General features: G+C 39.1%; 56 protein-coding genes and 2 tRNA genes (1 of these 58 running past the window's edge). 34 read left to right on the forward strand and 24 right to left on the reverse strand.

The annotated features are described in order from the left end of the window. Window positions 1-113: 113 nt before the first annotated feature. From K0A91_RS03120 to K0A91_RS03145, 6 genes are all read left to right on the forward strand, one after another. A complete protein-coding gene (locus K0A91_RS03120; RefSeq protein WP_295008064.1) occupies window positions 114-533 on the forward strand; it encodes a FixH family protein in 420 nt (139 codons plus the stop codon). Window positions 534-542: 9 nt separating this feature from the next. Then, window positions 543-1,718, forward strand: coding sequence for a TolC family protein (locus K0A91_RS03125; protein WP_295008066.1), 1,176 nt, complete (start codon window positions 543-545; stop codon window positions 1,716-1,718). Continuing rightward, window positions 1,718-2,680, forward strand: a complete 963-nt coding sequence (locus K0A91_RS03130; RefSeq protein ID WP_295008068.1) for an efflux RND transporter periplasmic adaptor subunit — start codon at window positions 1,718-1,720, stop codon at window positions 2,678-2,680. Before K0A91_RS03125 ends, K0A91_RS03130 begins: the two co-directional genes overlap by 1 nt. Window positions 2,681-2,684: 4 nt before the next feature. Beyond that, on the forward strand, window positions 2,685-5,735 hold the full coding sequence (locus K0A91_RS03135; RefSeq protein ID WP_295008070.1) for a CusA/CzcA family heavy metal efflux RND transporter: 3,051 nt from the start codon (window positions 2,685-2,687) through the stop codon (window positions 5,733-5,735). 9 nt (window positions 5,736-5,744) lie between these two features. Continuing rightward, window positions 5,745-6,404, forward strand: coding sequence for a response regulator transcription factor (locus tag K0A91_RS03140; protein ID WP_295008072.1), 660 nt, complete (start codon window positions 5,745-5,747; stop codon window positions 6,402-6,404). A 124-nt stretch (window positions 6,405-6,528) separates the two neighbouring features. Beyond that, the gene (locus K0A91_RS03145) at window positions 6,529-7,527 is read left to right on the forward strand and encodes a HAMP domain-containing sensor histidine kinase (protein WP_295008074.1); all 999 of its coding nucleotides are present in this window, start codon (window positions 6,529-6,531) and stop codon (window positions 7,525-7,527) included. 6 nt (window positions 7,528-7,533) lie between these two features. Here the strand turns inward: K0A91_RS03145 and K0A91_RS03150 are convergent. The 5 genes from K0A91_RS03150 to mraY form a co-directional block, all read right to left on the reverse strand. Continuing rightward, window positions 7,534-7,609, reverse strand: a tRNA-Phe gene (locus K0A91_RS03150). Between the two features lie 21 nt (window positions 7,610-7,630). Then, window positions 7,631-7,706 (reverse strand) — tRNA-Phe (locus K0A91_RS03155). A 150-nt stretch (window positions 7,707-7,856) separates the two neighbouring features. Further along, window positions 7,857-8,420 (reverse strand): phosphoribosylglycinamide formyltransferase, encoded by a 564-nt coding sequence (locus K0A91_RS03160; RefSeq protein ID WP_295008076.1) that lies wholly within the window; start codon window positions 8,418-8,420, stop codon window positions 7,857-7,859. Continuing rightward, the gene (gene murD / locus K0A91_RS03165; protein WP_295008078.1) at window positions 8,420-9,619 is read right to left on the reverse strand and encodes a UDP-N-acetylmuramoyl-L-alanine--D-glutamate ligase; all 1,200 of its coding nucleotides are present in this window, start codon (window positions 9,617-9,619) and stop codon (window positions 8,420-8,422) included. The genes K0A91_RS03160 and murD overlap by 1 nt, the downstream gene beginning before the upstream one ends. Continuing rightward, window positions 9,619-10,680 (reverse strand): phospho-N-acetylmuramoyl-pentapeptide-transferase, encoded by a 1,062-nt coding sequence (gene mraY, locus K0A91_RS03170; RefSeq protein WP_295008080.1) that lies wholly within the window; start codon window positions 10,678-10,680, stop codon window positions 9,619-9,621. Before mraY ends, murD begins: the two co-directional genes overlap by 1 nt. Window positions 10,681-10,906: 226 nt before the next feature. Between mraY and gpmI the strand changes: the two genes are divergently transcribed. The 7 genes from gpmI to accA all read left to right on the forward strand — a co-directional run bounded on the left by gpmI (window position 10,907) and on the right by accA (window position 18,174). Next, window positions 10,907-12,382 carry a 2,3-bisphosphoglycerate-independent phosphoglycerate mutase gene (gene gpmI, locus K0A91_RS03175; protein WP_295008082.1) on the forward strand — a complete coding sequence of 492 codons (1,476 nt, stop codon included), beginning with the start codon at window positions 10,907-10,909 and terminating at the stop codon, window positions 12,380-12,382. Window positions 12,383-12,519: 137 nt separating this feature from the next. Next, complete coding sequence (gene fabG, locus K0A91_RS03180) at window positions 12,520-13,266, forward strand: 3-oxoacyl-ACP reductase FabG (RefSeq protein ID WP_295008084.1); 747 nt, start codon at window positions 12,520-12,522, stop codon at window positions 13,264-13,266. A gap of 19 nt (window positions 13,267-13,285) precedes the next feature. Then, window positions 13,286-14,233: a DUF523 and DUF1722 domain-containing protein gene (locus tag K0A91_RS03185; protein WP_295008086.1), complete on the forward strand. Its 948-nt coding sequence runs from the start codon at window positions 13,286-13,288 to the stop codon at window positions 14,231-14,233. Continuing rightward, window positions 14,230-15,567, forward strand: a complete 1,338-nt coding sequence (locus K0A91_RS03190) for a deoxyribodipyrimidine photo-lyase (RefSeq protein WP_295008088.1) — start codon at window positions 14,230-14,232, stop codon at window positions 15,565-15,567. The genes K0A91_RS03185 and K0A91_RS03190 overlap by 4 nt, the downstream gene beginning before the upstream one ends. Before the next feature lie 107 nt (window positions 15,568-15,674). Beyond that, window positions 15,675-15,902, forward strand: coding sequence for an acyl carrier protein (acpP, locus tag K0A91_RS03195; RefSeq protein WP_295008089.1), 228 nt, complete (start codon window positions 15,675-15,677; stop codon window positions 15,900-15,902). Window positions 15,903-16,004: 102 nt separating this feature from the next. Next, window positions 16,005-17,222, forward strand: a complete 1,218-nt coding sequence (locus K0A91_RS03200) for a beta-ketoacyl-ACP synthase II (protein ID WP_295008091.1) — start codon at window positions 16,005-16,007, stop codon at window positions 17,220-17,222. 16 nt (window positions 17,223-17,238) lie between these two features. Further along, window positions 17,239-18,174, forward strand: a complete 936-nt coding sequence (accA, locus tag K0A91_RS03205; RefSeq protein ID WP_295008093.1) for an acetyl-CoA carboxylase carboxyl transferase subunit alpha — start codon at window positions 17,239-17,241, stop codon at window positions 18,172-18,174. Here the strand turns inward: accA and K0A91_RS03210 are convergent, their stop codons facing one another. The 5 genes from K0A91_RS03210 to K0A91_RS03230 form a co-directional block, all read right to left on the reverse strand. Further along, window positions 18,175-18,975 carry a 3'-5' exonuclease gene (locus K0A91_RS03210; RefSeq protein WP_295008095.1) on the reverse strand — a complete coding sequence of 267 codons (801 nt, stop codon included), beginning with the start codon at window positions 18,973-18,975 and terminating at the stop codon, window positions 18,175-18,177. Window positions 18,976-18,978: 3 nt separating this feature from the next. Continuing rightward, complete coding sequence (locus K0A91_RS03215) at window positions 18,979-19,566, reverse strand: phosphoribosylanthranilate isomerase (protein ID WP_295008097.1); 588 nt, start codon at window positions 19,564-19,566, stop codon at window positions 18,979-18,981. An 89-nt stretch (window positions 19,567-19,655) separates the two neighbouring features. Beyond that, window positions 19,656-20,297 carry a ribulose-phosphate 3-epimerase gene (gene rpe / locus K0A91_RS03220; protein WP_295008099.1) on the reverse strand — a complete coding sequence of 214 codons (642 nt, stop codon included), beginning with the start codon at window positions 20,295-20,297 and terminating at the stop codon, window positions 19,656-19,658. 81 nt (window positions 20,298-20,378) lie between these two features. Continuing rightward, the gene (locus K0A91_RS03225) at window positions 20,379-21,773 is read right to left on the reverse strand and encodes a chemotaxis protein CheX (protein ID WP_295008101.1); all 1,395 of its coding nucleotides are present in this window, start codon (window positions 21,771-21,773) and stop codon (window positions 20,379-20,381) included. Then, window positions 21,770-22,567 (reverse strand): HDOD domain-containing protein, encoded by a 798-nt coding sequence (locus tag K0A91_RS03230; RefSeq protein WP_295008103.1) that lies wholly within the window; start codon window positions 22,565-22,567, stop codon window positions 21,770-21,772. Before K0A91_RS03230 ends, K0A91_RS03225 begins: the two co-directional genes overlap by 4 nt. Window positions 22,568-22,717: 150 nt before the next feature. Between K0A91_RS03230 and rpmB the strand changes: the two genes are divergently transcribed. Genes rpmB through argJ form a run of 3 tightly spaced genes read left to right on the forward strand, consistent with a single transcriptional unit; the run spans window position 22,718 to window position 25,232 of the window. After that, window positions 22,718-22,906 (forward strand): 50S ribosomal protein L28, encoded by a 189-nt coding sequence (gene rpmB, locus K0A91_RS03235; RefSeq protein ID WP_295008105.1) that lies wholly within the window; start codon window positions 22,718-22,720, stop codon window positions 22,904-22,906. 18 nt (window positions 22,907-22,924) lie between these two features. Beyond that, window positions 22,925-24,061, forward strand: coding sequence for a potassium channel protein (locus K0A91_RS03240; RefSeq protein WP_295008108.1), 1,137 nt, complete (start codon window positions 22,925-22,927; stop codon window positions 24,059-24,061). Beyond that, window positions 24,054-25,232: a bifunctional glutamate N-acetyltransferase/amino-acid acetyltransferase ArgJ gene (gene argJ / locus K0A91_RS03245; protein ID WP_295008110.1), complete on the forward strand. Its 1,179-nt coding sequence runs from the start codon at window positions 24,054-24,056 to the stop codon at window positions 25,230-25,232. The genes K0A91_RS03240 and argJ overlap by 8 nt, the downstream gene beginning before the upstream one ends. Before the next feature lie 21 nt (window positions 25,233-25,253). Here the strand turns inward: argJ and K0A91_RS03250 are convergent, their stop codons facing one another. The 6 genes from K0A91_RS03250 to K0A91_RS03275 are packed head-to-tail and all read right to left on the reverse strand — an operon-like array spanning window position 25,254 to window position 26,850. Then, complete coding sequence (locus K0A91_RS03250) at window positions 25,254-25,517, reverse strand: hypothetical protein (protein WP_295008111.1); 264 nt, start codon at window positions 25,515-25,517, stop codon at window positions 25,254-25,256. Then, window positions 25,499-25,873, reverse strand: coding sequence for a HipA domain-containing protein (locus K0A91_RS03255; protein ID WP_295008261.1), 375 nt, complete (start codon window positions 25,871-25,873; stop codon window positions 25,499-25,501). The genes K0A91_RS03250 and K0A91_RS03255 overlap by 19 nt, the downstream gene beginning before the upstream one ends. Beyond that, complete coding sequence (locus K0A91_RS03260) at window positions 25,867-26,310, reverse strand: HipA domain-containing protein (protein ID WP_295008113.1); 444 nt, start codon at window positions 26,308-26,310, stop codon at window positions 25,867-25,869. The genes K0A91_RS03255 and K0A91_RS03260 overlap by 7 nt, the downstream gene beginning before the upstream one ends. Further along, window positions 26,311-26,466, reverse strand: a complete 156-nt coding sequence (locus tag K0A91_RS03265; RefSeq protein WP_366511619.1) for a HipA N-terminal domain-containing protein — start codon at window positions 26,464-26,466, stop codon at window positions 26,311-26,313. Window position 26,467: 1 nt separating this feature from the next. Continuing rightward, window positions 26,468-26,632: a HipA N-terminal domain-containing protein gene (locus K0A91_RS03270; RefSeq protein WP_295008115.1), complete on the reverse strand. Its 165-nt coding sequence runs from the start codon at window positions 26,630-26,632 to the stop codon at window positions 26,468-26,470. A gap of 5 nt (window positions 26,633-26,637) precedes the next feature. Next, window positions 26,638-26,850, reverse strand: coding sequence for a helix-turn-helix domain-containing protein (locus tag K0A91_RS03275; RefSeq protein ID WP_295008117.1), 213 nt, complete (start codon window positions 26,848-26,850; stop codon window positions 26,638-26,640). 412 nt (window positions 26,851-27,262) lie between these two features. Between K0A91_RS03275 and K0A91_RS03280 the strand changes: the two genes are divergently transcribed. From K0A91_RS03280 to K0A91_RS03290, 3 genes are read left to right on the forward strand one after another with little or no spacing between them, the layout of a single operon-like run. After that, entirely contained in the window at window positions 27,263-28,453 is a 1,191-nt protein-coding gene (locus K0A91_RS03280; RefSeq protein ID WP_295008119.1) for a cytochrome c peroxidase, read from the forward strand. Next, complete coding sequence (locus K0A91_RS03285) at window positions 28,450-30,258, forward strand: multiheme c-type cytochrome (protein WP_295008121.1); 1,809 nt, start codon at window positions 28,450-28,452, stop codon at window positions 30,256-30,258. The genes K0A91_RS03280 and K0A91_RS03285 overlap by 4 nt, the downstream gene beginning before the upstream one ends. Further along, window positions 30,255-30,635 (forward strand): thioredoxin family protein, encoded by a 381-nt coding sequence (locus tag K0A91_RS03290; protein WP_295008123.1) that lies wholly within the window; start codon window positions 30,255-30,257, stop codon window positions 30,633-30,635. The genes K0A91_RS03285 and K0A91_RS03290 overlap by 4 nt, the downstream gene beginning before the upstream one ends. 28 nt (window positions 30,636-30,663) lie before the next feature. Here K0A91_RS03290 and K0A91_RS03295 read toward each other — a convergent pair whose 3' ends face one another. The 4 genes from K0A91_RS03295 to K0A91_RS03310 all read right to left on the reverse strand — a co-directional run bounded on the left by K0A91_RS03295 (window position 30,664) and on the right by K0A91_RS03310 (window position 35,302). Further along, a complete protein-coding gene (locus K0A91_RS03295; RefSeq protein WP_295008125.1) occupies window positions 30,664-31,275 on the reverse strand; it encodes a trimeric intracellular cation channel family protein in 612 nt (203 codons plus the stop codon). Further along, the gene (locus K0A91_RS03300; RefSeq protein WP_295008127.1) at window positions 31,276-31,803 is read right to left on the reverse strand and encodes a gamma carbonic anhydrase family protein; all 528 of its coding nucleotides are present in this window, start codon (window positions 31,801-31,803) and stop codon (window positions 31,276-31,278) included. 1 nt (window position 31,804) lies between these two features. Further along, entirely contained in the window at window positions 31,805-33,904 is a 2,100-nt protein-coding gene (locus K0A91_RS03305; RefSeq protein ID WP_295008129.1) for an RNA degradosome polyphosphate kinase, read from the reverse strand. Window positions 33,905-34,063: 159 nt separating this feature from the next. Beyond that, entirely contained in the window at window positions 34,064-35,302 is a 1,239-nt protein-coding gene (locus K0A91_RS03310) for an apolipoprotein N-acyltransferase (protein WP_295008131.1), read from the reverse strand. 104 nt (window positions 35,303-35,406) lie between these two features. On the opposite strand from K0A91_RS03310, the gene yajC reads away from it, so the two are divergent. The 13 genes from yajC to K0A91_RS03375 all read left to right on the forward strand — a co-directional run bounded on the left by yajC (window position 35,407) and on the right by K0A91_RS03375 (window position 51,407). After that, complete coding sequence (gene yajC / locus K0A91_RS03315; protein ID WP_295008133.1) at window positions 35,407-35,673, forward strand: preprotein translocase subunit YajC; 267 nt, start codon at window positions 35,407-35,409, stop codon at window positions 35,671-35,673. After that, a complete protein-coding gene (gene secD / locus K0A91_RS03320) occupies window positions 35,663-37,228 on the forward strand; it encodes a protein translocase subunit SecD (protein WP_295008136.1) in 1,566 nt (521 codons plus the stop codon). Before yajC ends, secD begins: the two co-directional genes overlap by 11 nt. Window positions 37,229-37,319: 91 nt before the next feature. After that, the gene (secF, locus tag K0A91_RS03325) at window positions 37,320-38,291 is read left to right on the forward strand and encodes a protein translocase subunit SecF (protein ID WP_295008138.1); all 972 of its coding nucleotides are present in this window, start codon (window positions 37,320-37,322) and stop codon (window positions 38,289-38,291) included. Between the two features lie 542 nt (window positions 38,292-38,833). After that, on the forward strand, window positions 38,834-39,979 hold the full coding sequence (locus K0A91_RS03330) for an ISAs1 family transposase (RefSeq protein WP_295008265.1): 1,146 nt from the start codon (window positions 38,834-38,836) through the stop codon (window positions 39,977-39,979). A gap of 121 nt (window positions 39,980-40,100) precedes the next feature. After that, window positions 40,101-40,439, forward strand: coding sequence for a DUF6394 family protein (locus tag K0A91_RS03335; protein WP_295008140.1), 339 nt, complete (start codon window positions 40,101-40,103; stop codon window positions 40,437-40,439). Window positions 40,440-40,588: 149 nt separating this feature from the next. Beyond that, window positions 40,589-43,045 carry a leucine--tRNA ligase gene (gene leuS, locus K0A91_RS03340; protein WP_295008142.1) on the forward strand — a complete coding sequence of 819 codons (2,457 nt, stop codon included), beginning with the start codon at window positions 40,589-40,591 and terminating at the stop codon, window positions 43,043-43,045. 2 nt (window positions 43,046-43,047) lie between these two features. Next, window positions 43,048-43,581, forward strand: a complete 534-nt coding sequence (gene lptE, locus K0A91_RS03345) for an LPS assembly lipoprotein LptE (protein WP_295008144.1) — start codon at window positions 43,048-43,050, stop codon at window positions 43,579-43,581. Window positions 43,582-43,605: 24 nt separating this feature from the next. Next, entirely contained in the window at window positions 43,606-45,150 is a 1,545-nt protein-coding gene (locus K0A91_RS03350; RefSeq protein ID WP_295008145.1) for a diguanylate cyclase, read from the forward strand. Beyond that, the gene (locus tag K0A91_RS03355) at window positions 45,147-46,295 is read left to right on the forward strand and encodes a bifunctional folylpolyglutamate synthase/dihydrofolate synthase (protein WP_295008147.1); all 1,149 of its coding nucleotides are present in this window, start codon (window positions 45,147-45,149) and stop codon (window positions 46,293-46,295) included. The genes K0A91_RS03350 and K0A91_RS03355 overlap by 4 nt, the downstream gene beginning before the upstream one ends. Next, the gene (locus tag K0A91_RS03360) at window positions 46,288-47,232 is read left to right on the forward strand and encodes a M23 family metallopeptidase (protein WP_295008149.1); all 945 of its coding nucleotides are present in this window, start codon (window positions 46,288-46,290) and stop codon (window positions 47,230-47,232) included. Before K0A91_RS03355 ends, K0A91_RS03360 begins: the two co-directional genes overlap by 8 nt. Beyond that, a complete protein-coding gene (locus tag K0A91_RS03365) occupies window positions 47,145-47,600 on the forward strand; it encodes a polymer-forming cytoskeletal protein (protein WP_295008151.1) in 456 nt (151 codons plus the stop codon). Before K0A91_RS03360 ends, K0A91_RS03365 begins: the two co-directional genes overlap by 88 nt. Window positions 47,601-47,616: 16 nt before the next feature. Continuing rightward, window positions 47,617-50,598 carry a DEAD/DEAH box helicase gene (locus K0A91_RS03370; RefSeq protein ID WP_295008153.1) on the forward strand — a complete coding sequence of 994 codons (2,982 nt, stop codon included), beginning with the start codon at window positions 47,617-47,619 and terminating at the stop codon, window positions 50,596-50,598. Continuing rightward, entirely contained in the window at window positions 50,595-51,407 is an 813-nt protein-coding gene (locus K0A91_RS03375) for a TIGR00282 family metallophosphoesterase (protein ID WP_295008155.1), read from the forward strand. Before K0A91_RS03370 ends, K0A91_RS03375 begins: the two co-directional genes overlap by 4 nt. On the opposite strand, the gene K0A91_RS03380 is transcribed toward K0A91_RS03375, so the two are convergent. Beyond that, window positions 51,408-51,866 (reverse strand): hypothetical protein, encoded by a 459-nt coding sequence (locus tag K0A91_RS03380; protein WP_295008157.1) that lies wholly within the window; start codon window positions 51,864-51,866, stop codon window positions 51,408-51,410. It lies immediately after the preceding gene. Window positions 51,867-51,988: 122 nt separating this feature from the next. Between K0A91_RS03380 and K0A91_RS03385 the strand changes: the two genes are divergently transcribed. Together K0A91_RS03385 and K0A91_RS03390 are read left to right on the forward strand one after the other, a co-directional pair. Beyond that, window positions 51,989-52,663 (forward strand): response regulator transcription factor, encoded by a 675-nt coding sequence (locus K0A91_RS03385; protein WP_295008159.1) that lies wholly within the window; start codon window positions 51,989-51,991, stop codon window positions 52,661-52,663. Beyond that, the gene (locus K0A91_RS03390) at window positions 52,657-54,051 is read left to right on the forward strand and encodes an ATP-binding protein (protein ID WP_295008161.1); all 1,395 of its coding nucleotides are present in this window, start codon (window positions 52,657-52,659) and stop codon (window positions 54,049-54,051) included. The genes K0A91_RS03385 and K0A91_RS03390 overlap by 7 nt, the downstream gene beginning before the upstream one ends. Here the strand turns inward: K0A91_RS03390 and K0A91_RS03395 are convergent. The 3 genes from K0A91_RS03395 to K0A91_RS03405 form a co-directional block, all read right to left on the reverse strand. Next, the gene (locus K0A91_RS03395) at window positions 54,048-55,688 is read right to left on the reverse strand and encodes a DNA polymerase III subunit gamma/tau (protein WP_295008163.1); all 1,641 of its coding nucleotides are present in this window, start codon (window positions 55,686-55,688) and stop codon (window positions 54,048-54,050) included. The two genes, K0A91_RS03390 and K0A91_RS03395, sit on opposite strands and share 4 nt — an antisense overlap. 45 nt (window positions 55,689-55,733) lie before the next feature. Further along, window positions 55,734-56,006, reverse strand: coding sequence for an EAL domain-containing protein (locus K0A91_RS03400; RefSeq protein WP_366511620.1), 273 nt, complete (start codon window positions 56,004-56,006; stop codon window positions 55,734-55,736). A gap of 63 nt (window positions 56,007-56,069) precedes the next feature. After that, on the reverse strand, window positions 56,070-57,671 hold the 3' portion of the coding sequence (locus tag K0A91_RS03405; protein WP_295008165.1) for an ATP-binding protein. Its footprint extends 114 nt past the window's final position; the window shows 1,602 of its 1,716 coding nt (coding positions 115-1,716); its start codon lies off the right edge, out of view — the gene reads right to left on this strand; it ends in the stop codon at window positions 56,070-56,072.

Genomic DNA, 57,671 nt, shown 5'->3' on the forward strand with positions numbered 1-57,671 from the left:
ATTTGTGAGGTATATTGAAGAGCCGTATGAGGGAAATCTTCAAGTACGGTTCTGTGAGGGGCATTGTGCCACTCCAAATTATAAATAAATTTAAATAAAAAGGAGGGGTAGAAATGTCTACTCTACAAAAGATTTTTTTCTCAACGGTGGTTTTAGCGACTCTCTCTTTTGCGGGGGAATTTATGGACATGGGTATGAGCGGTGATCTGCATGTGATGCTATCAAGTGATAGAGTTCTAAGCGAGGGGCAGAATAAAATCAAGGTGGAGTTAAACAGAGGTTCTCATGACGGTGCAAAGGTTGCGGCTAAAGATGTTCGTATAAAGTTTTTTATGCCTGGGATGCCCGGAATGCCTTACATGGAGTCAAAAGATATCTGTAAAAAAACGGATAAATATTTTGAGTGTAACGTCAATTTTGGTATGGGCGGAACATGGCAGTATCAGGTTTTTATAAAAGATGAGCAAGGCAAGGATTATAAACACAAAGGGAGTGTAAATCTAGGTCAAGCTTCTTCGGCGCATCGTCACTAGGAGTTTGCCATGAAGATGCTGACTCTTTTTATGATTCCTTTTGTATGTTTTGGTGCGGAGTTTAGTGAAGTTTTTGAAAAAGCGGCTCTAAATTCGCCTATTTTGCGTGCAAAACATGAAAAGATTTTAGCTTCACATGAGGCTATAAAAGGCGAAGCGGTATATAAAAATCCCGTCCTCTCCATAGGTGTTAATGATTTGCTTTTAAATGAGAACTTTTTAAAAAGAGATATCGAGCCTATGCAGACGAACTTTATAGGAATAACCCAAGAGTTTGAAACATTCGGCAAGCTTGAGCTTAAAGAGGCAATACTTCGAACGGGTACCCTTGTATTAGAGTATGAACTTGAAGATTTGAAGCTTGATTTGTACAAAAAAACTGCACTCATTGTTGAGAAGATAGCGACATTTTCAAATCTTTTAGAGCTTTTAGATAGGAAAAAAGCAAACTTAGAGATACTCATAGACTATTATGAAAAGAGCATAAGTGTTGAGAGCGGTTTTAGAAAAAGTGTCGAACTTCAAAAAAAGATATTTGCTATTGAGGACAAAATCCTAGAGCTTCAAGAGAGTGTTCAAAGAGCCAAAAATGAGTTTAAATACCTTACAAATCAGGAGTTCATGCAGGTGCAAAGAGCGCAAATCGGCGAAGAGTTTATAGAAGAAGAGATAAAAAAAGCACCGAAATATAAAATTTTTGAGTTGCGCAGCAGAGAGTTGGAGATTGCCGCAAAGCTTGAAGAGAGAAAAAAATACTCAAACATAAACCTATCTCTAAGCTACAATTACCGTCAAAATTTTGATGACTATCTGTCTGTAGCGACATCTTTTGCGCTCCCGATTTACGGCAGTGAAGATGCAAAAGCAAAAAAAACACGCTACTTAAAACAAGAGAGCATACAAAATGCGCAGAACTATCTGCAAAACGCAACTATGATTTTTCAAAATAACCGTAAAAAAGTAGAGTATTTCTCTAAAAGAGTTGAGAATCTTGATGCGATTTTAGAGAAGTACAGAGCGCTCGGCATTTATGAGAAATCAAACATAAGAAACAGCGTCACGCTTGAGAAAAGCGTAGAGGATGAAAATCTGCTTTTTGATCTGGAGATAGAGAGATTAAAATACAAACTAGAGATAAAAGCTGCCGAGCTGGAGCTTTTTTATATCACGAAAGAGAGTATATAATGAAAACGCTACTTTTAGTTCTTTTGAGTTTTGCTTTTGTGGAGGCAAAAACGTTTGAACAAGCCTTTAGTATCCAAACTATTAAACCAAAGATGCAGATGAAAAAAATTACCAAAAGTTACTATGCGACAACCTCCTATGATGAAAAAAAGATTTATGAGGTTGTGTTGCGTTTTGATGGCAATGTCGAAAACTTGGAAGCAAACGAGCTTTACAAGAGCGTTAAAAAAGGAGAGAGACTTTTTGATATCTACTCCAAAGAGATATATACGCTTAAAAAAGAGCTTGAGTCTACAAAAAATCTTCAAACTCTTAATGCAACTATTTTGGAGAAGCTGCATCTCTATGAACTGGGAGAGAAGGCAATCGACTCTAAAGCTGCGGCAGTTCCCCACTTCAGTAAATACAGCGGTAAAATCATTCAAAAAAATATTTATGAAGGCTCTTATGCCAAAGCGGGCGGAGTGCTTTTAAAGATAGCAGACGACTCTTCCATGTGGGTAATCGCTAAAGTCTATCAAAAAGATATAGAGTTTATGAGCGAGGGGATGCGCGCAGTTGTGGACGTAGAGGGCTTAAGTGAGCCGATAGTCGCAAAGGTGGGCAAGATTTATCCAAAAATAAACAAAGAAGATTTGACTTTTGATGTCAGGATGGATGTCAAAAACCCAAACTCTAAAATATTTCCCGACATGTTTGCAAAAGTGAGTTTTAGCAAAAATCTCAGCGCAGCACTCACGCTTCCAAAAGATGCGGTTATAAAAAGAGGAGATAAGTTCTATGTCTTTACTAAAATCTCACAGAGCGAATATGAACCAAAAGAGATAGAGGCGGAGTATATCGGCGGATACTATCGCATACTCTCTAGTCTAGATGAGAATAGCGAAGTAGCACAAAACGCACTCTTTTTGCTTGATAGCGATGCGGTGACAAACGGCTCATACATGAGCGAAGAGTGGTAGTAAGATGATTGAGAGAATCATAAGCTTAAGTGCGAAAAATATATTTTTGGTTCTTATCGTCTCGGTAATTTTAACTGCTTTGAGTCTTTTTAGTCTTAAAAATATCTCGCTTGACGCGCTGCCTGATCTCTCGCCGCCTCAGGTGATTCTTCAGATCTCATATCCGGGGCAGTCTCCAAAGATCATAGAGGAGCAGGTTTCATACCCGCTTATTAGCTCTTTAATGGCGCTTCCGGGCATAGATACCGTAAGAGCCATGAGCAGTTTTGAAAACGGGCTTGTCTACATAATTTTTAAAGATGATACGGATATATACGATGCCAGAAGCAGGATCTTAGAGCAGCTCTCTTCCATCCTGCCGACTCTGCCCTCAAATGCAAAAGTGAGCATGGGACCCGATGCAACAGGTGTAGGCTGGGCGTATCAATATATTTTAAAATCAGACAAACTCAATCTTGCCGAGTTGAGAGATTATCAGGATTACTATCTAAAATACGGTCTTTTGGGCGTCGATGGCGTGAGTGAGGTGGCGGCTGTAGGCGGATTTGTAAAGAACTATCAACTCCTTATCGATCAGGATAAGATGGTCAAATACAATGTCGGAATCGGCGAAATAACAGCTGCTCTTAAGAAGAACAATCAAGACAGAGGCGGCGGCGTGCTTTTGCAAAACGGATATGAAAATATCATTCAAGCACGCGGATATGCCACAAGTGTGGAGGATATAGAAAATATAACCATCAAAGTAAACGGAGTAGTTCCCCTCAAACTCAGCGATATAGGCACTCTCTCTTTATCTCCTACGCCAAGACGCGGAGTTGCGGAGTTTAACGGAGAGGGAGAGGTCGTCGGCGGTGTTGTTTTGGTGCGTTACAAAGAGAATACTTACGAGGTATTGCAGAAGATTAAAGCCAAAATCGACTCCCTAAAGAGCGAAGACGTAGAGATAGTTACGGCGTATGACAGAACAAAACTTATAGACAGAGCCATAGATACTCTAAAAAGTACGCTGATTGAAGAGTCTATTATCGTTATTATCATCACGGCTCTGTTTCTATTTCATTTTAGAAGCGCACTTGTCGTCGTGATAGTGCTTCCTTTGACGGTACTGCTTAGTTTTTGGCTGATGACGCTCTTTGATATAGGCTCAAATATTATGAGTTTGGGAGGCATCGCCATTGCGATAGGTGCTATGGTGGACGCTTCTATCGTCATGATAGAGAACGCGCATAAACACCTTGCTAAAAGCGACGGCTCAAAAAGCAGAGTAGAGATTATCATCGACTCTTCAAAGCAGGTGGGGCGTCCTATTTTCTTTGCTCTTATGCTTATAGTTGTCTCCTTTTTGCCTATTTTTGCACTGGAGGGACAGGAAGCCAGACTCTTTTCGCCGCTTGCCTATACAAAAACGTTTGCAATGCTTATTGGTGCGCTTCTCTCCATCACATTAGTACCTGTTTTGATGATACTTTTTATAAAAGGAGAGATAAAAAAAGAAGAAAGCAACCCCATAAACCGCTTTTTTACATTTTTATACACTCCCGTGCTGAAACTGTTTTTAAAATTAAAGTATCTCATTATCATTTTGTCTTTAGCCGCCATGGCGTACATCTATCCCCTTTACAACAGCCAAAAATGGGAGTTTATGCCGCAGCTTAACGAGCAGGATTTTATGTATATGCCCGTTACGCCCTACGGAATCAGCATTGAGTTAGCATATGAGCTCTCTCATGAGACAAACAAGATTATAAAAAGCTTTCCCGAAGTAGATACCGTTTTTGCAAAAGCCGGACGTGCAAATACGGCGACAGACCCCGCACCTCTTGCCATGATAGAGACCATTATCACATTTAAGGATGAATCTCTTTGGAGAGAGGGCATGACGTATGAGAGACTTATGGCAGAGATGGAAAATGCGCTTAAAATAAAAGGACTCATAAACTCATGGACATATCCGATACGAGGCAGAATAGATATGCTTTTAACGGGTATCCGCACGCCTTTGGGGATTAAACTTTACGGTGACGATAACAAGGTTTTGGAAGATGTTGCATCCAAAATAGAACAGAGACTAAAGACAACACCTCTTACGCTCAGTGTCTCTGCCGACAAATCAAACAGCGGCTACTATCTCGATATAGAGATAAAACAAGATGCTCTCTCAAGATACTCTGTCTCAAAACAGGAGATACTCGACACCGTCTCGTTTGGTGTAGGCGGACTGGGTGTTAGCACTTTCATAGACGGACTTAAGCGTCACCCGATTTCTGTGAGAGTGGATGCTGACCAAAGAGATGATATAGATAAAATCAAAGAGTTAAAAGTCAAAACAAAATCCGGTTTTTTGCCGCTTCGTCTGTTTGCAGATATAAAATATACGGAGGGTGCGAGTGTTATAAAGAGCGAAAAGGGGATGAAAGTCTCTTTTGTCTACATCACGCCCAAAAGCGGCGTGAGCATGGATGAGTATAAAAGAGAGGCGACTGCTCTTCTTGAGAAGATAGAACTTCCAAAGGGTTACTACTATGAGTTTGCGGGACAGAGCGAGTATCTGGAATCTGCAAAAAAGAGACTCGGCTTTATTGTTCCTATAGTGATTATAAGCATTTTTGTACTTATCTATTTCGCACTCGGAGATGTTAAAAATTCGCTTATCGTATTTTTGACTCTGCCTTTTGCCGTTTTGGGAGGATTGCTCTATATTGACTTTCTAGGGTTTAATATGTCCGTCGCTGTAATTGCAGGCTTTTTGGCACTGCTGGGCATTGCGGCTGAGACGGCTATAGTCATGGTCATTTATCTTGATGAAGCTCTGAGAGAGAAGGGCATATCACATGAAGAGGCTATTATCAGAGGTGCGGCAGGACGCTTAAGACCAAAACTGATGACCGTTTTTGCCACTTTTGGAGGACTTGTTCCGATTATGTATATCGACGGAGTAGGAAGCGAAGTCATGCAACGCATCGCTGCACCGATGATAGGCGGCATAGTAACCTCGGCAATCCTGACGCTGCTTATCATCCCTGTTTTATACTCTCTAAGGAAAAAAGTGTAAAATACTCAGATGAATATTTTACTACTTGAAGATGATGTCATTTTATCGGAGATACTTTGTGAGCATTTGAGCGAAAAAGGGTACTTTGTGTCGTCTGTTTTTGACGGTGAAGAGGCTTATGAGATGATACTCAAAAAACGTTATGATTTGATGCTTCTTGATGTCAACGTACCGCTTTTAAGTGGCTTTGAGCTCTTAAAACTCCTAAGGGAACAACATGTAAATATCCCCACTATCTTTATCACTTCGCTTGATTCTGCACTTGACTTAAAAAAAGGTTTCGATCTGGGGTGTGATGACTATCTCAAAAAACCTTTTGAACTTTTAGAGCTTGACGCAAGAATAGAGCATCTTGCAAAGGTGCATAATTTAGACAACTCTCAGATAAAAATCGACGAGCAAAATTATCTTGACAAGGCGACTTATGAGCTTGTAAAAAACGGTAACAGAGTAAAACTCTCTAAAAAAGATTTTGAGATAATCGAGTATTTTCTATCGCAAAAAGGGAGTATTGTGTCACATGCACAGCTTATTGCAAATATCTGGTTTGAGAGCGAAGTGCCGAGTGATGCGACGCTTAGAACATATATAAAAAATATCAGAGCACACCTTGGTAAGGATTTTATAACCACGATAAAAGGAGTCGGCTATAGAGTTAACATCCAGTGAAAAAAAGTCGTTTTGGGGCTTTTTAGGACTTTATCTTAGTTCCTCAATCTTTCTGATTCTTTTTATAGCCGTTAGTTTTTACCGCTATGAGTCCTCTAACATTATCTCTATGAAAAAAGAGAAGATGCAAAACATAGCACTTAGCCTCTCTTCAGAGATAATCTCATCTTACATGCGCTCAGAGCCTCTGCATGTAGAAAATGTAGATGGGTATGAAGTAGCACTTTATGATGAAGAGAGAGTGCTTTTATATGGTTTGGATGTTGGAGATATCCCTCTAAAGCAGGGTTTTTATACGGATGAGAAATTTGAGTATTTTATCGATCTTAGTCCTCAGCTTCATCATGGCGTAAAATATCTTATACTTAAGAGCAAAAAAGCGGACAAACAGGTTTTAAAACTGCTTCAAGATATACTCTTTGTTGCAGTTTTTTCGGTTGGGCTTATAGCCGTGGTCGGTTACTTTTTATCTATGATGTTTTTAAAGCCCATTCAAAACGAAAGAGTAAAACTCGACAAATTTATCAAAGACTCAACACATGAACTTAACACTCCCATAACGGCGATACTTATGAGTATTGAGCGGCTAAAAAAAGAGAAAATCGATGAGAAGATTTTAAAAAGAGTGGATATCAGCGCAAAAAGAGTGCAAAAAATCTACTCCGATTTGACATATCTGCTGCTTGAGAGTGAAAATCATAATGTAAAGCAGATTAACCTAAGGGAAATCGTAGAAAACGAACTCACTCTCTATGAAGATTTGGCACTTAAAAAATCTCTCTCTATCCATAAGGAGTTAGACAATGCTTTCTTGAACATGGACGAGGTAAGTGCTCAGAGGCTTTTTGGCAATCTAATTTCCAATGCGATTAAGTACAACAAACACGGAGGGAAGATGGAACTAAAACTCACTCCAAAGATGTTTAGCATCTCCAATAGCGGCATCGGCATAAAAAAAGAGCAGCAGAATAGGATTTTTGAGAGGTTTTACAGAGCAAACGAATACGAAGGAGGATTCGGTATAGGTCTTGACATCGTAAAGAGAGTTTGTCAAAAATATAAGATAGACATCGAGATAAGCTCTACAGAAAATGATTTAACAACGATTATACTGAGGTTTTAAAAGTAGTGGTGGCCAATCTCGGAATCGAACCAAGGACACAATGATTTTCAGTCATTTGCTCTACCGACTGAGCTAATTGGCCGTGAAGTTTCTTTAAAATAAGTGGTGGCCAATCTCGGAATCGAACCAAGGACACAATGATTTTCAGTCATTTGCTCTACCGACTGAGCTAATTGGCCGTATTTTAAAGAGCGCAATTGTAGCTTTTAAGGACTGAAAGTTAGCTTACATATTGATATTTGCGCTATTTATGAGCAGAGCCCATCCATAGCGGCATGGACAAAAGTCCCTATAACCCCCCTAAAGCTACTCACATATAATGTGAGAGATTAAAGTAAGATGTTTTTAAATGCTTCGACAATGGCGCTCTGTTCAAGCTTTTTTATTCTCTCTTCTAGTGAATCTACACTCTCATCAATGTTTAGTTTTAACTTTTTTTGCAGAATAATTTTTCCGCTGTCATACTCGGTATCTACTTCGTGGATAGTTACACCGCTCATTTTTTCTCCGTTTTTTATTACCGCTTCATGCACATGGCGGCCGTACATTCCTAAGCCGCCATATTTTGGAAGAAGTGCCGGATGTGAGTTTATAACCTGAAAGTTTTTTGTTATGTTGTCGCCTACTTTTTTCATATAGCCTGATAGAAAAATATATTTGCAGTTCTGTTCGTGCAGAAGTTCTTCTATTTTTTTATCGGGATTTGCATCTGTTTTTGAGTTTACAACCAGATTTTTTATGCCGTAATCAGTTGCGTTTTGCAGAACTGTTGCGTTTGAGTTGTTTGATATGACTAAAACAATCTCTATATCTATCTCTTTTTTCTCTGCGGCTTTATAAAGCGCGCTAAACCCGCTTCCGTTGTGTGAGGCGAGTATTGCAACTTTTTTCACTAGAGCTCTTTTACGCTGTTTTTAAACAAGTCGCCTCTGTGTGCGTATGAAGTAAATTCATCAAGACTTGCTGCTGCCGGAGAGAGTAGTGCGACCTCGTCATTTTTTAGATTTTTATCTATTTTTGCAACTGCATCTGCGAGGTTTTTACAAAGTTCAAACTCTACGCCGTATTGGTGTGCGAGATTTGAGAGTTTCTCTTTGTTTGAGCCAATATTGTAAATCTTGACATCACAATTTTGCAGAAATAGAAATAGTTCGTTTAGGTCAACACCCTTGTCGTCGCCGCCCAAAATCAGATGTACATGTAGATCTTTATATCGCTTCATGGCGACTATCGTTGCATCAAGGTTTGTTGCCTTTGTGTCGTTCACCCATAAGCGATTTTTGGAGTCTCTTAGCTCTTCTTGTCTATGCGCATCAATAACAAATGAGTTGATTTTTTCATAATCCACTCTGTCAAAGAGTATCTTCTCAACCGCCATCGCCAAAAGCGCGTCCATCAAAAATGCGCCCTTGAAGTTTACTTTTGCGCTCTCTATCTCAAAGCGTGATGCCAAATCTTTCTCATCTTTGTATGTTATAAGATAGGCTGACGTTTTTATATCTTTGTATGCTTCGGGAATGATTGCGACTTCGCCCTCACGCATTTTTAAAACAGGTTTTAGTTTTGCGTTTATATACTCGCCCATGTCACCGTGCCAGCTTAGGTGGTCTGGCGTTATTGGGAGGAGAACGTAAATATTTGGAACTGCTCTGTTTGTGTAGTGAATAGTAAAAGAGCTTGTCTCAAGTACCCAAATCTGGGCATTTTGGTCAAGCTGTGCAAGCGGAAGCCCTATATTGCCTCCCTCTTGCGAACCTTTGTCCCTTAAGAGATACTGCATCATCTGCGTTGTCGTAGTTTTACCGTTTGTTCCGCTTATCCAAATGCTAAGCGGTGCTGCATTTGCAAAGCAGTCATATTCACTTATGAGATTTTTTGCTTTTTTTATAAGCGCATTTGATGGAGGAATACCAGGTGAGGTTATCTCAAGGTCGGAGTAGTCCGAATTGAAATCCGACGCAGGCTTTACTTTGTGTCCATTTTCATCCGTAAAAGGTTTTAGGCACTTGTCGTCGTAAAATATCGCGCTTGGAAAGAGTTCTGCCAACGCTTTTGTGGTTTTGCCGTAGCCAAAAAGAGATACCCGTTTCATTAGCGAATCTTTAAAGTGATTAGGGCGATAACGTTGGAGAGCGTAGCTATAATCCAAAATCGCACGATTATTTTGCTTTCTGCCCACTGTTTCATCTCAAAATGGTGGTGTATTGGAGCCATCAAAAAGACTCTCTTTTTTCTGAGTTTGTAGCTTCCCACTTGAAGTATTACGGAGAGTGTTTCTATAACAAAGATTGAGCCGATAAGAAGAAGAAGTATTTCGCTCTTTGAGATTATAGCCAAGTAGCCAAGAAATGCGCCGATTGTAAGCGAGCCGCTGTCTCCCATAAAAACTTCGGCAGGGTGACAGTTGTACCACAAAAAGCCGCTTAAAGCGCCGATGAGTGCGCTTGAGACGATTGCAACCTCTCCTATGTTGATATTTGGCATCAACAGATATGAGCTGATTGTAATGTTTCCTGTAATGTAGATGATAATGCTAAAAGAGGTAAGTGCCATAATGGATGGAACTGTTGCCAAACCGTCAAGTCCGTCGGTAAGATTTACCGCGTTAGAAGTAGCTATTATCACTATAATCCAAAAAATAACGGCGTAAAAGCCCATATTCCAAACAGGATTTTTAACAAACGGAAGATAGAGATTGGTGTTAAAGTCAGACTGCGCGTATAAAAACAGAGCTACGGCTAATGCCGATATAACCTGCAAAAGAAGTTTTGTTCTGGCTTTTAGCCCAGCAAGGTTTTCGTTTTTTTTGATTTTTGCAAAGTCATCTTTAAAACCGATAAGAGCGAATAAAACAAGGGTTATAACAGCGCCGACTGCGTAGAGGTTTGAGAATTTTATGCTTATGAGAGAGGCAAAAATAGTTGCTGAGATAAAAACTATCCCGCCCATTGTAGGTGTTTTTGCTTTGCTTTGATGACGCTCTGGTGCCCAGTTGTTGATTGGCTGAACACTGGAGGTTTTTTGTGCCCATCTAATAAAGCGTGGCATTAAAAAGAGTGTGAAAAATAGAGCCAAAAAGAAAGCTATTCCAGCGCGTATTGTGATATATCCAAGTAAGTTGATTTGAAAAATTTCTGATAGCCAATATAGCAAAATTAATTGTCCTTAATTAAAGTAACTGACCTTACGCACTTTTGCAAAAAAAGTTCGTAAATACCTCTAATTTTCTCGAAAAGTACACTTTTCGTAGCTTTAGGGGGTTGTAGGGACATTTGTCCCTGCCACTGAAACGGACGCGTTCGTTTCAGTGCGTAACATCAGTAAATAAAAAACGACATTATAGTATAATTGCATAAAACTTTTGTTATAAGGAAAAAAATTGACAAAAAAAGCTGTTTTAGTCATAACGGACGGTATCGGTTACTGCTCAAAGACCCAGTACAACGCATTTTACAACGCAACGAAGCCGACTTATGACAAACTCTTTGAGAGCACTCCTCACTCTTTGATTGACACCTACGGATTAAGTGTAGGACTTCCCGAGGGACAGATGGGAAACTCTGAAGTGGGGCACATGAGCATCGGAAGCGGAAGGGTTCTTTATCAGGATTTGGTAAAAATATCTTTGGCTTTAAATGAAAATAGATTTAAGGATAATGCCGAGTTTAAAAATCTTTTAGAAAAATCAAATAGACTTCATCTCATAGGGCTCATGAGTGACGGCGGCGTTCATTCGCATATAGACCAGTTTATGGGCATTGCGGATTTGGCGGCACGTGAAAACAGAGAGGTTTTTTTGCATCTTATAAGTGATGGCAGAGATGTATCTCCGACCTCTGCAAAAAAGTACCTAGAACAGGTCGGTAAACATACAGGTCAAAATATAAAAATAGCTACAATCTCGGGACGTTTTTACTCCATGGATAGAGATAACCGCTGGGAGAGGGTTCAAAAAGGGTATGAGGCGATTGTAAAAGCTGAGCCAAAAACCGACATGTCGCCTCTGAAATATATAGATGCATCATACGCTAAAGGTGAGACGGATGAGTTTATAGAACCTGCTGCATTTAATGGATATGAGGGCATGAGAGACGACGATGCTGTTTTGACTATAAACTTTAGAAGCGATAGGATGAGAGAGCTTGTAACTGCACTCGGAGATAAAACTTTTAACGGCTTTGAGCGAGATTTTAAAAAGCTTCATATAGCTACGATTACGGAGTATGACAGGAGTTTTCCTTATCCTGTGCTTTTTAGAAAAGAGGTTCCTAGAAACACTCTCTCAGAAGTTATTTCAAAAGCAGGTCTGAGACAGCTTCACACTGCAGAGACCGAAAAATACGCACACGTCACGTTTTTCTTCAACGGCGGCATAGATGAGCCGTATGAAAATGAGACAAGGATATTAATTCCCTCTCCAAACGTAAAGACTTATGATGAAAAGCCTCAGATGAGCGCGCCAGAAGTCGGTGAGGTAGTTTTAAAGGCGATGGATGATGAGTATGATTTTGTGGTCGTGAACTTTGCAAACGGCGATATGGTAGGACACACTGGAGATTTTGAAGCGGCAAAAATTGCGGTAAATACAGTTGATACCCAGCTTGGAAAGATTTTAGCAAAAGCGAAAGAGAAAGATTACGCTGTTGTCATCACCTCAGATCATGGAAACTGTGAAGAGATGAGAGATGATGAGGGGCACATTTTAACAAATCATACGGTTGGAAAAGTTTGGTGTTTTGTTGAGGCAGAGGGTGTTACAAAAGTACAAAACGGCGCTCTCAATAACATAGCGCCAACTGTTTTAAAACTTATGGGATTAGAGATTCCATCCGAGATGGATCATAGTTTAGTATAAAAGTTTCAAATATTTTACTCTAAACAAATTCGCTTAGGCTTCACCGTGGGTGCCCCAAAGCTAAAGCTTTGACCCTTCGGTTGCAGAATCGCTCATTTTGTTTGAGCAAAATAAAATTAATAAAAAAGGAAAAATAGATGAAATTTAGCGGAAAAAATGTTTTAGTGACAGGTTCAAGCAGAGGTATCGGCGCAGAGATTGCGAAGGTTTTAGCAACATACGGACTAAAGGTGTGGATTAACTACAGAAGCGGTGCGACAGAAGCTGATGCTATAAAAGATGCCATAGAGGCGGCAGGCGGAAGTGCAGCAGTAATTGGTTTTGACGTAAGCAGTGAAGATGCGTTTGTAGATGCGATTAAAACTATCGTTGATTGTGATGGCGAACTATCGTACCTTGTAAACAATGCAGGGATCACAAACGACAAACTCTCCCTTAGAATGAAGAGCGAAGATTTTATGTCGGTTATAAATGCAAATCTTCTCTCATGTTTTGTGGGTTGTCGTGAAGCCATGAAAGTGATGAGAAAGAAAAAATTCGGCTCAGTCGTAAATATAGCTTCAATCGTTGGCGAGACGGGAAATGCAGGTCAGACAAACTACTCCGCAAGCAAGGGCGGTGTTATTGCCATGACAAAAAGTTTTGCACTTGAGTCGGCTTCTAGCGGTATCCGTTACAATACTATAACTCCGGGTTTTATCGCAACGGAGATGACTGATGTTTTAAGTAATGAGATAAAAGAGAGTTTTACCTCTAAAATCCCGATGGGTCGTTTTGGAAATCCTGCTGAAATAGCAGAAGCAACCGCATTTTTACTCTCAAATCACTCAAGTTACATAACAGGTGAGACACTGAAGGTTAACGGCGGCATGAATATGGCGTAAGCCAAAAAAGGAACAAGTGATGAAAATAGCAGTGTCTGGGTGTTTGCTTGGTGAGAAAGTTCGATTTGACGGTGGGCATAAACATGACAGATTTGTAACTGATGAGCTTGGCCGCTATGCTTCTTTTGTTCCATTTTGCCCAGAGGCTATAGCTTTTGGCACCCCAAGACCAACCGTAAAGCTTGTAAACAGAGATGATAATATTGCCGTTGTCTCAAATAAAGACGGCACGGATTTAACTCAAAATCTTCTTGATAAATCTTATGAGGAAGTTCACAGAATAGGCAATGAGAATCTAGGCGGCATCATATTTAAATCCCGCTCTCCGAGTTGCGGACTCGGAAGTGCAAAAACCTATCTTGAGAACGGTTTTTCAGGTCCTAAAACCGACGGTATTTTTGTGAGTGTCTACAGAGAGAAGTTCCCTCTTTTGCCCATGGAAGAGGAGGGCAGGCTTCAAGATGCGTGGCTGAGGGAAAACTTTATCATGCAGCTTTTTGCGTATGACTCCATCGAGAAGCTAAAAGAGAGCAAGCCGAGCATGAAAGCGGTTGTAGATTTTCATACAAGAAACAAGTTTTTGCTTCAGGCAAAAGATGAGAAGCTATACCGAGTTCTTGGCAATATCGTGGGCAATCATGAAAATCTCCATTTTGATGAACTATTTGCAAATTATGAGCATAACTTTAAAGTTGCCATTTCGCAAAAAAGCTCAACAAAAAGAAATAGAAATGTACTAGAACACATGGCTGGTTTTTTTAAAAATGAGTTAAGCTCTGTTGAAAAAGAGGCTCTTCATGAGCAGATAGATGATTATGCAAAAAAGATAGTTCCTATCATCACTCCGCTCTCAACTATAAAGCTTTACGCTAAAAAGCATAATACAACTTATCTTTTGGCTCAGACATTTTTAGAGCCCTACCCAAAAGAGCTCGCTCTTCGTTCAAGTCTGCTTAGCTCCAAATGAGACGCATTCTCTGGTTTAGAAGAGATTTAAGGGTTGAGGACAATCCGCTTCTCTCTTTTGGTGCAGAGGTTCTTCCCATCTTTATATTTGATGAAAATATCTTAAAAGAGCTCCCTAAAAATGATAAAAGAGTCACTTTTATATTTCATCATGTTGTAAAGTTAAAATCTGACTTGCAAAAAGTGGGGCTTGACCTTAAAATTTTTTACGGCAATCCCGAAGATATCTTTGAGGAGTTAAGAGGTTTTGATGAGGTTGTAGCATCTGGAGATTATGACTCTTATGCAAAAGAGCGCGACATAAAAATCTCTCATATATTACACTTTCGTTATCTCAGTGACACATACATCTTCAAGCCAAAAGAGGTGCTAAAAGATAACGGGGAGCCCTACTTTGTTTTTACCCCTTTTTACAAAAAAGCCAGAGCACTGCTTACACATAAAAATATAGATGAAGTGAAAGTTGCAGAACATAATTTGGCACAAGAGGATTATGAGGGCATCCACATAAAAGGCAAAAAACTCCCGCTAGAGCTTGGGAGTATAGGATTTATAAAACAAAATATTGAGATTGTAAGCCCGCATATAAAACTGGATAATTTTTTAAAAAAGATAGACAGGTATCAAGAGACGCGGGAGTATCTATCAGTTGATGCAACTTCAAGTTTAAGCGTTGATCTGCGCTTTGGAACAATATCCGTAAGAGCGGTTTTAAGAGCTCTTTTCTCTTTAAAGAGCTCAGATATAGAGCCATTTATCAGACAGCTAATATTTAGAGATTTTTACGCTTACCTTCTTTTTCATATACCGACCTTAGAGAGACAAAACTACAAGTATGATTTTAACGGCGTAGAGGATGATGATAAATTTAAAGCTTTTTGTGAAGCAAGAACAGGTGTTCCTATCGTCGATGCAGGCGTGAGAGAACTGCTGCAAACCGGGCAGATGCACAACCGAGTGCGTATGGTTGCTGCCTCTTTTTTTACCAAAGACCTGCTTCTTCCTTGGCAGTGGGGAGAGAAGTTTTTTGCATTACATCTGCTTGACTACGACTTGGCAAGCAACGCGCTTTCATGGCAGTGGAGTGCGGGAACGGGGGTTGATCCGCAGCCTTACTTTAGAGTATTTAATCCATACTTGCAGAGTAAAAAGTTTGACAATGATGCTTTTTACATCAAAAAATGGCTTCCGGAGTTAAGAGATATCGAGGCAAAAAATATACATAATGAGGCATTTTTGCTAAGTACATATATAAAGGATTACTCAACTCTAAATATTGTCCATAAAGAGGCAAAAGCAAGAGCGCTTAGCTATTACAAGAAAAGTTTGCACTAAAAGCAAATGGCTTCGCAAAGCCCTGTTTTTTATCTCTGGACACCTAGTTTATTTAAGTTAAATATGCTACAATTACGAGATTTTACACATAAAACATAGGAGCTAGAATGGCACTTTTAGACGATATTAAAGCAGTAGTGGTTGAGCAATTAAGCGTAAGCGCAGATGAAGTTAAAGAGGACTCAAAATTTGTTGAGGATTTGGGTGCTGATAGCCTTGATGTAGTTGAATTAGTAATGGCGCTTGAAGAGAAGTTTGATATCGAAATTCCTGATGACGAAGCAGAGAAAATAAGAACTGTTAAAGACGTGGTTGATTATATCGAAAGCAAATAGTTATCTAAAAATTCTACTGAGGACCCCCTCGGTAGCAAATGTTTTTTAGTTGTCAGTTATCTGGCTTCTGAAAAGTATTTTATATATTATACGGAGATTTTAATGAGAAGAGTTGTAGTTACTGGGTTAGGCATGATAAATGCAGTTGGAAATGATAAAGAGAGTTCTTTTAAAGCAATGTGTGATGGCGAATGCGGAATAGGCACTATTACTCTCTTTAATCCAGAAAATTACAGCGTAAAAATAGCAGGCGAGGTTAAAAATTTTGACCCAGAGACTGTTATGGATGCAAAAGAGGTTAAAAAAGCCGATAGATTTATCCATCTTGGTTTAAAAGCCGCTCAAGAGGCGATGCTTGATGCTAATATTCCCGAAGGTACCGATATGGATAGATTTGGAATAAGCGCTGCTTCCGGTATCGGCGGTCTTCCATCTATCGAGAGAAACTCTATCATTATAGAGACTAAGGGTCCAAGAAGAATAAGCCCGTTTTTTATTCCTGGTGCGCTTGTAAATATGCTTGGTGGTTTCGTGTCGATTGAGCATGGTACAAAGGGTCCAAACCTCTCAAGTGTTACAGCATGTGCAGCAGGTGCTCACTCAATAAGCGAAGCAGTAAAGACTATTATATGCGGCGGAGCAGACAAAATGCTTGTTGTTTCAGCTGAGTGCGCAATAACAGGTGCAGGTGTCGGTGGATTTGCTTCCATGAAAGCACTATCCACAAGAAATGATGAGCCGAAAAAAGCTTCTCGCCCTTTTGATGCAGACCGAGACGGTTTTGTTATGGGAGAGGGAGCTGCTGCACTAGTGTTAGAGATATATGAAGATGCGGTTGCTCGCGGAGCAAATATTTATGGGGAGATTATCGGATTTGGCGAGAGCGGCGACGCTAGCCATATCACTACTCCAAGCCTTGACGGTCCTGCTCGTGCCATGAGAGCTGCTTACAATATGGCAGGCAAGCCTAAAATTGACTACGTAAATGCGCACGGAACAAGCACGCCTGTAAATGACAAGAACGAAACTTCAGCCGTTAAAGATTTGCTAGGCGGTAAAGAAAATTGTCCTCCAATGAGTTCTATAAAAGGTCAAATCGGTCACTGTTTAGGTGCAGCAGGCGGTATAGAAGCCGTTGTATGTTTGATGGCTATGCGTGATGGAATAATTCCTCCGACAATCAATCATGAGACTCCTGATGAAAATTGTGATTTAGATATTGTTCCTAATCATGCAAGAAAAGCAAACCTGACTACTGTTATGAGCAATTCATTTGGTTTCGGCGGAACAAACGGCGTTTTAATCTTTAGAAAAATCTAAGTATAAGGACTCCAGTTTGGCAACATATTTAGACTTCGAATACAAAATAAAGTTTATTCAAGAGGATATCATATCTGCACAGGTTCGTCACGACGAAGCTGCTGTAGAATCGCTTAAGAGCACTTTAGATAAAGAAGTTTCAAAGATATTTAATAACCTTACCCCTTTTCAACAGCTTCAATTGGCTCGCCATGTAGACAGACCTTACGCACTAGATTATATTAATCTGATTATGAGAGATAAGTACGAGATACATGGAGACAGACACTTTCGTGATGATGCCGCTATCCTATGCTATTTGGGCTATATAGGCGGCGAGAGAGTTATGGTTATCGGAGAGCAAAAAGGTCGCGGAACTAAAAACAAGATAAAAAGAAATTTTGGTATGCCACATCCTGAAGGGTACAGAAAAGCTCTTCGTGCCGCTAAACTTGCTGAAAAGTTCAATATACCTCTTCTTATGCTTATTGACACTCCGGGTGCATATCCGGGCATAGGAGCAGAGGAGAGAAATCAGAGCGAGGCGATAGCCAGAAATCTATTGGAGCTCTCCGATCTTAATACTCCTACAATTTCCATAGTAATCGGAGAGGGTGGAAGCGGCGGAGCGCTTGCCATTGGAGTGGCTGATAAGTTGGCGATGATGAGATACTCCGTATTTAGCGTGATATCTCCTGAGGGGTGTTCTGCAATATTATGGAACGATCCTGCCAAGGCTGAAGCCGCAACAAATGCTATGAAGATTACAAGTAGCGATTTAAAAGAGCTGGGTCTTATAGATGATATTATTGACGAGCCGCTAATCGGTGCCCACAGAGACAAAGACGGAGCAGCAGCTGCAATAGGCGAGTATTTTTTGAGTGAACTTGCTAAACTTCGCGAGATGTCAAGTGATGAGAGAATGGAAGCTAGATATAAAAAGCTTACAGGCGTTGGAGCTTTTAGCGAATAGTTACCCTTGACTCTCTTGTAGAGGGTCAAATTTCGGTTTTTTTAGTCTTTTTCCCTCTTTTGAAAACTTAATCAAATCCTCAACCGTTTTTATGTTCTTATCAATATTTGCAAGCGAGAGCTTGAAAAGCTCATAAGTTGTCATTACATCGCACATCGCTCTATGGTGCACGGCATCTGGATTTAAGTTAAACGAGACATTTAGGTATGAGAGTGCATATCTATAAGATTCTATAGTCCTCTCTGCCAAAAATAGCGAGCAGAGGCTTCTGTTTAGAAGCGGGGCAAGACCTACTTTTTGCATGCTAAGAGATATAAATCTGTAATCAAACTTTACATCGTGCGCAACAAAAACTGTATCTGCTAAAAAGAGCTTAAAATCGTACATAACTGTTTTTAGGTTTGGCGCGTCTTTGGTATCTTCTGCACTAATTCCTGTTATTGCTGTAATATGCTGATTTATCTCTTTGCAGTTAACAAGAGATTCAAATCTATCAATGATTATTCCATTTTTAACCTTAACCGCCGCAATCTCAATTATCTGATGTTTGTCTATTTTTGAGCCGTTTGTCTCAATGTCAACTATGCAAAAAACAGCATCCTCTATTGAGACGAATTTTGTCGCAAAGTAGTAGTATCCATGTTGCTTGACAATCTCAAGTCCCTGTGAGTGCCAAAGCTGTAGCAAAAAATCCAAGTCTTCGCTTATCTGCTCTTTTAATGTTTTTAAAGAGAGCCCTTTGGTTGAGAGCTTGTGAATGCTTTTCGCATCTAGAGTAAAATTCGGCTCTAAATTTATCATAAACTATTGCTTTGCATTTTTGACAAATTCTTTCACTTTTTGGGCATCTTTTCTGCCGTGGGAGAGCTCAACTCCGCTGCTGACGTCAACCCCGTAGAAGCCGTATTTTTTAGCGTCCGCTACATTTTGCGAATCAAGTCCGCCTGCTAAGATGATTTTGGAGCAGTCAATATTTTTAAACCATTCTAGATTTAGTCTTTTGCCGCTGCCGCCGTACGTTTCACAATACGCATCAACAAGTCTGTACTCATCGCTAAATTGCAAAATATCGTTTGCTTCTTTTGCACGTATAACTTTTATATATGGGACAAAAAGCTGTTTATAGAGGCTTGAAGGCGCTTCAAAATGAATCTGTGCAAGAGTTGCTCCTGCTTCTTGGCAGTAAGAGTTGATAATCTGTGCATCGCTGTTGACAAAAAGAGCAACTTTTTCTACAAATGGAGGAAGTCTTTTTATAATGTCTCGAGCCTCTTTAGGGGAGATATATCTAGTGGATTCTTTATAAAAAACAAAGCCAAGCGCATCTGCACCGGCCTCTATTGCTATCATTGCATCGTCATAAGATGTAATACCGCAAATTTTAGTACGCATTATCTATTATCCGTCCGACAAAGGAAGTGATTCCTTTGTCTTCGCTTGGGCAGCACGGGTCACTGAAGCTTCATGCTTCGCATAAGAAATCATATCTGTAAACTCTCTATCGCTTCTTTTTTGTTTGTGTGGTTAAATACATAGCTTCCTGCAACAACGATATCTACGCCTGCATCTTTTAACAGACGTACATTTTTATCTGTTACTCCGCCGTCAACCTCTATGAGGCAGTTAGGGTTAATTTTGTCTCTCATAGCGCTTAGTTTTTTTGCTTTTGGCAAAACAGTCTCGATAAAACTTTGACCTCCAAAACCAGGGTTTACGCTCATCAGCAAAACCATATCCAAATCTCCAAGCAGATACTCAATGGATTCGGGCGGAGTGTGCGGATTTAGAACGATGGCAGGCTTGATGCCGAGCGAGCGAATCTTCTGGATAAGCCTGTGAGGATGTTTCTCCTCCTCTATGTGAAAAGAGATATATTCAGGTTCTAGAGGTGCAAAAAGGTCTACAAAAAAAGTGTTGTTCTCAACCATAAGATGAATATCCAGCGGCTTTGTTGCAGCAGAAGCGATAGCCGATACTACTACGGGCCCTATAGTTAGGTTTGGTACAAAATGACCATCCATAACATCTACATGTACAAAATCGCATCCAGCCTCGCAAATAGCCTCTACGTCCCTTTTTAGATTGCCAAAATCTGCAGATAAAACACTGGGCGCCACTTTCATTACTGTTCCTTTTTTTATTGATGTTGCACGCTAAAACGAACGCATCAATTTTGGTTGCGAAATTCTACAATTTTGTAGCTTTTATCTTGTTAAGAAAAATAGAAATTTATCGTTATTAAAGAGCAGGTCGACTTGAACGCCCCTTCTGTTTTCTACAACTTGAAGCAGGCTGTCGACGTCTTGGTAGGTTCTAGGGAGAGTAATGTTTACATGTACTCCCTCATCTGCAAGCAGAGTCTTAATCTTTCCGCCCACTATATTTACAAGCTCTGCAAGCGAGTCTAGGATAAGTTCCATATCATCAGTGTCTTCACCGATTAGCAGTTCACACGCTTTCTTGGCGATAGTTGATGGAAAAATAAGAATAACCATACCGTCTATATCACCGAAATAGCCTATCGAGCTTGCAATTTTTTCGCTTTTGTTCTCAATAATGAGATTGTGAACACTTACTGCCTCTTTTGTCGCTCTGGCATTTGTCATCATCTCTAGGGTAACAACGGTTGCGTCTATAAATTTAGGAAGCTCAAGCACAGTCTCTTTGTTTAAAACTCTTTTGTTTTTTACATTTGAAGCACTGCTTGCGCCGAGCTCTTTTAATAGATCTTTGTTTTGAAGTATGTCATCCATCTGGGCATAAAAAAGTATTCCCGCATCCTCCATCGTCTCTCTAAATATCTGGGGAGTTTTGTCAAATTTTATTCCGACAAAACATATTGTTGCGTTGTACTCTGCCGCAGAACTTGCAAGTTTTGAGAAAAAATTCAGAGCATGCACGTTCATGCTGATAACTTTGTATGCATCAAATATAAAAAGCCTAAAACCGACATTTAAAGAGTTGTTGTGATATTCGATATTAAACATATTGCTAATCTCAACATCTAAAAATGACGAGACAGTGTATATCACTGCATTTCCTGTTACTCTGGTTGCGACCTTTTCTCCCATTTGTCCCAAAAAGGTAGCATCTACTATATAGTCGTAGGCCTCTTTTTTCTCTTTTTTTATATTGAACTCTTCAAGAGATTGCGCAATAATTGGATTGTGCCCGCCGTCATGCAGCTCTATTGCTATTGCGGAACGCTGTGATTTGTCGCTGCTGTAAACGAGTATGTTTTTATTTAGATTTTTAAAGCTTGAGGAGAAGAGGTAGGCGATATCGAGTGTTTTAAAGAGCGAAAAGTTAAGTTCGTTCTGAAAAAATCTTTTTATAGCGTCATATTTTTTAGCGTCATAGTCGCAAAATCCAACAGTAGCATGATTTTTTTTACGAATTTTCATAAAAAGTTTTATAAAGACATCCAAGCCGTTGCGGTTAAAAAAAACAACTTTTTTAAGCGAAACCAGAATCATGTCCGCTTTTAAATTTGTTGCAGCTTCGATATCTTCAATGCTCATAAAAGCGCTTGAACTGTTACCGTCTAAAAAGCCCTGCGGTGAAAAAACGGCTATTCCATTTTTAACCACGGCTTTCATTTAATCTCCATCAGTGCCACAAAATCCTCATATATGTCGCCGACATAATCGATTTGAAAATCAACAAAGTCGTTTAATCCAGCTTTTATAAATTCAGGCTGTGAAAGCTCATAAAAAAGCAGAAGATGCATCCATTTTCCGAGGTTATTGATGCTCTCCTCATCAGATGGGTTCACTCCGGATGCCGCTTGTACTATTTTTGATATTTTTTCATCCATTTCCCATTTCCCTGCTATTTGAGAGCAAATATCAAAAAGACTCACTCCGCAGAGGCGTACAAGAATTGTGTTGTAGTCAAGCGCTTTTGTGCCTCTTAGTAGATTTACATCCTCTTTTCTTTCGCTAAAAAGAGCTTCTGTAATGATTATGCTCGCAGGTAATAGAGCGATAGCCGCATATGTGTTTTTGTCGTCGATGCCCAAATGTTTGAGAACGCGTTCCCATTTTTTAGAAATATTGGCTTGAAAATCATGAAACGACCTTGCATTTAGATGGAACAGGGTCCAATTTTTAGGGCTGAGAAGAGTTATCATGTAGTTGTATACAGTCTGTTGTGAAAGAGATACGCCAAGGATGCCAAATATCTGAGATATGTCGCTTACCTCATTGGCAAATCCGTAGATGGGTCTATTTACTATCCCTTTAAGGTATGACTTTAGTGCCAAATCACATTCTGCGACTTTTGCAGCTTTTGTTAGCTCCCCCTCATTTAAGAGTCTTATGGTCTCATTTAACACTTTAGGTGATGGCGGTATCTTCTCTATAAAGCTATCTATTTTCTCTCTTGTTATCATATTCTCTGCATATTCTTGAATTTTGTTTTATTCTACCTGCATATCCATAAAAGAAATATTAAGGGGAATTTTTGAATTTACCTTAAGCAGAAGTTTTGTTTAGGCTTGATATAATTCGCAACTTTAAAACCTAATATAAGGAACCTAATCATGGCAAGAAGATGTGCTATTAGCGGCAAGGGCCCGATGAGTGGAAACAATGTTTCACACGCAAAGAACAGAACAAAGCGTCGTTTTTTATTAAATCTTAGAACAGTTCGTATAACTTTGGATGACGGCACTACCCAAAAGATTAAAATCTCTGCAAAAGAGTTGCGTACACTTAAGAAAAATTCTTAAGTCTAACAGGACGCAAGCTTGAATCTCTTAGAGAAGATTCGAAAATTTCTACATTGGGAGACATCTCCCAAACCCGCAATCACCCTCAATGATGAGTTATACGCTCAGTTATTACCATTTAGAACACCTCTTATTCTTGTTCAAATATGCATGCTTATTGGTACTTTGGGCTACATATACATAGAAGATTACACTATTATGGATGCGATTTTCCAATCCGGATATACATTTACTACGGTTGGATTCGGCGCCTTAAAAGAGGGTGAATTTTCAGCGGCAGGGCAGATATTTACGGTAACTCTTATTATTTTAGGTTTTACCGTTTTTACTATAGCAATCGGTATTGTTGTAGATGTTGTAAATAAGGGCAGATTATCTAGAATATTAAAGGAGCGAAGAATGTTATACGCTATTGCAAGGCTTAAGAAGCATTTTGTCGTCTGTTATCATAATGATTACACTCTTGAAGTCACTAAACAGTTAAGAGAGAATCATATACCGTTTGTTGTAGTTGACCCAAGAGAAGAGATACATCAGTGGGCGATTGAACATAACTACACAACGTATCTAAAAGCAGAGCCGCATGCCGAGCTTACGATGCTTAAATCACATCTCGCTTCAGCAAAAGGGCTTATAACTATGTCGAGTTCAATGTCTGATAACATTGCTCTTATCGCTTCAGTCAGACTCTTTGAAAAAGAGCATTTTTTGCCAAGACCTTATTACATTATCTCATCGGCAGAGAGTGTCAGTGATGTTGAAAAGCTCAAAAAACTCGGAGCAGACACGGTTGTTTCTCCTACAAAGCTAACCGCCCAAAGAGTTACTGCCATGGCAGCGCGTCCTGATATGGAGAACTTGCTTGAAGAGTTTTTATACAAGAGCGACAACCCTCTTGATATGGAAGAGATTGAAGTGCCAAAATACAGCTGGGCAGTTCTTAAAAAGCTAAGAGAGACGCACATCAGAGAGATGACAAATACTTCGGTAGTCGGTATTACCAAAAAAGACGGAAAATTTTTATCGATGCCAAAGGGTGACGTTCTTATTACCAGCGAGTGCAAGCTGCTTCTAATCGGAACTCAAAAAGATATAAACATAACAAAAGAGTTAATAAGAAAAAGAGATAAGCCAAGGGAGTTTAAATTTGTATAATATAATCTATTCAAGCGGCGGAGTTTGCGCAAGTGAAGGTTTTTTTGCCGATGGCGTAAGTGCCGGTCTTAAAAAAGACAATGCTAAAGATATGGCGTTTATATATTGTGAAGATGAGTGCGAAGTAGCCTCTGTGTTCACGACAAACAAGATGTTTGCGGCTCCTATAAAGCATTTTCGTTCAATGGGTGATTTTAAAACAAACTTTATAGTTATTAATTCAAAAAATGCAAATGCAATGACAGGGCAAGCAGGAGTTGAGGATATAAAAGAGGTTCTCTCGAACTGCCCATCAGCCGTTAAAAACCCGATTATGAGCTCAACGGGCGTAATAGGCGTCAGACTTCCAAAAGCTAAAATCATTGAGGGTATGAAGCTTTTTGATTTAACAAAAAGAGACTCTGCGAGCGCATCTAAAGCTATCATGACAACCGACACATTTGCAAAAGAGATAGCATTTAAGGTTAAGCTTGATGACGGCAGCAGCTTTAATATCGGAGCGATAGCAAAAGGTGCCGGGATGATAAATCCTGCGATGGCTACTATGCTTTGCTTTATTACAACTGATGCAAAAGTTACAAGCAAAGAGATGCAAGAGGCACTTGATGAAGTTAAAACAACAACATTTAATGCCATAAGCGTGGACGGTGACACTTCTACAAACGATACTGTTTTGATTTTAGCAAATGGCAGAAGCGGAGCTTACGAGAAAGAGGCATTTAAAGAGGCACTTTTTAAAGTAATGCACTTTTTAGCACTCGAGATGGTAAGAGACGGCGAGGGCGCTACAAAACTGGTGACATACAAAATAACAGGCGCAAAAGATGATAGAGAAGCCGAGATTGCCGCAAAAATGCTCTCTGATTCGCTTTTAGTAAAAACAGCACTATTTGGTGAAGACCCCAACTGGGGAAGAATCGCCTCAACGATAGGAGCCAGCGGAGTAGAAGCCTATGAAGAGAAACTTAAAATCTCATTTGACAATTTGTGTGTTTATGACAGAGGTGAGATACTCTTTGACGCAGAGATGGAGAAGAGGTGCGCAGTTGTTATGCAGCACCAAAAGTTTACTATCTCGTGTGATTTAGGCATAGGCAAAGGAAGCTTCAAAGCGTACGGATGTGACTTGGGACACGAATACGTCAAGATAAACGCGGACTATAGAACTTAAATGTCATTTACAAGAACAAAATCACAAATATTTTTTAATTGTATCTTGTGCAAAACTTCTAAAAGGATAAGCATCGATATAATAAAATAGGCACTTATTCAATCTAGTCTCGTAGTTCTCTTTATAGGAATTTTTTGCTTTGTTGCTCATGTAAGACCTGTCTATTAAGTCATGTACTTGTTTCTGACTCATAAGAATATCTTTGTATATTTTCTCTAATCTTCTTGGTTTTATCCCAATCATTTTAGCAAAGAGTTCAAAATCTTCTAATGTATAATAACCCATTGCCCCAAAAGCCTTTGTTCATGCTCTTTAAATAGCTCAAGTCCCATAGTAGCGTCTTCTTTTGGTAAATGATATTTTGTGTAGAGAATATCATAGTTTGGAGAGAGTGAATAATCAGCTCTGTCTACATCTCGAATTATTGAAAAGTTTTTCAAATGAGCATCTGCATTTCCAACAAGATAGTTAAGTACAACTCTTTTATAAAAGTCTTCAAGTGCGGGGATATAAGCAGCTATAACCTCTTTGATTTTTAATGCACACTCTTCATAGCTAGATTCATATTTATACGCTTTTGAATGATTTTCCGAGGTATATTCAAGTACAGATGCAAAATCTTCCTGATCTACCTTTACAATTTTTTTTCTGAACCATTAAGAGAGTAATCAAACCTTTTAGTTATATACGCAAGTTCTCCATCACTAAGTTCAATAAGAGCGTTATGCGCTGTTTTTATTTTAAATATCTGAGATGATATCTGCATACTTAGATGTTCGTTTTGTACAATGTCTTCTAAGTTTACTGTATTGTCATGATCTCTTGGTATAGGCTTTAAGATATACATTCCATCCTTATTTGTAGGCACAAGTTCGTTACTGTCGTTTAATTTTAGTGATATTTTGTCTTGTACACCGGAGATAGACATTTTTTCAGACATTTCACCTCTGATTCTATAAAATTCCGTTTTGTCAAAGTTTAAAGGTTTCACACTCTTGCCATCAAAAAGGTTACTTTTGCATTTTGGGCAATAATACAAGCCTTTATCTATATCTTTTAAACAGCCGTAACATCTCATTTATGCCTCCTCAACGGTAATTGCACCGATTGTATTCTCTTGTGTCGTCTTCAATAGTCTTGTAAAATTATCATCCTCATCAATCTTTAATTCCCGACACTGCATTGATTTTAGATTTCCTTCTGAAAGCAGATTAAAGAAGAATGGAAATAGTATTTTAGATACAAACGGCTCTTTTTTTTAAGGGCAAATTTACTGAGATTGCACTTGGATTTTCAGACTGAAGATAATCTTCATAATAAAAAAATCCATATACTCCTCTATCATTTTTACTTAGCTCGCCAATAGGAACTTTATTTTTATACACTATACCTTTTTGCATCTATACTACCCTTTTATTTTGACTTTTACTACTAACTCTAAACCCAAAACTTCAAGAATTTTCTCTAGTTTATCTATGGAAATATTGGCTTTACCTTGCTCAAGATTAGATAGAGCCGTTGAGCCAATCTCGGCATAGTCTTGAAGGTCAGCTTGAGCAATTTTTAACTCTTTTCTTCTGCTTTTGATTGCTGAGCCGATTAAAGATTTTAAATTCATTGAAATTTCCTCAAAAAAATATTTACATTATATAGTAAATTATATGAATATTATGCAAATTATTTTATTATTTTATTATTTTATTATTTTATTATTTTATTATTTTATTACAATATATCGTAAATACAAGATTATAAATACAAATATTTGTTTAAAGTATGCTTAGTGCAATATAACTTAAATTATAACTTTAAATTACAGCACTGCAAATTAACCATGAGTTTTTTGAAATAGTAAACCAAGATGAACCTCATTAGTTCTTAGAAATGACATTAAAAATTTCCTTTTCTTTCATTATACACTTGATTCATCTCTCTTTTTTGCATATACTTAAGGCAAAAAAGGGGATTTGACATGTTAAAAATACTTTTTAGAACTTATGCGCCTCTTGTTTGAGCAAGGACGCAGCTAGATGAAAAAGCTCCTATTTTACTCCATTATAATCGCTTTTGTAGCAGTTGCCTCTATGATAATTGTATCAGCCGTCGTGCCGCCAAAAGATATCCCGATATACAGTGACGATGAATTAAGAGAGATGGCAATAGGCAAAGGACACGGCTCCTTTCCATCTACGTTTGATGGACTTTTAGAGCTTGTGGACGATGCTTCCAACCCAATGACTGTAGAAAAAATCGCTTTGGGTGAAGAGCTTTTTTTTGACACTAATCTCTCAAAAAGTAAAAAAATAAGCTGTGCAACATGTCACTCGTTTGACAGAGAGCTTAAAAACAGCGGCGCTTTGGTAAAAATGCTCACAAAACAGAGTGATAATATTACGGATTGTGCGGCTTGTCATCTGCAAGACCAAAGCGGAGTTGATAGATTTACTTTTGCTCAGGGTGATGCGGGCGCGATGCATCCATATCTTTTAAATACGCAGTCTGTTTTGAATGTAGGATTTGCCAAGTATTACACGTGGAGCGGCGAGGTCGGCAGTATTAAGGAGCAGAGCGAAAATTCCTTTTTAGCTTCTCATAAGATGAATATGACACCGGAAGAGCTTGAGTCAAGAGTAAATGAGAGCGCAAAGTATAAAGAGATGTTTGCCGAGGTATTTGATGGTGGCATATCGCTTGAGAATGCTGCTAAAGCGATAGAGGTATATGTCAAGACATTGGTGACTAGAGCGCCTTATGACAGTTTTTTAGAGGGTGATAACTCTGCAATAAGTGATGAAGCAAAAAGGGGTCTGGCAAATTTTATAAGTTTTGGATGCAAGGGGTGTCACAACGGCATAACCTTTGGCGGTCATACGATTCAGCGCTTTCCGCTTAGAGAGTTTGCACAGCTTTACGACATAGAACCAAATTTCGAGGTAGTTCCTCAAATAAAGAGATTTGACAGAGAGTTCCCTTTTGAAAACAGCGGCGGCTTTTTAGGAAAAGACAAAGAGCATCTCTTTAGGGTTCCAATCCTCAGAAACGTAACGAAGACATCACCCTATTTTCATAACGGAGCAGTCGCAAAGATAAGAGAAGCTGTAAACATTATGGCAAAACATCAGCTTGGGCGCAACCTGACTACGGTTCAGATAGATGAGATAGTGGCATTTTTAAGAACGTTAGAGGGTGAGATAGTAGATTATAAAAAGGAACAAAGATGAGAAGAGTCTTTGTAAAAATTGCTCTGTTTGCAATGTTTTTATCCGGTATCTTTATGTATGAGCCTCTTAGACTTTCTTGGGAGAACTTTAGGGTTGTTCAGCCTCTTCATGTAGTGGGCTCAATCTTGATAACGCTCTTTTTTATGAACTCTTTTGTTTATCGTCATATACGCAGATATTTCTTTATAAAAAAGATAAACAGTGTAGAGGGGTGGCTTTTGCTTTTATCTTTTATTTTGGTTATTCTTAGCGGTGTGTATCTCTTTTTGGTAGGCAACCGTGGCGGAGATATGCTTGGAATAATCTCTTTTAATATTCATCTTTTTGGCTCGTTTGTTTTAATAGCTCTTTTTTTATGGCATGTAGTTATGGCAAAGAGGCAAAATATGCAGCCGCTGGCTCTGTTCGTTGTTATTTTATTCTCATATCCGTCCGTTTCATACAGCAAAATTACTGACCTCTCGCTTCTGGAGATAGAGAAAAAAACAGCTGTTTATCACAGCGAGGATTGGACCTCTTCTGCAAAATGCAAATCTTGCCATAACGAGATTTTTGAGCAGTGGAGCAACTCAAACCATAAACATATGGCTGGCTCAAATCCATACTATATGGTTATGGAGACGCTTGCGGGAGAGGTTGAAGGGCAGGAGTTTCGCAAATGGTGTATGAGTTGTCATAATCCAAGTGCCCTATCTTTAGGTCACCCAAAAACAACGCATGCAATGGATGGCAACTTGGTAAGTAACGAGCACTTTGAGGGCGGCGCAAAAACACTTCTAAATGATTTTAAAGAGCATGGCAATTTTAGAGTTGAAGAGGGTGTTTCGTGTATAACATGCCATCAAATAACAGAGGCAAAGAGCAAAGGCAATGCTTCGTTTACGCTCTCATTGGAGAGGGAGAAGTATCTGTTTGAAGAGTCTAAATCTGATTTGGGACGCTGGTTCGGCGAAAAACTTATCAATTCAAATCCTAAAGTGCACAAAGAGAGCTACTCTAAGGAGCTTTATAAAGAGAGCCGTTACTGCGCCTCATGTCATGACGAGTTCCATCCGCAAAACGGTATAAAAATAGTCTCAACTTACGAGGAGTGGGAGAAGTCGCCGTTTAACAATCCAAAAGATAAAACTAAGCATAAAAGCTGCATAGAGTGTCACATGACCTATATGAAAGATGGTAAATTTTCACCGCTGCGCAGCGCTTCAACTGATGGCGGAGTTATAAAAGATGATGTGAAAGTTCACTATTTTGCAGGCTCAAACCACTTTTTAGCAGGGCTTAGAGATAAAGAGCATGAAGAGCAGACGCTGCAACTTCTTAGAACTTCGGCAAAACTTGATGTTGATATAAAAGAGGGAGTTTTGGAAGTGGGGGTTAAAAATGTAGGTGCAGGGCATCATCTCCCTACCGGTGTGGCTGATTTTAGAGAGCTGTGGCTTGAGGTTGAGGTCAAAGATAGAGATGGCAGCGTAGTTTTCTCAAGCGGCAAACTAAAAAGTGACGGCAATATAGAGGAGGGTAGCAGACTCTTTCAAAAGGTTTTCGGCGATGAGAACTCCAAACCCGTCGGGCTTCTTTTTTGGAAGTACAAGAGACTTCTAAGCGACACGAGAATACCGGCAGGAGAGAGAAGAGTCGAGAAGTTTGAACTCCCAAAAGGCACAAAAAAGTTTCTACATGTAGATGTGAAACTAAACTTTAGAATCTACCCGCAGTGGGTAACGGACGCTGTAAGAAAGGTCTTTCCGGTTCTTTTAAATCCGAACGTAGTTGAGCTTGCAACTGTGAAGAAAGAGTTTAAGTGAAAATATTCTTAGTTTTGTTTCTGATGGCAGGAGCGCTTTTTTCGGAGCACATAAGATGGAGCAACGATTTCGACAAAGCTTTGTTTAAAGCCAAAGAAGAGAAAAAAGAGATAATGCTTTTAGTCTTAAAAAAAGAGTGCGTGGAATGTAAAAAAGTTTTTGTTGAAGTTTTTAATGACAAAGAGGTGCAAGAGAAAGTAAACAGAAAATATATTGCCGTTGTTGCTTTTTTTGAGCATGAGAACAGCTACCCCGTAGAGCTTTTTTATACGCAAAGCTTTCCGACTATATTTTTTGTCTCAAGCAAGGATGAATCTTATCTGCAAAAACCTCTAAGGGGCTATTTTAAGAAAGAAGAGCTTTTAAAAAGTCTTTGATTTAGAACTATAAAGAATCAAGTTTTGGTTATGTAAGCCGTGGCAGATGCCACCCTCGCTTATAGGCTAGAAGTCTTAACGCTATGCTAAAGAGTGCGGTTGCAAGGATGCTGAACTCGTTTATAGCATTAAAGAGATCTAAAAATCCTAAGATAAGAGCGACAATAATCGCTATCGAGCCGTAAAAGTCGCTGATAAGAACAGTTGGCACCTGATTTATCATGATGTCTCTTGTAACTCCGCCGCCAACAGCCGTGATAAAGCTCAGAATTACTATGCCGAAAAAGTTGTACTCTGCGTTTATGGCTAAAAGAGCGCCTGCTATACTAAAGGCTACAAGCCCGATAGTGTCGCTTATTACAAACATCCACTTTCTCTCGATTGAGCTCTCTTTGTATAGTTTAAATATATATGCAACAAAAATAGTCACCATGAGCGTTATTGCCGGATAAAAAGAGGTAAAAGCAAAGGGTGCAGAGTTAAGTATAGCATCTCTGATAATACCGCCGCCAAGGGCTGTTAGCGTTGAAGCTATAAGTATGCCCAAGATGTCGAGATTGTTTTTAATAGCAATTAGAAAACCGCTTATGGCAAAGGCTGTAATGCCTATAATGTCTGCAAATATGAAATATTCTGGCATCTATTTTTGATAGTGTGATTTAAACTCTACATAGCGCGATGCAGAAGCATACAGCTCTTTTACCTCTTCATCGGTGAGCTCCCTGATAAGTTTTGCAGGGCTTCCCATGATAAGCGAACGTGGTGGGAAGATTTTGTTTTTTGTCACCAATGCGCCGGCTCCCACGATCGACTCCTTCCCGATAACCGCACCGTCAAGTATTGTCGCGCTCATCCCGATAAGAGAAGCGTCTTCTATTGTGCAGCCGTGAAGCATTACGCGGTGACCTATTGTTACGTCATTGCCGATGATAGTCGGATGTCCGTCGCTTCTGTCCGCTTTTTTGTGATGTGTTACATGTACCATGCTCAAATCTTGTATGCTGACTCTGTCGCCGATTTTTATATAGTGTACGTCGCCTCGCACAACAGTTCCAAACCAGATAGAGCAATCCTCTCCACATGTAACATCCCCGATAACGTCTGCTGAAAGCGCTATCCAGCTATTTTTACCTATTTTTGGTTCCATGCCTTTAAAATCGTACAACATATTACTCATCCTCACTAAATATTTTAGCAGCCAGCTGCTCGATTGAGCTAGCCCTCTCTTTTGCCGCAGATTTTGTAACCCTGTTTACGTAATCCTCTAAAAGCACATGGTTATTTATAACTTTAGTGCCGTCATTTTTTACCTTTATGTATGAACCGTCACTCTGAAGTTCGTGTGCTAAAGCATTGTCGGCGCACTGAAGTTTAAGAATCTGTATGATTTTTTCTTTGGCTTTTGGATCTTTTATTGCAGTTAAAAGCTCTATGCGTCTTGTAAGGTTTCTAGGCATCCAATCTGCGCTTGAGATATATACACCTGTATCATCATTTTTAAAGTAGAATGCTCTTGCGTGTTCTAGGTATTTTCCAAGGATTGAGATAACTCTTATGTTTTCGCTTATACCTTCTATTCCCGGTTTTAGACAGCAGATGCCTCGAACAATCAAATCGACCTTAACACCTGCTTGGCTAGCTTTATATAGAGCCTTTATCACGTCGTCATCCACAAGCGAGTTCAGCTTTGCAATAATGCGACCGTCTGCTTTTTTTCTCGTCTCGTTTTGGATAAGAGAGAGTATTTTTGGTTTAATCTGTGATGGCGACATGTAGAGCTCGTTAAGCTTCCCTTTTTTGCTAAAGCCTGTTAAAAAGTGAAAAAATCTCGTCATGTCGCTTGTTATTTCGTCTTTAGAGGTAAGATAACTCATATCCGTATATATTTTTGAAGTGGCAGGGTTGTAATTTCCGGTTCCAAGATGTGCATACTGCTTTAGTTTGCCGTTTTTCTTTCTTGTTACAAGTGTTGCTTTGGCATGAACTTTAAAGCCTTTAATACCGTAGATAACATGCGCGCCCGCTTTTTCAAGCGCTTTTGCCCAGATAAGATTGTTCTCTTCGTCAAACCTTGCTTTTAGCTCAACCATAACGGTTACTTGCTTGCCGGATTCACTCGCAGCCATAAGTGCTTTTACGATCGGGGAGTCCGTTCCTGAACGGTAAAGAGTCATCTTAATTGAGACGACGTCAGGGTCTTTTGCAGCTGTTTGGATAAGCTTTACAACCGGATCAAAACTCTCATATGGATGATATAGTAGGATATCCTGTTTTTCAAGTGTAGCAAAAATATTATCACTGCTGTCTAACGGCGGGAGAGTTTTTGTCTTGAAAGATTCTGCAAGGAGATGTGCAAAGTGCTTGTTTGAGACTATCTGCCAAAGGCTTGAGAGATTTAAAAATGTGTGAAATTTAAATATATCATCTTTATAGACGTTAGTGTGGCGATTGAAAAAGTTTACTATCTCCTCGTCACCGTCACTCCCTATTTCAAGTCTTACCATCGCCCCTTTTCTGCGAAGTTTAAGTCCCTCTTCAAGAATTTCCAAAAAGTCATCAGCCTCTTCTTCCTCTATCTCGATGTCTGCATTTCTTGTGACCCTGAAAGAGGCATATTTTATAAGAGAGTATCCAGGAAAAAGATCATCTACGTGTTCTGCGACAAGACTCTCGATAGGAATATAGATGTTGTTCTCAAGCTCGACAAATCTATCTAAAACCCTTGGAATTCGGATGATTCCAAATCTTTCAATAGTTTTGTTATCGCTGTCTCTTAGCTTGACAATAAGTCCGAAACTAAGGTTGTTTAGGTGCGGAAAGGGGTGGGTCGCATCAACGGCAATTGGAATGATTACGGGATAGATATTTTCGTTAAAATATTTGTGGAGGTAGTGCTTTTGGTGCTGATTCACCTCGCTGTAAAGCCTTATGCTGATACCCTCTGCTTCAAGTTTTTTCAAAATCCCGCTCATACAGTGCTCAATTACCTGCTGCTCTTGATGGAGATATTTTCTTATTTCACGAAGCTGTTGAAGCGGTGTAAGTTTATCCGCGCTCGAGACTATGATGCCTGCGGCAAAGAGTTTTTTTAGCCCAGCCACCCTAATCATGTAAAATTCATCTAAGTTTGTTCCGTAGATGGCTAGAAATTTAAGGCGCTCTAAAAGTGGAAGCGACTCATCTTGCGCCTGCTTTAAGACTCTTGTATTGAAATGAAGCCAAGATATTTCACGGTTGTTATAGAGGTCGGGATTTTTGAGATTTAGCATTACTAAAAAACTCCATATAATTATTTTTATAACTTAATTTATCATGCCAAACGAACATGTCCGTTTAGCTACACTAGCCACTGTGGCGCCGAAGCTTGCCTTTAACGAGGCAATAGGCACCTTGTAGTTTTTTAAGATGCCTATTATATCAAATAAAGGTTACTTTATGATTCCGGTTCCGCGCCAGTTTGCCGAATGATAGACGGTTGCGTCGTTTTTTCTTGCATAAAAGCGTATCAGAAGTTTTTGAAGAGTTGGCTCTATGGATGGGTAGAACCAAGCATTATTGCTTATGGCGATTACAAAATCGACATCGCCCCTATATATCTCTTTTCGCGAGGCTTCATAGCATATCGCATTTCTGAACTTTACGCCTTTTATAACAAAATCCGTAGGCGTTGAAGCTGTCTTAAAGTCCGTTGCTCCAGCAAAAAAGATATCGTTTATAAACTCTTTTGCAAATTCAGGCAGAGGGATATACTCTCCAAATGGAACCAAAATCATCTTTTTAGCCACCTGATACTCACCGCCCTCAAACATGTATGTTACATTATAGTGGAGATAATCCTCTATTATTAGAGAGCCGGCAACAATAGATATATCGTGTGAAAGCGTAAGCAACTTCTCTCTGATGCTTGTCGCCATGTTCATATAAAAAGGAAATACAGACTCCGGCAGAACTGCTACATCATACCCTTCATTTGTCGCATTTTCAATCTCTTTATATACCATTTGAAGCGTCGGCTGTAGAGTCTCTTTTTGCCATTTTTGATCCTGCTTTATGTCGGTGGCTATAAGTTTTATCTTAAGCGGAGCATCTTTTTGAACGGGAGAGTTAAAGTTAAAAGCCAATATAAGCAGCAAAAGCGGTGCAAATCTATAGGGTCTTTTAAGGTATCTAACTAGAGTAAGAGCCGCTAAAACAGCTGCAAAATGGTACTTGAAGATGCCTATGTAGCTATCCACGAAAAGAAGCTCTATCTGCATCCAGTTGAAGTCCATCGGCTCAAAAAAAGTTAGCCCAAAGAGCAGAAGGGCTCTTATCACCGTGCTGTTTGTAAGTGCCAAAACCCCAAAAAATAACATGTAGATAATTGCAAAGGCAAGTGTGATAAAAGGCTCCATATAGCCTACACCGTTGTATTTAAAGCTGTAACCTATCCAGTAAAACCATAAAATTCCTATAAAAAATCCAGCAGTCAAGACGGCTCTTTTTGGCATGTACAAAAGGAGAGCCAAAGAAAGAATACCAAAGATTGTGTTTAGTGCTTTTATGGTGATGCCGAAATGTTCTAGATAGAGAAATGCACTAAAAAGAAGTGAAGTTACAACTCCAAGCGTCAAGTCAAAAAGTAGGTGATTATAGGAATTTCTGATATTTTGTATTTTTTCAACCATTTTTCGCAGCTCTGTTTTTTGATGCGAATTATATCAGTATTCAGTCTTTTATTAATATACTTTTTGTACAATGCCCCCAATTTATTCAAAGGAAACTCGTACTCATGGAAATATTAAGTCAGCTATTACCGTTTATATTTTTAATTGCAATTATGTATTTTGTAATTATTCGCCCTCAGCAAAAAGAGGCAAAAAACAGACTAGAGATGATTCAGGCTCTAAAAAAAGGTGACAGAGTTGTTACAACAGGCGGAATTATCGCAACGGTATATAAAGTTGAAGAGCAATTCTTAAGCGTTAAAATTAACGAAGAGACGACTGTTAAAATAACAAAAGAGGCAGTTGCTAGAAAGTACGAGGATGAAGCTTAATTATCGCATAGTTATATTTGCTCTTGCAATAATTTTTGGCATCTTCTTCTCCGCTCCGTCTCTGTTTCAGATGCAAGACGGAAAAAAAGTCACATTGGGACTTGACCTTCAAGGCGGGCTTCATATGCTTCTTGGCGTAAAAACCGAAGAGGCTGTAAAGTCACGTGTAAAATCAATTGCAGCAAGCATAAAATACTTTAGCGAGCGAAAAGATATCCTTATAGACTCACTTGCGTTTGATGAAAACGGCGTTACGTTTGCCCTTTTGGACAAAGATGATTTAAAGGCTATGCAGTCGTTTTTACATGAAATAAAGGGCGCCATCGTAGTTGTTGTGGGTGATAGTATCTCTCTTAGTCTAAGTGATGAGGAGATTGCAAGAACGCAAGAGCAGGCGATATCGCAGGCGATAGAGACTATTAGAAACAGGCTTGACCAGTTTGGTTTGGCTGAGCCGGTAGTAGCAAGACAGGGAGAAGAGAAGATTCTTGTCCAGCTTGCAGGCATTAAAACCATAGAGGATGAGCAACGCGCCAGAGAGCTAATATCACGCGCGGCAAAGCTTGAACTTATGGCGGTTGATGAAGATAGAATCGCCAGAGTTCACACTATGAGTGATAATGATGCCGCATCTTACGGCGATGTGATTTTAGAGGATGTTTCAAATCCTAACATAAAACATCTTGTTCGAGAGATTCCTGTTTTAGACGGTTCAATGCTAACGGACGCAAATGTCGGATTTGACGAGAATAACCGTCCTCTTATAAGCTTCTCTCTAAATGCGGAGGGTGCGCAGATATTTGGCGATTTTACAGGTAAGAGTGTCGGTAAAAGATTGGCCGTTGTTCTGGATGGCAAGGTCTATTCTGCTCCTGTTATAAATGAGCGTATAGGCGGCGGAAGCGGTCAGATTTCAGGCAACTATACGGTTATGGAAGCAAAAGATTTAGCGATCGCTCTTCGTTCAGGTTCTCTTTTGGCTCCTATTTATCTGATGGAGAAACGCTCAGTCGGCCCAAGTTTAGGGGCTGACAGTATTAAAGCAAGTATGGTTGCACTAATCGGCGGATTTGGTCTTGTAATATTTTTTATGATAGCTTACTACAGAGTTGCTGGAATTGTTGCAAATATCGCGCTTATTGCAAATCTACTGATTATATTGGCAGTTATGAGCCTCTTTGGAGCAACGCTCACGCTTCCTGGAATGGCGGGTATCGTATTAACGGTAGGTATGGCTGTTGATGCAAACGTTATTATCTCTGAGCGTATTAGAGAGCTTCTAAATCAGGGAGCTTCAATGCACAAAGCAATAGAAGAGGGCTACGCAAACGCGATACGCGCTATTTTGGATGCGAATATAACGACTCTTATTGCGGCTGTTGTGCTTTATGCTTATGGAACCGGTGCTATAAAAGGTTTTGCTATAACGATAAGCATAGGTATTTTAGCTTCGATGCTAACGGCAATTCTTGGAACGCATGGAATTTACCAGATGCTTGAGAGCAGAATTCAAAAAAGTAAAAACAACCTTTTATGGTTCGGGATAAAGGGTTAAGCTATGAAACATTTTTTCATCGAAGATGAATCTTTAGTGATTGAGTATAATTTGGACTTGTTCAAATTATGCGAGAAAGAGTAGGCGAGTTATGGAATTTTTTAAATATACAAAAACCTTTAATTTTATGGGCAAGTCGAAACTTGCAATGATACTCTCTATTGTTTTGGTTTTAAGTTCGTTTGCTATTTTAGCGACAAAAGGTTTTAATTACGGTGTCGATTTTGCAGGCGGAACAATAGTTCAGGTCAAATACGATGGCGCTGCGCCGATTGACGTGATGAGAGAGAAGCTAAAGAGCAACACACTCTTTGATGGCGCTTCTATTACGGAGTTTGGTTCCGAGGATGAGGTAGTTATCCGCATGAGAACAGCAACGGGAGATGTAGTTGTCGATGTAGGCGACATTGCGAGCCAGACGCTTGTGGGCACAGGAGAGTTTGAGATTCGTCGTGTTGATATTGTAGGTCCAAAGGTCGGAAGCGAGCTAAAAGAGAAAGGGATAACCTCTCTTATTTTAGCTGTCATCGGAATTTTAATCTATGTTGCGTTTAGATTTGAGTGGAGATTTGCTGTTGCCTCAATCATAGCACTTGTTCATGACGTCTCGATAGCTCTTGGAGCTATAGCATTGGTCGGTTTAGAGGTTAACCTTGACGTTTTAGCTGCACTTCTTACAATTTTGGGTTATTCGCTAAATGATACTATTATCGTTTTTGACCGCATACGTGAGGGAATAATAAAAAATAGAGACAGCGAGTTTAGTGAAATAATTGATATATCAATTACAAACACGTTGGCTAGAACTACGTTAACTTCGCTTACAACCCTTTTTGTGGTTTTTACTCTGTTTATGTATGGCGGCGAGATAATTCATGCTTTTGCCTTTACTCTTTTAGTAGGTATTGTCGTGGGAACATACTCATCTATTTTTGTCGCTTCGCCTACACTGCTTGTTTTAGGGTTTGATGTGAAAAAATATCATATAAACCTTGCTCAAAAAGCTGCAAGAGAAGCAGAAAAAGATAGAATGAGAGCTCAGTTCGAATCTGGAGTTATGTAAGGTTTCATACTCTCATTTTTTTGGCATAAGCCAAAACTTCAGTGTCTGAACATCTTCTGAACTTTGTTTAGGATATGTGAGTGATAATAATAAGGCTCAGTTCGAATCTGGAGTTATGTATGCTTCTTCCTCTTCTTTGCGAGCCAAGGCTCGGTAAATTATTCATTATAAAACTGCATTACTCTTTAGTTAACCCAATAAAAGTTACAATAAACAAAAAACGGGTTCGTTATGAGCAGTGTTACATATTTAGTGTTCTTTTTGTTTGTTGCTTTTTGGGTCTACTCTATCATATCTGTCTATGGAGCCAAATTTAAAGATGAGAAGCAGAAAACATTTTGGAGGATAGGCATAATTTTTGTGCCGCCTTTGGCATTTTTTTATCTTTTTATGAAAAAAAACTTAATTCTTAAATAGGTAAATCCGATGAAAAATAAAATTTCACTTAATCAAGAAATTAAACTTGGATGAGATTTTGCTTGTACTCCTAAAACAAGGAGTATCCCATCAAAACACAGCGCACAAAAAAGCTCATCGAAGCTCTGAAAAATATCCCGGATTATAGAGTTGATACAGGAAAAATAGAGTATCCACTCCATGAAGTTTTGTTTATGACACTCTTTGCGCTTCTCAAGGGCAATACAACTTTTAAAGATATTTTTGCTTGGATGACATTCAACAAAGAGAATGAAATACTCAAAAAGATATTTGAAAAAGAGAAAGTAAATGTACCTTCTCGTTCCACGCTGCATGCGTTGCTTATTAATACAGACAACAATGCACTAGAAGCTGTTTTTAGGGAGTTCTTTTTAGAGCATATTCTTCAAAAAAGTATTGCCGTGGATGGAAAATGGCTCAGAGGTAGTGATGTTAATGGGCAGTATACACAAGAGTCGCACAAGGCTATACTTAATATCTTAGACAAAGATATTAAGATTGTTTTTGCTCATAAGTTTTTAGATAAAAATAAAAAGAGTGAGATAAAAGCACTTCAAGAAGTGCTTGATGATAATTTTTTTAGTGATGATGGACAAATATTTTCATTTGATGCACTTTTAACACAATCAAGCATTCTAAACACTATTGATTCTCAGGGAAATAAATATATTGCCAAGTTCAAAGACAATCAGAAAAACTTAAAGCACAAGGCTATTGAAACAATCGACGCATTCCAAACCCCAAGTGACATTTATGATGATAAAGAAGGGTATCTCAGCGAAAACAATAAAAGAGTCACCAGAACCATAGAGGTGTATCAAAATCAAAACTGTAACATCGTGATGCATCATGAGACATTTGATAATATTCAATCGCTTATCAAAGTTACCAAAACATTAACAAGCCCTATCACCACAGAATGTACTCAAACTGTGCAATATGCCATGGCTAATTTCAAAACAACAGCCCAAGATTTTCATGAGAAGATACTCCAACATTGGAGGGTTGAAACGTATCATTATCATCTAGATATGTTATTGGAAGAAGACCAGCATATTGCCTATAAAGAGCCGTTTTCTATAGCAATACTTAGAAGTTTTGCTATCAATCTTTACCAGCTGTTTTTAAATGCCAATAAAAATAAAAAAGTTCTACTAACAGGAAAAACCACAATGGCAGAGATTAAAAGAAATTGTCTTTATCGTGATGATTTTACTGCAGAGTTATTTGAACAGAAAAGTATCATTTAAGGTTTGTTTTATTTTTCATCGGATTTACCTAATTCTTAAATGAGCGACATAAAGACTTCAGTCGCTCCTTAAGATACTTTTTGTATAATCTCCCCAATTAATTTTAAGCTAAGGTGTCAATATGGATTGGGGCAAAGTAATATATGTATTTTTTTCGTTGATGAGTTTAACATCAATCGCAGGTTTTTTATACGAGCATAGTGCTGTCGCACTTTTTGCAGCAGGCAGTTTAAACCTAATTTCCACATTTTTAAAAATTGGTGTCAGAAACCTTCTCTCCGCTGAGCTTTTAGCTTCCTCTTTAGTTGCAGATTTGCATCTTATTCCCGCTTTTATCTATCTTGAAGTAGTCGGAAATCTTGAGTGGGCAATAGCGCTTGTAATAGGTGCATTAATAGCAAATATATTTTCAATGGGTCTTGTCTATATAGAGAGCTCAAAAAATCGCGAAGAGTACTAATTTGTTGTGCGCTAAATGAGCAATACCCAAAAGTGAGGGTACGCGAGCCCATTTAGCCACGCTAAGACCGCTTGGGTCACAAAACCTTTGGTTTTTTTAGAAAAACTAGACTCTATGGGAGTCAGAATAATTTTACAGGAAGTTTTAATTTGGAATATAACGTAAAGACCATGGAAAAGAGTTGGCAAGAGTATTGGGCAAAAAAGAGAAGTTTTGAGCCGAGCGAAGATTTTTTAAAAGAGAAAAAATATATATTAAGCATGTTTCCGTTTCCAAGCGGGCGTCTTCATATGGGGCATGTTAGAAACTACACACTCAGCGATGCTTTTGCAAGATACTACCGTCAGCAAGGGTTTAACGTCCTTCATCCAATCGGCTTTGACAGTTTTGGAATGCCTGCTGAAAACGCTGCTATCAAAAACGGCTCTCATCCGAAAAAATGGACTTATGACAATATAGACTATATGAAGGGCGAGTTTAAATCACTCGGCTTTTCATTCTCAAAAGAGCGCGAGCTTGCTACAAGCGATGAACTTTACACAAAGTTTGAGCAGGGCTTTATAATCGACATGTACGAAAAAGGTCTTCTTTACCGTAAAAAAGGATTTTTAAACTGGTGTCCTAGTTGTCATACTGTTTTGGCAAACGAGCAGGTAATAGATGGCTCATGCTGGAGATGTGACAGTGACGTAGTTAAAAAAGATATGAACCAGTACTACTTCAAAATAACGCAGTACGGCGATGAACTGCTCTCTGATTTACACAAACTTGAGGGCGGCTGGCCTAAGCAGGTTCTAACGATGCAGGAGAACTGGATAGGCAAGTCAAACGGTTTGGAGTTTAAACTTTCATTTGATGAAAAATCACAAGAGAGGCTAGATAGCAAGTTTGAAGGTTTTAGCGTATTTACAACACGTCCAGATACTATTTATGGCGTAAGTTATGCGGCACTGGCTCCTGAGCACGAGATAGTAAGCTATATGATAGAGAATTCACTTCTTGATAGTGATACGATTCATAAGATAAAAGAGATGAAGAACGCTTCATCTATTGACAGACAAAAAGAGAAGAGCGGTGTGGCACTAAATCTACATGTAGTTCATCCGCTGACTAAAAAACATGTTCCTATCTGGGTTGCAAACTTTGTTTTGATGGATTATGGAAGCGGCGCTGTAATGGCTGTTCCTGCCCACGATGAAAGGGATTTTGATTTTGCCAAAAAATATGATTTGCCGATTAGGGGTGTAATCAAACCTTTTGGCGAAGAGTTTAGCGCAGACAAGCCTTTTACAGACGTCGGCGAGCTTTTTGACTCTGAGATGTTTAACGGACTTAACTCAAAAGAGGCGCAGGCTAAAATAATTGAGCATTTTGAAGATAAAAAAATCGGTAAAAAAACAACCAACTTCAAGCTAAAAGATTGGGGAGTAAGTCGTCAGAGATATTGGGGTGCGCCAATTCCTTTTGTTCACTGCCACGATTGCGGAATAGTGATGGAGAAAAAAGAGAATCTTCCAATCGCTCTGCCTGAAGATATAGTTATTACTGGAGAAGGAAATCCGCTTGACCACCATCCTTCTTGGAAGCACTGTAAATGTCCTAAATGCGGAATAGATGCTCTTCGCGAAACAGATACCATGGATACGTTTGTAGAGTCAAGCTGGTACTTTTTACGTTTTTGCGCATCGCCTAAAAACTGGGAAAAAGAGGCTTTTTCAAAAGAACAGATTAAGTACTGGATGCACCAAGGTGTTGACCACTATATCGGCGGGATTGAGCATGCAATCTTGCACCTTCTTTATGCAAGGTTTTTTACAAAAGTATTTCGTGATTTAGGGTATCTGGAGTTTGATGAGCCATTTGGCAGACTTCTTACTCAAGGCATGGTGCTAAAAGACGGTGCTAAGATGAGCAAGTCTAAAGGCAATACGGTTGACCCTGATGCGATTATAGAGAAGTACGGAGCGGATACGGCAAGGCTATTCATACTCTTTGCCGCACCTCCGACACAAGAGTTGGAGTGGAACGACAATGCTGTTGAGGGCGCTTATAAGTTTATAAAAAGATTTTATGAGAGAAGCGCTAACGCATATAAAACAGATAAAATTCCTTTCATTGAGCATGCAAAACTGAACAAAGAAGAGAAGTTTGCCAGAAAGAAAGTGTACGAAGCGCTTGTGCGCGCAGAGGATGTTTACACAGAGAAGTATACTTTTAACACTATGATAGCCGGTGTTATGGAGGCTATGAATGCTCTAAACCTGCAGTCAAATAGCGATGTTTGGAGCGAGGGGTACTGGATTTTGACCTCAATTATGGAGCCGGTTATTCCGCACACATGTTGGGAGATAAGCAGCCAAAAGTTCTCACTTGCAAATTTGGTACAGCAGAAAGTAATAGATGAAGTTTTTGTTGAAAACACGTTGATTTTGGGTGTCTCTATAAACGGAAAAGCAAGGGTTGAGATAGAAGTCGCACCTGACGCTTCAAACGATGTTATAATTGCAATGGCAAAAGAGAGCGCTTCAAGATGGCTTGAGGGTAAAATTATAATAAAAGAGATTGTGGTGCCTAAAAAGCTGGTCAATTTAGTTGTAAAGGATTGATTTTGAAGAAGCTGTTAAAAATCAAAAACCTTTTGCTTCTTTTATCGGTCTCTATTTTCATAAGCGGATGCGGATACTCTCCGAGTGCCAAATTTTCTCGTGATGCTTTGGGCGAGAAGATAAGTACGAGCGTTATTATTTCAGCACAAGACCCACAGAATACAGTTGTAATTAAAGATGCAGTTGACAGGGCAATTATAGAGGTATTTCAGGCTTCGCTAGTTGAGAGACAATACTCAGATAGCCATCTTGTTCTAAAAATGTCTACACCCGTTTATGCTCCAATTGTTTATGATGAAAACGGTTTTGTTATAGGATACAGAATGAGCGTTGTTTTAAATATAGTAAAACATACAAACGGCGTATCAAAAAGCTATACGACAAGAGGATTTCATGACTTTTCCGTCGCTCCAAATGCTATTGTAACAGACCAAGACAGGTTTGAGGCCATCGGTCAAGGTGCACAAAGAGCTGTAAGGTCTTTTGTAGCACAGGTTTCTGCGGAGGGAGCAAGAGCTAAAAAAGAGTCAAAATAGAACTTTAACAATCAAGGAGATATTGTGAATATTCAAAAAATTATTAAAAAAGCTATAAAAAGATTGGAGCTAGAGGGTAAACTCCAGACGCCTGATTTTTATGCGGAGGCTTTTTGCAAAGAGGCTGCTGCTGCAGGTTTTAATGTTGAGGATTGCTCAAAACTAGATAAATTCAAATCTATGCTCAATAAAGATTTTCAGGATGAACTCAAAAAATATCATATAAAAACAATCTCTGAACTAGCCCATTTTTTAATCTCTAGACTTAACAGAACAAACCCAACACACTGCTCAAATCTTTTGGAATCACAAAGCATCTTTACAAAAAAGGTGCTTCAGACTATAGCAGTGCTTCATAACAAAGAAGCCTCTGAGCTTGCAAAAAAAAGTCTGGACCTTTTGGGAAGAGAGTGTTCTATTGCAGAGATTGACCAGTTTAGACAGTTGTGGATAAACTTTTTAACAACCTATGATGATAGTTTTTTACAAAAACTCAAACTGCTCGGAGATGTTGATTCTGCAGACCTAGAAAGAACCATACAAAACCTAAATTTTGAAAATGCTCCAAGCAGAGATTTTGACTCATTTGAGCTCTCAAAGGTTGCTTCGCTTTTGGTCTCATCACTTGTGCCCTCAATTGCTTCTGAAATAAATGAAAAGATAGCCGAAATAAGCCAAAAAATCCAAAAAAATCCCGCACTTTTAGAGAGCAGCACTATAGAAGCTGAGATTAAATCCGCTATATCCCTAAGAATTGCTCTTGACAAACAGAGTGTAAAAGAGATGGTTGAGTCAATAGACGGCGTTCTCGGCAGACTCTCATTAAGACTTATAGAGATGATAGAGAGTTCAGACAGCTCTGCTGTTGAGATACAGAAGATTAAAAAAGAGCTAGAGAGCTATAACGAGAGTACTACAACCAGCTTTAGCGTTGCTCATAAAAAGCTCTATACAATTGCGGTAGCATTGGAGAAGAACACTCAAGCGCTTACTAGAGATTTAAAAAAGCATAGCAGTGAAGTTGGTGTGCTTAGCAAAAAAATAGAGCAGCTTGAGCTTGAGCTTGAGCGCGCTAAAGAGCAATCAAAAGAGGATTTTCTAACAAAGCTTTTAAATAGGCGCGCGCTTGATGAGTTTATGAGCGTTAAAGAGGCTGAGTTTGAAAGATACGGACACGACTTCACTGTAGTACTTTTCGACCTTGACAATTTTAAAGCGGTTAATGACACATACGGACATGATGCTGGAGATGCGGTTCTGGTTGCTTTTTCAAAAATACTTAAAAACGAGGCAAGAGCTGTAGATGTAGTAGGAAGATTCGGCGGTGAAGAGTTTATCGCTATTCTTGGAGAGACAGGACTTGATGGCGGAGTGGCATTTGCTCAAAAAGTACGAAACAAGATTAAAAATACACGTTTGATGTATAAGGAAAGCCGCATAAACGTTACCGTCAGTTGCGGAGTGAGTGAGAGAAAAACGCACTTCTCGCTTGCTAATTTGATAACATCGGCTGACGAAGCCCTCTATAAAGCGAAAAATGAGGGCAGAGATAGGGTAGAGTCTAAGTGATACTGAAAGATTATTTAAATTCTAAACCGCTCTACTACGATGAGATTGATTACACACGAATGCCACGTGTATATGAGAAGATAAAATCCTCACTGCCTCTAAAAAATATTATTCATATTATCGGAACAAACGGCAAAGGTACAACTGGGCGATTTTTAGCAAACGCTCTGCACGCGATGGGGCATAGTGTGGGGCATTATACCTCTCCTCATATCTTAGAGTTCAATGAGAGAGTCTGGGCAAACGGCTCAAATGCAACCGATGCAGAGTTAGAGAGTGCGCACAGAGAGCTGCAAAAGCTTTTGCCAAAGAGTGATGCGGACACTCTTAGCTATTTTGAGTATACAACTCTCTTGAGTGCAATAATTTTTAAGAGGTGCGATTATGTCGTAATGGAGGCTGGACTTGGCGGCGAATTTGATGCAACGGCTGTTTTTTCTAAACGCCTGACGCTGGTTACTCCAATAGCCTATGACCATGAGGCTTTTTTAGGCTTAGAGATAGAGAGTATCGCTTCTACAAAATTAAATGCAATCCAAAATAGTGCAATATTGAGCTCTCAGAGCTATAATAAGGTTTATCAAGTTGTTGATAGGCTAAAGTCTGAAAAATCTCTAAATATCAAAAGAGCAGATGAGATTTTAGATGAAAAAGATAAAGAGCTGATAGGAGATATCTCTAAAAATCTCTCTCTTGCTCCATATCTAACACATAATCTTTCGTTAAGCATAGCGGCACTTAAATTTTTGAACCTTGAGTATAAAATTGAGCATTTTTCAGCAGCGCCTCTCTTTGGCAGGATTACAAAAATAAGTGACGATATTATAATTGATGTCGGGCATAACGCACTCGCAGCGCAAAGCGTAGCTGATGCTTTGAGAGGTGAGAAATATATAATAATTTATAATAGTTACAAAGATAAAAACTATCAAGAAATTCTAAGAATTTTGCGTCCAATAGCATTACATGTAGAAATTATAACCATAGGTGACAAACGCGCTGAAAAAATAGAAAATATTGAGACCGTTTTAGATAGCTTAGGGATAAAATATAGTATATTCAATAAAATAAAACCGAAGCAAAAATATCTTGTTTTCGGTTCTTTTAGTGTAGTAGAGAGATTTTTAAGAGAGTGCCATGAGTAATCACTTCACAATTACGATACATGATGATAACGGCGTAAGGCAGTTTAATCTTCATCGTATTATCAAAAAGACGGCTTTTCATCTTATTTTATTTATTGGAATAGTTACTATTGTAGCAATCGGTACAATACTTTATCTAAACTATATAGTAGATGAGATAGAGATAAAGCGCCAAGCTACGCAAAAAGCCTACTTGATGCAAAAAGAGAAAAATCAAGCCCTTGATAAGAGCATAAAAGAGGCTCAACTGGCTTTGATTGATAAGAAAAAAGAGCTAATAGCTGTCTCTGAGACGCTCTCTGAGATAGAGACGCTTATCGGCATAACTCCTGTGGCTGAGACATCACTCTCCGAGAGGATGACCACAACTAAGGTAAATTCTGAACATATTGCAACCCTGATGCAGTTTATTCCAAGCGGTTCTCCGGTAGAGTACCGGGGAGTTACAAGCACTTTTGGATATAGGATACATCCGACGCTAAATTCAAAAGAGCTTCATCGCGGTATTGATTTGAAGGCGGATATGAAGACTCCTGTTTATGCTACAGCTGATGGGATTGTAGAGTGGTCCGGATATCATCAAAAAAGCGGATTTGGAAATCTTGTAATTATTCAGCACAATTACGGGTTTAAGACATATTTTGCGCACCTGAATAAGGCAGTGATTGGATCTGGAAAGTTTGTAAAAAAAGGTGATTTAATCGCCTACACTGGGAATACAGGTATGAGCAGCGGCCCGCATTTGCACTATGAGATTAAATTTATTCAAAGATCGGTTGATCCTTTGGCATTTGTAAAATGGAGCGTAAAAAACTATAATGATATATTTCAAAAGGAGAAACAAATACCATGGCAATCTTTAATAACAGCGACAGCACACATAAAAGTACCGGCACCGACGCAAACACTACCATCATCACAGCTGGCTCTGCAATAAAAGGGGAGATGAATCTTGCATGCAATCTCTATGTTGACGGAGAGTTTGAGGGTACAATACGCTCAAGTAAAGAGGTGAATATAGGCAAGCATGGACACATAAACGGCGATGTATTTACAACTAGATTGGTTGTTCAGGGATACATAGAGGGCAATATCAACGCAAAACGAGTTGAGATTAAAGCTAACGGAAGAGTAAACGGCACAATAGAGTCAAGTGAACTTGTTATTGAGGCAAAAGGTATCTTTGAGGGAAGCAGTATCGTAAAAGATGTGGCTGCTGCACCTAAAAAAGCGCCTTTAAGCGATAATATACCAACGGATACGATAAAAAGTATTTTAAATGAGCAAGAGGTAAAAATATCATAGTCCTCCGTACACACTAATGTCACAACATAGACTATTTCAATATTATAAAACCGCAAAAAATCAAGATTTAGAGCTCTTGATTTGCGATGACTCAAAAGAGGCGCATGAACTTGAGAGCGTAGCCAGATTTTTCAAGCAGGATGTTATTGTATTTCCTGACTTCAGAGCCACTTACGGGGATGATTTGAGGGTTTACAAAGAGGAGATTCACGAGCTCTTCTGTGCTTTGAGAAAATATTATACATGCAAGAAAAAGCCGCTTGTTATTTCGCCGCTAAAAACACTCCTTTTCAATCTGCCCAACAAAGAGCTTTTAGACTCTGTTGTTATAGAGTTTGGAACAAAAATAGAGTTTAAAAAATTCCAAGAGCAGATGCTTTTTTGGGGATACAGCTTTGTTGATATGGTGCAGGTTGAGGGAGAGATATCTTTTCGCGGAGACATTATAGATATCTATCCGCCATCAAGCGCCATGCCTCTTCGCATCTCGCTCTTTAACGATGAGATTGAACAGATAAAATATTTTGAACTTGAATCCCAAAGAACGCAAAAAGATGAGCTTGAGAGCTTTGAGCTTACTCCAGCATTTTTTTCTCTCGATGAAGAGGGGTTTGAGAGCCTAAACGAAAGGGTAAAAGAGAGCGAGTTTGACTCTCTTGTAAAAGATATAGCCTCTTTGGGTCTATGGTATTTGGGCGAAAACGCTATTAGCTTTCTAGAGGGCAAAAATGCAAAACTAATCAGAAATCTGGATGCCATTTTGGTAGATGCTTATGCGCTTAATAAACCAACACTCCCAAGAGAGTGCTTCAATCTTGAGGTTTTAAGTGAATCTGATGATTTTAAAGAGATTTACGTTAGCGACCTTCACTCTCTCTTAAAAGTGCACAAAGATAAAAAGATAGTCGTTATCGCTTCAAATGAGGCTGTCATAAAACAGGCAGGGCTGTTTGAGCTTAAAAATATCAGCGTGGTTTATGCCCCATATATCTTAAACATAATCTCCAAAGATGAGCTTGTTATCTCTTTAAACAAGCAAAATAAGCTAAGACGAAGAAGAAAAAGCTCAATCCTGCTTGATGATTTAAAATCAGGCGATTATGTCGTTCATGAGGATTACGGTGTCGGTATATTTGAGTCTATCGAACAGACTCAAATACTGGGTGGTATTAAAGATTTTATAGTTATCAAGTACGTTGGTGACGATAAGATTCTGCTTCCTGTTGAAAATCTTGACTGTATCGACCGCTACATCGCCTCAGGCGGTTCTGTTCCAGTTTTGGACAAGCTTGGCAAAGGAAGTTTCGGCAAACTAAAAGAGAGCGTTAAAAAACGTCTTATGGAGATAGCTGGGCAGATTGTAAATACCGCTGCCGCAAGAGAGTTGATTCAAGCGCCTAAAATCAGGGTAGATGAGAGCGAGTTAAGAGAGTTTCAAAAGCTCTCCGGATTTCTTTATACGGATGACCAGACTCAGTCAATTAATGAGATAATTACGCAGATGAGCTCAGGTCACATCATGGACAGACTCCTTAGCGGAGATGTCGGTTTCGGCAAGACAGAGGTAGCGATGAATGCAATATATGCATCATACAAGTCAGGCTTGCAAGCGGCGCTGATTGTTCCGACAACGCTTCTCTCGGCTCAGCACTACCGCTCACTTCGCGAGAGATTCGGCAACCTTGGAATCAAGACGGCTAAGCTTGATAGATTTGTAAGCTCAAAAGACAGAAGCAATATAATAAAAGGTCTCGCTTCAGGCGAAATAGATGCAGTAGTGGGGACACACTCTCTTTTTAATCTGGATTTTAAAAACTTAGGTTTGGTTATCATAGACGAAGAGCACAGATTCGGCGTAAAACAAAAAGAGAAGATAAAAGAGCTATACCACAATGTTCATCTTCTCTCAATGAGTGCAACTCCGATACCGCGCTCGCTAAATCAGGCACTAAGCTCCATAAAAACAATGTCGCAGCTACTCACTCCTCCAAGCCAAAGACAGCCGGTTAGAACCTTTGTGAAAGCGTATGAAGAGAAGCTGATAAAAGAGGTACTGCTCAGAGAGATTCGCCGTGGCGGGCAGATTTTTTATGTCCATAACTCAATTGACCATATGCCTATAAAATTAGGTGAGTTAAAGGCACTATTGCCGTCGCTTAGAGTTGTTATGCTCCACTCAAGAATCTCTGCAGCTGATACAGAAAAAGAGCTTTTAAAGTTTGAAGCGGGCGAATATGACCTTATGCTTGCAACCTCCATCATCGAGTCAGGCATCCATATGCCTCGCGTAAACACTATAATAGTCGATGGCGCAGACAGATTCGGTATGGCGGACTTGCATCAGCTTCGCGGTCGGGTAGGGCGCAGCAATGTTGAGGGCTTTGCATATTTTATAGTAAACGACAAAGAGACTTTGACCGATGATGCTAAAAAAAGGCTTCTGGCGTTAGAGTCAAACTCATTTTTGGGAAGCGGTTCGGTACTGGCTTACCACGATTTAGAGATACGCGGCGGCGGAAATCTTGTCGGAGATGCTCAGAGCGGACATATAAAAAATATCGGCTATTCGCTCTATCTAAGACTGCTTGAAGACGCTATAAAACTCCTTAGCAATCAGGCAGAGAGCGAAAAGCTAAAAGTAGATATAAAACTTACCATCTCTGCATACGTCTCCGATGAGGTCGTAAAAGAGGATAGACTTCGCATAGATATCTACAGAAGGCTCTCGGCATGCATCGAGCCTGTTGAGATTTATGAGATACAAGAAGAGGTTATTGACAGATTTGGAGAGCTTGACGTGCCGAGTAAACAGTTTTTTGAACTGATGGTTATCAAACTCTTGAGTTTGCACAAAAAGATAAAAAGCGTATCCAATTACGGTCAGAACATTACCTTTACATATATAGATGAGAAAAAAGATAGTATAAAGTCAGATTCAAAAGATGATGATGACATCATAAAAGCAGCGTTGAAGTATCTTAGAGGAGCAGAGAGTTGAGAGTAGCATTTATAGGCGATATTGTAGGCAGTCCCGGCAGAGATATGTTAAAAGCGCATCTCAAAAAAATCAGACAAGAACATAATATAGATTTTGTAGTTGCAAACTATGAAAATGCCTCTCACGGTTTTGGGCTGACTGCAAAAAATGCAAGCGAGATTGCAAGTTTCGGCGTTGACTGCATGAGTGGCGGAAACCACACATGGGATAAAAAAGATGTTGAAGCGCTTTTTGACACCCACGAGATTTTGCGACCTCACAACTACCCTGATGAGGTAAAAGGAACAGGCTGCAAAGTTTACGATGTGTGCGGAGATAAACTGGCAGTTTTAAACCTGATGGGCCACTACTCAATGCCATATACCGAGAACGCTTTTAGAACGGCAAAGAGTACGGTTGAGGCTTTACATGCAGATGGCGTAAAAAATATCTTTATAGATTTTCATGCAGAGGCTACAAGCGAGAAGCGTGCCATGATGCTGCTGCTTCAAGGGAGTGTGAGTGCCATAATCGGAACGCATACGCATGTCTCAACCGATGATTTTCAAATCTCCAAAGGCACTGCATATCTAACAGATATGGGACTGAGCGGCTGTCGTGATAATGTAATCGGTATGGATGAGAAAGTGCCTCTAAAGCAGTTTTTTACCGGAATCAAAGGTCATTTTGATATTCCAAAAAAGTGCAAGAAAATAATGCAGATAGCTATTATGGATTTTAGCGGCGGAAAGTGCAGCAACGCATATAAGTTAAAGATATTTGAAGAGGGAACACTCATTAGAACTGATGCCTGGATAGAAGCAGAGTAGTTAAGCTGCTGTTATTTGGAAATATCTGTCGTTTGCTTCGTATGTATTTACCATAACATGACGTAAATTTTTCTCTTTTGCTTCTTTAATGTCACTGGGCAGCTTATCATCTATTTTTGGGGTCTGATTTAGGGTAAGAGCAGGTTTTCTAACAAGTGAAAACATCGTAATATTTCCATCATAAGCGGCTTTTGCATTGATTGTTGTAGTTAATTGTTTTAGTTTTATCTCACTCTGGCTTTGCAGCTGCTTTTGGAGTTTTTGCTGGTTGTTAAAAGATTTGTAGTTAGAGATATAATCGATAGGGAGATTTTTATCGGTGTGCGACTTCACTATAGCAGAGTTTGATAGCTCTTTGCTAAAAGATTCTGACTCACCCTTAGGCTCTTTGGTCTTGTATAAGTCTGTTTTATTGGAGCTGTTTGGGCTGATAAATGTAGTGTAAGTAGATACAAACATTTTAGCCTCCTTTGCCAACAATGGAGTATTATAAGCCAAATGAACTTCAAAAACTATAAAAACAGGAAGCGTATTTTTTTAATACATTTGATACAATAGTAAAAAAAATATTAGGGATGTTTATGGGCGCTAAAATCGTTATTGTAGAAGATGAAGAGGATTTATTAGAGCTTATTGAATACAATTTGACAAAAGAGGGCTATGAGGTAATAGGATTTTTAAACACAAAAAGCGTTGAGCAGATGCTTAGCGAAGAGAGTGTTGATTTGCTTATTATGGATAGAAATCTCCCCGGAGTGGAGGGGAGCGAGTTTGTTCAGCTTCTTAGAAAAGATGGATTTGCAACACCGGTTATCTATCTAAGCGCAAAAAATGCAGACTCTGAGATAGAGGAGGGGTTTTTAAGAGGCGGAGATGACTATATAACAAAGCCTTTCAATATGAAAGAGCTGCTGCTCCGCATCAAAGCAATTTTGAGAAGAACAAGCAAAAAGGTCGAAGAGGGCATTTTGGCATACAGGGATTTGGTGCTGGATAGAAGCTCAAGAACCCTTAGCGTAGACGGCAAAAGCGTAGATGTCACAAAGCTTGAATTTAACCTGCTGTGTGAATTTATTTTAAACAAAAACAGCGTTCTTGACCGCGACTATCTGCTCGAAAACGTCTGGGACGGGGCGGAAGAGTATCAATACAAAACCGTAAACGTTGCCATAAATAGACTAAAAGAGAAGATAGACTCAGATAAAAGTAAAAATTATATTCAAACAGTCCGCGGAATAGGGTATAAGTTGTGCTAAAAATACATCAGATATTTATACTCAAATTTCTGCTGTTATTTGCAAGCACGCTACTTATCATATCCGTTATCAGCTATATAGCTTTAAAATCCATAGTCGTAGAGCATAACAAAAATCATCTAAAACATGCAATCGAGCTGATGGAGATAGAGCTTGAGAATATAGGGGATTTGGACGCATATGCCCTTAAGGTTTATGAAAAAACATCCCTCAGAGCGACAATAATCGCTGAAGACGGAGTTGTTGTGGCAGAATCAAACGCTGACAAAGCTCAAATGGACAATCACGCTTCGCGTATCGAAGTAATGGAGTCGAATTCTCAAGATTATGGGAGTGTCATAAGATATTCAAACACGGTTAAGGCTGATTATTTGAATGTCGTAAAAAAAATAGCCCATAAAGAGGGACAGATCTATATACGGCTATCCATGAGTTTGGCGCAGATAATGGATGACTTCTACTCGCTTTGGATAAAACTCTTTTTTATTTTTATGGGCATTTTGGTCGTTGCCGCATTTGTGTCAAAAAATATGAGCCAGAGAATAGTTTATGATATCACCCAGCTTAGAAACTATCTTGATGAGGTTTCAAGCAAAAACTACAAAGCGGTTGTGAAGACAAAATATTTTTATGAGTTTTTGCAAATCTCGCTGCTTTTGAAAAATCTCGTAAAAAAACTCAGCAAAAACGAGAAGAAAAAAGCGAAGCATATGGCAAAGCTAAGGCTTATAAACAAGCAAAAAAACGATATCCTCTCTGCTATCTCACATGAGTTTAAAAATCCTGTGGCGGCTATTATGGGCTATGCGCAGACTATCCAAGAAGATAGCGACATGCCAAAGAGCGTCAGGGATAAATTTTTGAGCAAAATTAGCTCAAACGGCGAGAAGATATCCAAGATGTTAGATAGGCTTACTCTCTCGGTTAAGCTTGAAAATGGCGATTTGGCAATAAATAAGAGCGAGTTTGATTTAAAACAGCTTTGTCATGAAGTCGCATCAAATCTCGCTCTAAAATATAAAGAGAGAGATATAAGAGTTGTAGCAGATGAGCAGCTGATTTTTACCGATAAGACGATGCTGGAGCTAGCTCTTATCAATCTGGTTGACAATGCTCTGAAATACTCCAAAAGTGATGTCATAATTGAGCTAAAAGATAAAAAAGTCTCAGTCTTAGACAGTGGCATAGGCATAAGAGAAGAGCATCTAAAGAGCATTGCAGAGAAGTTTTACAGGGTGGATAAAAACAGATGGGACAACTCTATGGGAATTGGCTTAGCTATGGTTACTTATGTTTTAAAACTGCTTGACTCGTCGCTTGAGATAAGCTCTGAGTTTGGCAAAGGTTCGAGCTTTGGTTTTAGCGTGGAGAAGATGTCAAAGAGTTAGATTTTTAGCTGAACAGTTCTTTTTGTCGCTTCAAAAAGTTCGGTTGCTTTTTGAACCATCTGCTCTTCTAAAATATCCGCACCGTTTATCTCTCTTGAAGAGTCACCGCTCTGGCAGTTTGTAACACAGCTCGCACTTCCGCCGATTTCAACTTCCTCTATCATCGAAGCAGGCTCTTCTTCAACAGCCTCTGACTGCGTTATGCTCTCTTCTTTTTGAGCTTTGCTGCAAGCCTCATGTTTGATTTTTGTCTCAAATCCAAACACCTCTCTTACCAGCTGTTTTATTACCGAGTAACCGTGTGTTAAGACCTTTTTGCACTCGTCATTTGCGCAGCTCTCCCAAGTAAGCAGGTTGTTTTCATAAGATATAAATGAGATGCTTCTCTCAAAACACTCTCCAAGTTCAAAATTTCTGTCTTTTATCTTTGAAACAAGCTCAAAGAAGGTATTTTCATAAGGATTTTTTTCTACATGTAGATTCTCTTTTGGCACCTTTTCTTCATGCTGAGACTGATTCTCATCTTTTGGCAGATTGATTGGAGTTGCACATGATATGGCAGGTCTATGTATCTCTTTTTGCAGAGACTCTATCATCTGGTCAACCTCTTTTATGCGCAGAGCCTCAACCATTTTGAAAAATATAAGCGAGAGCACGAAAGAGCCATCGGCATTGATATGAAACAGATATTTCGCATCGCTTAAAATTCTAAAAAATCTATCCAGTACAAGTGTAGAGTAGAGCGCGTCTGCGGCGTACATTCTATCTTTTAAAAAGACTATAAGCTCATCAACTACCATCTCAGGTTCATAATCTTGCAGAACTTTTACATATTCGACAATTTTTGCATAATCTTTTGCAAAAACTGCACTAAAGAGTTCACTTGTAAATTTCGGGTCAACGAGACCTAGCATATCTGTAACTGTACGCACGTCAACATAGTTTTTAGAAAATATTATTGCCTGATCAAGCAGAGTAAGCGTATCTCTAAGGCTTCCGCTTCCGCTACGTGAGAGTATCTCTAACGCTTCCGCTTCATATTTTATCCCCTCAAGGTTTAGGATATGGGCGAGGTGGTCTACTATTTTATTTGTAGCAATCGATTTAAATCTGAAGTGCTGAGTACGGCTCAGAATAGTTGCCGGAATCTTTAGAGGGTCGGTAGTCGCTAGTATAAACTTTACATATGATGGCGGCTCTTCAAGCGTTTTTAGCAGAGCGTTAAATGCCGGAGTGCTGAGCATGTGAACTTCATCAATTATAAAAATCTTAAATCTTGCGATTGAGGGCTTGTATTTTGTCTGCTCCACCAAATCGCGGATATCGTCTATTCCTCTGTTTGAAGCTCCGTCCATCTCAACGATGTCTATGTGGCGGCCATCAAGAGCCATGTTGCAGTTTTGGCAAGTTCCGCATGGCTGATGAGTTAAACCAGTTTCACAAATAAGAGCCTTTGCAAAGATGCGCGCGGTTGAAGTTTTTCCGCTTCCCCTGAGTCCTGAGAAAAGGTATGCGTGAGAGAGCCTGTTTGAGTCAAGCGCAAGTGAGAGAGTTTGGGAAACCGTTTCTTGACCTATAAGCTCATCAAAGCTTTTTGGTCTATATTTTCGCGCTAATACTTCTGAACTTTCTCTCACGCCTGCCCTCCATTTTTAATTATGGTGATTTTAGCATTTTAAGAGTTAAACTTTGATATGTAGGTGCTGTTTTTTATTTTTTAGCATCGTCAATATGCAGATACTTGTTTTGATCTCTTTTGCATTAAGAGTTGGATTTTGAATAAAATAGCCTTGAACATAATGGCAGCCTATACTCTTACATGTCAGCAGCTCTTCCTTTGTCTCTACATCCTCGGCTATTACTTTTATGCCAAGCCCGATTGCCAAGTTTGTAATGCTTTTGGTCATTATCTTTTTTTTAACATCTTTTTGTATGTCGGTAAGAAAAAAATCTATTTTTTGGCAAACTGTTTTTCATGACGAAATATTAGTCATGAATTATTTCAAAAAAAGTTACAACTATTTTATTTGAAGTGAAAAAGTAGAGATAGTCCCATGTCCTATGCCATCGCTCTTTAGCGTTATATCTCCGCCTAAAATATTTGCCATTTTTTTACTGAGAGAGAGACCCAGACCTGTTCCTTTATGGCTCTTTTGCATAACATTTTCAAGCTGGGTAAAGTCGTTAAAGAGCTGTTTCATATCATCTTCAGATATTCCTATGCCGCTGTCTTTTACTTTTACATATAGACTTTCACTGTCGTTATATAACTCGAGCCGTATGCCTCCCTCTGGGGTAAATTTAATGGCGTTGGAGAGAAGATTTACCACAATCTGTTTAAACATCTGAGGGTCAGTTTGGTATTTTTTATTTTCAAAGTTATCAAATATAAAATCAAATTTGATATTTTTATCCTTAGCCAAAGGAGAGAGCATGTTGAGGCTGCTTTGAACTATATCTAAGATATCTACACTCTCAACATGTGCTTCCATCTTGCCGGCTTCAATCTTGGCCATGTCTAAAATCTCATTTATCATGCTAAGAAGATATTGTGCAGATGATTCAATATTTTCAACTGTATCTTCTTGATCCTCATTTAGCTCTTCATACTCAATCATAAACTGTGCAAAACCTATAATTGCATTTAGCGGAGTTCTAAGTTCATGCGACATATTTGATATAAATGCTGATTTTGCCCTTGAAGCAGAGGCAGTTCTCTCGATCAGCCTGATTCTCTCAAGCTGCAGTGTTATCATAGAGGCGATAGAGTTGTAAAAATTCTGTTCATTTTTATCTTCAAAACTCTCTATTCCAAGTTCAATGGAGCCGAAATATATCTTCTCATCATTCTCAAAATCACTCACATAAAGATCTACAGACTCTTTGTCCGAAACTATATTTTGCTCTTTTTTGAAATGCAGATTCTCTTTGTAAGTCAATTTTTTTATCTCTTGCATAGAGACGTCCATACACTCATCTTCACTCTTTGTCTGAATGATGGTGTTAAAGAGTTCAATTAGCTGAGTAAACCTTTTTAATCTTAACTTATTCTCCTCTTCCAGCGTCTGAAGTGCCGAGAATGTAGTTTTTAACATGTTATTAAAAGAGTGGGTTAGCGTGGCTATCTCATCCTGCGAATTTACGTTTAACTGTGCGGAGTAGTTTTGCGTTTTGGTTATATAGTTGGTTGTGTCGGTGAGCTCTTCAATCGGTTTTACGATATCTCTGGATTGTTTGATAGACATATAGATGATTAGTATAAAAATAACAAGCGACATGTAGAGCATAAAACTGATAAAATCATATAAAAACTCCAGCGCAACGCCTTTATCTACAGCATAGACAATGTGCCAATCATTTAAAAAAGAGGATAATTTTTCATATACGACAACATATCTGCTATCAATAATGCTGTTCGTATTGTTTTTGAAATTTATTTCCAGTGGGATCTTTTCACCTATAATAAAGCTATTTTCTGGATTTACTATGTATGAGTGAACGGTCTCGTTGTGTGTCAGATATGAGTCTAGATTTTTAAGATTGTACTTTAAAACCAAAAATCCGAGTTTTTTTTCCTTTTCAAAAGAGGCATGTATCTGTGAGTACATGTAAAGATAACC

Source organism: Sulfurimonas sp. (assembly GCF_019429335.1).
Classification (GTDB): Bacteria; Campylobacterota; Campylobacteria; order Campylobacterales; family Sulfurimonadaceae; genus Sulfurimonas.

Bases quoted from the DNA above. Each gene is read 5' to 3' on its own strand.
- K0A91_RS03120 (WP_295008064.1), top strand. From the start codon at position 114: ATGTCTACTCTACAAAAGATTTTTTTCTCAACGGTGGTTTTAGCGACT.
- K0A91_RS03125 (WP_295008066.1), top strand. From the start codon at position 543: ATGAAGATGCTGACTCTTTTTATGATTCCTTTTGTATGTTTTGGTGCG.
- K0A91_RS03130 (WP_295008068.1), top strand. From the start codon at position 1,718: ATGAAAACGCTACTTTTAGTTCTTTTGAGTTTTGCTTTTGTGGAGGCA.
- K0A91_RS03135 (WP_295008070.1), top strand. From the start codon at position 2,685: ATGATTGAGAGAATCATAAGCTTAAGTGCGAAAAATATATTTTTGGTT.
- K0A91_RS03140 (WP_295008072.1), top strand. From the start codon at position 5,745: ATGAATATTTTACTACTTGAAGATGATGTCATTTTATCGGAGATACTT.
- K0A91_RS03145 (WP_295008074.1), top strand. From the start codon at position 6,529: ATGCAAAACATAGCACTTAGCCTCTCTTCAGAGATAATCTCATCTTAC.
- murD (WP_295008078.1), bottom strand. From the start codon at position 9,619: ATGAAACGGGTATCTCTTTTTGGCTACGGCAAAACCACAAAAGCGTTG.
- fabG (WP_295008084.1), top strand. From the start codon at position 12,520: ATGAAATTTAGCGGAAAAAATGTTTTAGTGACAGGTTCAAGCAGAGGT.
- K0A91_RS03185 (WP_295008086.1), top strand. From the start codon at position 13,286: ATGAAAATAGCAGTGTCTGGGTGTTTGCTTGGTGAGAAAGTTCGATTT.
- K0A91_RS03190 (WP_295008088.1), top strand. From the start codon at position 14,230: ATGAGACGCATTCTCTGGTTTAGAAGAGATTTAAGGGTTGAGGACAAT.
- acpP (WP_295008089.1), top strand. From the start codon at position 15,675: ATGGCACTTTTAGACGATATTAAAGCAGTAGTGGTTGAGCAATTAAGC.
- K0A91_RS03200 (WP_295008091.1), top strand. From the start codon at position 16,005: ATGAGAAGAGTTGTAGTTACTGGGTTAGGCATGATAAATGCAGTTGGA.
- K0A91_RS03210 (WP_295008095.1), bottom strand. From the start codon at position 18,975: ATGATAAATTTAGAGCCGAATTTTACTCTAGATGCGAAAAGCATTCAC.
- K0A91_RS03215 (WP_295008097.1), bottom strand. From the start codon at position 19,566: ATGCGTACTAAAATTTGCGGTATTACATCTTATGACGATGCAATGATA.
- rpe (WP_295008099.1), bottom strand. From the start codon at position 20,297: ATGAAAGTGGCGCCCAGTGTTTTATCTGCAGATTTTGGCAATCTAAAA.
- K0A91_RS03225 (WP_295008101.1), bottom strand. From the start codon at position 21,773: ATGAAAGCCGTGGTTAAAAATGGAATAGCCGTTTTTTCACCGCAGGGC.
- K0A91_RS03230 (WP_295008103.1), bottom strand. From the start codon at position 22,567: ATGATAACAAGAGAGAAAATAGATAGCTTTATAGAGAAGATACCGCCA.
- rpmB (WP_295008105.1), top strand. From the start codon at position 22,718: ATGGCAAGAAGATGTGCTATTAGCGGCAAGGGCCCGATGAGTGGAAAC.
- K0A91_RS03250 (WP_295008111.1), bottom strand. From the start codon at position 25,517: ATGGGTTATTATACATTAGAAGATTTTGAACTCTTTGCTAAAATGATT.
- K0A91_RS03260 (WP_295008113.1), bottom strand. From the start codon at position 26,310: ATGAGATGTTACGGCTGTTTAAAAGATATAGATAAAGGCTTGTATTAT.
- K0A91_RS03270 (WP_295008115.1), bottom strand. From the start codon at position 26,632: ATGCAAAAAGGTATAGTGTATAAAAATAAAGTTCCTATTGGCGAGCTA.
- K0A91_RS03275 (WP_295008117.1), bottom strand. From the start codon at position 26,850: ATGAATTTAAAATCTTTAATCGGCTCAGCAATCAAAAGCAGAAGAAAA.
- K0A91_RS03280 (WP_295008119.1), top strand. From the start codon at position 27,263: ATGAAAAAGCTCCTATTTTACTCCATTATAATCGCTTTTGTAGCAGTT.
- K0A91_RS03285 (WP_295008121.1), top strand. From the start codon at position 28,450: ATGAGAAGAGTCTTTGTAAAAATTGCTCTGTTTGCAATGTTTTTATCC.
- K0A91_RS03295 (WP_295008125.1), bottom strand. From the start codon at position 31,275: ATGCCAGAATATTTCATATTTGCAGACATTATAGGCATTACAGCCTTT.
- K0A91_RS03300 (WP_295008127.1), bottom strand. From the start codon at position 31,803: ATGTTGTACGATTTTAAAGGCATGGAACCAAAAATAGGTAAAAATAGC.
- K0A91_RS03305 (WP_295008129.1), bottom strand. From the start codon at position 33,904: ATGCTAAATCTCAAAAATCCCGACCTCTATAACAACCGTGAAATATCT.
- K0A91_RS03310 (WP_295008131.1), bottom strand. From the start codon at position 35,302: ATGGTTGAAAAAATACAAAATATCAGAAATTCCTATAATCACCTACTT.
- yajC (WP_295008133.1), top strand. From the start codon at position 35,407: ATGGAAATATTAAGTCAGCTATTACCGTTTATATTTTTAATTGCAATT.
- secD (WP_295008136.1), top strand. From the start codon at position 35,663: ATGAAGCTTAATTATCGCATAGTTATATTTGCTCTTGCAATAATTTTT.
- secF (WP_295008138.1), top strand. From the start codon at position 37,320: ATGGAATTTTTTAAATATACAAAAACCTTTAATTTTATGGGCAAGTCG.
- K0A91_RS03335 (WP_295008140.1), top strand. From the start codon at position 40,101: ATGGATTGGGGCAAAGTAATATATGTATTTTTTTCGTTGATGAGTTTA.
- K0A91_RS03360 (WP_295008149.1), top strand. From the start codon at position 46,288: ATGAGTAATCACTTCACAATTACGATACATGATGATAACGGCGTAAGG.
- K0A91_RS03365 (WP_295008151.1), top strand. From the start codon at position 47,145: ATGGCAATCTTTAATAACAGCGACAGCACACATAAAAGTACCGGCACC.
- K0A91_RS03370 (WP_295008153.1), top strand. From the start codon at position 47,617: ATGTCACAACATAGACTATTTCAATATTATAAAACCGCAAAAAATCAA.
- K0A91_RS03380 (WP_295008157.1), bottom strand. From the start codon at position 51,866: ATGTTTGTATCTACTTACACTACATTTATCAGCCCAAACAGCTCCAAT.
- K0A91_RS03385 (WP_295008159.1), top strand. From the start codon at position 51,989: ATGGGCGCTAAAATCGTTATTGTAGAAGATGAAGAGGATTTATTAGAG.